This window comes from Alphaproteobacteria bacterium, from assembly GCA_019635875.1.
In the GTDB taxonomy this organism is placed as follows: domain Bacteria; phylum Pseudomonadota; class Alphaproteobacteria; order Reyranellales; family Reyranellaceae; genus JAFAZJ01.
Window position 1 is genome coordinate 586,553 of record JAHBYP010000004.1, and the last position, 43,148, is coordinate 629,700.

Genomic DNA, 43,148 nt, shown 5'->3' on the forward strand with positions numbered 1-43,148 from the left:
TGGCATCGCAGGCGTATCGCCGCACGCCGTGCGCCTTCTCGAGAGCCAGGAGGACCGGCTTGTCCGGGGTCCGGGCGGCGACGGCGACCCGCATGCCGTTCCGTGCGAACAGGCGGGCGCAACTCGAGCTGATGCCGGGGCCGCCGCCGACGATCAACGCGACTTCCTGGGTGCCGGATGTGGTCATGGTGGATCTCGCTACCAGGTCTCGGCGAAGGGCCGCACTTCGACATTGAAGGACCAGGCGCTGCGATCCTGGTTGGCGACGTGCCACAGCTCGTCGGCGATCGCCGCCGGCTTGATGAAGAACTCGTCGGGCTTGTCCTTGTAGCGCTCGCGCGCCCAGGGAACGTCGATCACCGCGTCGATGACCAGATAGGCGACGTGCACGCCCCTGGGGCCAAGCTCGCGCGCCATGGCTTCGGTGAGGATGCGCTGCGCCGCCTTGGTCGGGGCGAAGCCGGCGAAGAGCGGCCTTCCGCGCTGGGCCGAGGTGTTGCCCGTCACCAGGATCGCGCCGCGGCCGGCCTGCACCATCGCCGGGGCCAGCCGCCGCGCAAGGTAGAGCAGCGCCATGGTGTTGACCTGGAAGTTGCGGTTCAGCACTTGGGGATCGATCTCCTGGAACGATCCGAAGGCGCCGCCGACGGCGTTGTGGATCAGCACCGAGGGCTGGCCCAGCTCGCGCTCGACCTGCCCGAGCACGCTGTCCACCTGCTGCGGGTCCGACACGTCGCAGGGAAAGGCCTTGGCGCCGGGCAACTCGGCTTCCAGCTCACGCAGCCTGTCCTTCGTGCGCGCGAGCAAGGCGACGCGGTATCCGCCCCTGGCGAAGCGCCGCGCGAGCGCGGAGCCCGTGCCGGGCCCCACGCCGGTGACGACACAGACCTGTTGATCGGCCATCTCGCCCTCCCTATGCCGCCTTGCACGCCTCGACGACGAAGTCGAGCCGGTCATTGCCGAAGAACATCTGCTCACCGACGAAGAAGGTCGGCGATCCGAAGACACCGCGCTGGGCGGCCGCCTCGGTGGATTTGTCGAGAAACTCGCCGAAGCGCGCCTCGCCGGCGGCCTCGAGCAGGGCTTCTCCGTCGAGGCCGGCCTGATCGAGCACAGCCCTGAAGATGGACCGCTGCGAGAGGTCGGCGTCGCCGGCCCAGAGCGCGCCGTAGACCGTCGCGACATACGCCTCACCGCGGCCCTGCTCGATGGCGGCAAGGGCCGCGCGGCGCAGCAGGTCGTGATCGAAGCCGCGCAAATGCGGGTTGCGCTTGAACGGCACGCCGTATCGCGCGGCCCAACGCTGGATGTCGGCGCCGGCATAGGCGCCCTTGTTCTTGCATTCCACGGTCGTCGGCCGATTGCCCACGAGCTTCATCAGCTCGAGGATGCGGAAGGGCGTGTAGGCGATCCCGGCTCCCGTCTCGGCGCGCAAACGCGGGAGCTGCGTCGTCGCCAGGTAGCTGTAGGGGCTGAGGAAGTCGAACACGAACTCGATCTGGCGGGACATCGGCGGCCGGCCTATGATGATGATCGCAATGATTGGATTAATCATTGTATGCGTAATGAATACGGAATCGACCGGTGAAAGTCTCGAAAGAAGTTGTCACCCGACACCGAGAAAATCTGCTGGAAGCCGCCGCCAAGCTGCTGCGCGAGCGCGGAGTCGACAAGGTCGGGGTCGCCGATGTGGCGGCCGCCGCGGGGCTGACCCACGGTGCCCTGTACGCGCAGTTTTCCTCCAAGGATGCGCTTTTGCGCGAAGCGATCGCGCGCATGCTCGAGAAATCCGCCACCGTCTCGGGCCGGCACGATTGGCGAACGTATGTCGAGGCCTATCTCAGCCCGCGTCACGTCCGCCGCCGCGCCAGCGGATGCCCCTACACCGCCCTGAGCGCCGACATGCCGCGCAGCGCGCCGGCGATCCGCGGCGCCTTCTCTCGAGGCCTCGAACGATCGCTCGACGATCTGGCGCAACGGCTGGAGGGACGCGAGCAGGCGATGGCTTCGATGGCCCTGCTGGTCGGCGCCGTGGTGCTGGCACGAGCCGTCGAGAAACCGGCGCTGCGCGACGAGATCCTGCAGGCAGCCAGGCGAGAGCTCCTGCCCTGAGCAGCCTGGGCATTCGTCCCGAGCGCGCGGTCAAGCATCTCGATTGCATGGGACGTTCTTCCCTTCTCCCCGCGCAGGCGGGGAGAAGGTGCCGAGCGTCAGCGCGGCGGATGAGGGGCTTCGCAGCGGCGCAACCGGCACCGCGTTCGACCGCAACACCGTGAAGCCCCTCATCCGCCCTTCGGGCACCTTCTCCGCGCCTGCGCGGGGAGAAGGGAAGAAAGCCACACGCGACAACGACACGCCGCTCTATCGCGCGCGGCAGATGAACTCGGTAGGCGCGATCAGGCCGCCGGCGAGGCCGGCAACGACGTTGGCGATCTTCTGCGCCGCGTCGTCCTTCATCAGGATGTGCGTGCCAAGCGGCGGCGGCCCGCCGGCCCCGGCGGCCCGCGCCGCGACATTGGCGAAGAAGCCGCGCGCGAAGTCGCTGCGATCGCGTTGCTTGACGACGTCGAAGCCGGCTTCCTGCAGCCTGAGGCGATAGTCCGGGACGCTGGCGAGGAAGCTCGTCTCGCGGCTCGCCGACCACGGCACGGGGTAGCGCAGCTCGCCGTCGCCTGCCCCGGCGATGTCAAACACGGCGAAGGTGCCGCCGCGCTTGAGCACCCGGCGCACGCCCGAGAACAGCGCGGCCTTGTCCTCGACGTTCATGCCGACATGGATCATGTAGGCACCGTCGAACGTCGCGTCGGCGAACGGCAGGACGAGCGCGCTCGCCTGCCGATAGGAGACCGCGTCGCCGAGGCCGACCCGGCGCGACAGGGCCTCGGCGGTGCGTACGTAGTCCTCGGTCAGATCGATGCCGGTCACGCGACAGCCGCGCTGGTGGGCGAAGAAGCGCGACGCGCCGCCGATGCCGCAGCCGATGTCGAGAAGATGCTGGCCCGCCGCGAAGCCGGCCTGGTCGGCGAGGTCCGCCGTCGCCTCCCGTCCGCCGGTATGGAACTCGTCGCCCGGCGCCAGGTCCTCCGGCGTCAGGCGATCGACGTCCTTGCCCGCGGCGACCAGCGCGGCGAGGATCGTCCGCTCGAGATCGCCCCGGCCGTAGTGCCGCGCCACGCGGTCTTCGGTCTTCTCCGCCATGCGCCTTTCCTCCCGCTCTGTCGTCCCGGGACGATGCCCGCATGCGGGCGCATCATCCCTCCAGAACGAGCCTCGGAACAGCCCATGGCGCAGGACCGCTCCCGCGCGGCTCGCCGAGAAGCCATCCGCCCGCTACAGTGCGCCGGGCAACGAGAGAAAGTAACGCGTGGAACTCTGGATACCGATCACCATCGGCGCGGCGCTGTTTCAGACCATCCGCACCGCGCTGCAACAGAAGATGAGAGCCCAGCTCAGCACCAACGGCGCGAATTTCGTGCGCTATGCCTATGGCGCGCCGCTCTCGATCCTGATGCTCGTATTGCTGCTCACCGTGGGCGAGCGCGTGCTGCCGACGTTCGACTGGCGCTTCGTCGCGTGGGCGGCGCTGGGCGGCATGGGGCAGATCATCGCCACCTCGCTGCTGATCTATACCTTCGAGCTGCGCAACTTCACGGTCGGCACCGCCTACTCCAAGACCGAGACCATCCAGATCGCGCTGTTCGGCACGCTGTTCCTGGACGCGCATCTCGGCTGGCTGGCCTGGGTCGGCATCGTCGTCTGCCTGGTCGGCGTGCTGGTGCTGTCGGTGAAGGGTGACGCCAAGGGCCTGCGCGCCATCGTCATGGGCTGGACGCAGAAGGCGGCGCTGGTCGGCGTCGCCGCCGGCACCTTCTTCAGCGTTGCCGCGCTGGGCATCCGCCAGGCCATCGAGGTGCTGCCCAGTGGCGATTTCATGATCAAGGCGATCCTGACGCTGGCGCTGATGAACACCATCCAGACCGTGGTGATGGGTGCCTGGCTGCTGGCGCGCGAGCCCGGCGAGGTCGGCCGCGTGTTCAGGACCTGGCGCACCTCGAGCATCGTCGGCTTCACCAGCGTCATGGGCTCGGCCGGCTGGGCCCTGGGCTTCGCCCTGCAGAACCCGGCGCTGGTACGCGCCGTCGGGCAGGTCGAGCTGGTCTTCACCTTTCTCGCCAGCCGCTACATGCTGCACGAGCGCCCGAGCCTGGGCGAGTTCAGCGGCGCGATCCTCGTGGTCGGCGGCGTGGTGATGGTTCTGTTGGGACGGTAGAGCGATGAAGACCGACGCGCTTGCGGGCATCCGCGTGCTGGATTTCACGACGACAATCGCCGGGCCGCATTGCACGCGGCTGCTGGCCGATCTCGGCGCCGACGTGATCAAGATCGAGTCGCCGGAGGGCGACATGATGCGCACGCGTCCGCCGCTGCGCAACGGCGCGTCGGGCGTCTTCACCTATCTCAACGCCGGCAAGCGCTCGGTCGTGCTCGACCTGAAGAAGAAATCGGCGATCGCGGCAGTCAGGCGCATGGTCGCCGGCGCCGACGTGCTCGTCGAGAACTTCCGGCCCGGGGTGATGAAGCGGCTGGGACTGGACTACGAGCAGCTCAAGGCGATCAAGCCCGACCTGATCTACGCGGCGATCTCGGGCTACGGCCAGACCGGCCCGTCGGCCGAGCTGCCGGCCTACGCGCCGATGATCCATGCCGCCTCGGGCTACGAGATCGCCCATATGAGCTACCAGCAGGATCGCGAGCGGCCCGACAATTGCGGCGTGTTCTTCGCCGACTTCAACAGCGGCTCCTATTGCTTCGGCGCGATCATGGCCGCGCTCTACCAGCGCAAGCTCACCGGTGTCGGCCAGATGATCGACGTCTCGATGGTCGAGACCATGATGGGCGTGCTGATGGGCGAGATCATGCGTACCCAGGTGCACATCGATCCGCCAAGCCGGCCGATGTTCGGGCCGGTGCGCACCAGGACCGGCTACGTCATGCCGGCGGTGGCCAGCGAAAAGACCTTCCAGGGCCTGTGCCATGCCGCCGGCCGGCCGGACTGGATCACCGATGCGCGCTTCGCCCGCTACAACGACCGGCGCAACAACTGGGGCGAGTATGTCGACGAGCTGGAGAAGTGGTCGACACAGCTTTCCGTCGAGGAGGTGATGGCCGCCTTCGAGGCCAACGGCGTGCCGGCCTCGCGCTACCGCACCATCGCCGACGTGATGGCCGACCCGCAGACCGCGCATCGCCAGGCGCTGCAGCAGGTGACCGACGCCGGCGGCACGCTACAGGTCATGGCCGCGCCCTTCCGCATGTCTGCCGCAAATACAGACGTGCGCGGCTTCTGCGCCGATCTGGGCCAGCACACCGACGAGGTCCTGCGATCCTTCGGCCTCGCCGAGGCCGAGATCGGCGCGCTGGCCGACTGAGCGCGGTCCGCACGACTAGGTTGTGAGTCACTTGCGCCGCTGACGACGGACGGGGCCTACAACGTGCCGCTGGCTGTGGTCAGGCCGGGCCTGCCAGCGTGAAAGCTGTCGATCAGGCGTGCCAGCAGGCGGTCATTGTCGAGCTGCCCGGCGTTGGCGGCGGTGATCGCCCGCTCGGGATCGCTGGCGGCGGCCACCGGCGCGAAGCGCGCCTCGTCCGGATCGAACGCCGACAACTCGCCGTTGCGCAGGTCGAAGTACCAGCCATGGATGCCGATGGCGCCGGCTTCGACCTTCTCGCGCACCCAGGGAAACGTCAGAACGTTGCCCATGGAGACGACGACGGCGGCCTGCTCGACCGCCTTCTGGGTCGACACGCCGTCGAGCTCGGGCACGCCCAGGCGCACGGCGTCGGCGGCGCGGCGCATGATGTCGGTCCACGGCTTGAGGAACTCGAACTGCGCCAGCAGGGCGTCGTCCTCGGCGAGCAGCGCGCGCATGCCGCCGCACAGCGCGTGGCCCAGCACGACAATGTGCTCGACGCCCAGCGCGCGCACGCCGAACTCGAGCGCCGCGCTGGTGCCGTGGTAGCGACCGTCGGGCCCGTAGGGCGGCACGATCGCGCCGACATTGCGGATGGTGAAGATGTCGCCGGGCTGCGTGCTGGTGAGGATGCCCGGATCGACGCGCGAGTCCACGCAGGCGACGATCAGCACCTTGGGCTGCTGGCCTTCGCGCGCCAGCTTCTCGAACAGCGGCCGATTCTCGCGCCAGTAGCCGCCGCGAAAGTCGACGAAGCCCTCGATCAGGCGTCTGAGGACGGTCATGCGGCGGCCAAGTGAGAACACGGGATCATCGGGTCACTCCGCAGGCAGGCAACGAAGGATAGCGCAAGCCCCATCGATCATCAGCAACGCCGTCCCTGGCCGTTCACCATGTGAAGAGCGCCCTCACGCCGACTTCACCGCCTCGACCAGTGCGCGCGTCAGATCCTTCGTGCCGCCATTGCCGCCGAGATCGGGCGTCTTGGGGCCGCCGCCGGCGAGCACGATCTCGATCGCGCGCACGATGGCGTCGGCGGCGTCCTTGTGGCCGAGATGCTCCAGCATCATCGCCCCCGACCAGACCTGGCCGATCGGATTGCAGATGCCCTTGCCGGCGATGTCCGGCGCCGAGCCGTGCACCGGCTCGAACATCGAGGGGAACAGGCGCTCGGGGTTGATGTTGCCGCTGGGCGCGATGCCGATCGAGCCGACCACCGCCGGGCCGAGATCCGACAGGATGTCGCCGAACAGGTTGCTGCCGACCACGACGTCGAACCAGTGCGGGTTGCGCACGAAGTGCGCCGTCAGGATGTCGATGTGGAAGACGTCGGTCGTCACGCCGGGATAGCTCCTGGCGATCGCCGCGAAGCGCTCGTCCCAATAGGGCATCGAGAAGATGATGCCGTTGGACTTGGTCGCCGAGGTGACGTGCTTGCGCTTGCGCCGGCTCGCCATCTCGAAGGCGTACTTCATGATCCGGTCGGTGCCGGTGCGGGTGAAGATCGCCTCCTGGACGACGAACTCGCGATCGGTGCCCTCGAGCATGCGCCCGCCGATCGAGGAGTACTCGCCCTCGGTGTTCTCGCGCACGACATAGAAGTCGATCTCGCCCGGCTTGCGCCCGGCGAGCGGGCAGGACACGCCCTCGAACAGCCGTACCGGCCGCACATTGGCGTACTGGTCGAAGCCGCGACGAATGGGAATCAGCAGACCCCACAGCGAGATGTGGTCGGGCACGCCGGGCCAGCCCACAGCGCCGAGGAAGATCGACTCGAAGGGCTTGAGCTGGTCGAGCCCGTCCCTGGGCATCATCTCGCCGGTCTTGCTGTAGCGCTCGCAGCTCCAGTCGAACTCGGTCCACTGGAACTCGACGCCAAAGCGCCGTCCGGCCGCCTCGACCACCTCGATGCCCGCCGGCACCACTTCCTTGCCGATGCCGTCACCGGCGATCACCGCGATCTTGTGCTTCGACGCCATTGCGCGCTCCCCCGCTGGACCGACGCCCTTGTACGGCGGGAAACCCGGCCGATCACTCGCGAATTTTTCCTGCCGTCGCAGATGAGGTGCGACCCGATACCGCCTGACCCCATCCGCGCGAGGCGCCCCTCACCTTCGCCACGACGGCCCCCGCCTGCGAGCCGATGCCGACGGCCGGCGCGGCTGCGGCGGCCAAGCCCGCCCTCCCGCCGCCGGGCTCGTCCATGGCGGGCCGGCAGAACCGCGCCAACGCCTATGCCGGGGCTTTGCCCGAGCCGCTGCCGGGCTGGACCGCGACCACGCCGGGAACCGTAGCCTCGGACTCCGCGATGGCCGGCCGGACCGTGGCGGCATATCGCCAATACCGCCTTGGCAAGCGCCCCGCGAACCTCGACTCGGTCATGATCGCCATCGACAACAACCGGGATGGCTCGGCCCGCTATCCGATCGAGTTGTGGAACGACGAGGCGAAGCGCACCGCCACGAGCTGGATCAAGACCAAGGTCGCGGGCCGTGACGCGATGGAAGGCAAGTGCGGTGCGATCGCGGAGCTTTACTTCCTGATGCCGAACAATCTCTTCATGAAGCTGTCGTGGTGTGGCAGGACGGACTTTTCCCGCAGATGTTGTACGGACCATCACCCCCGCTTTGTGGTTGCCGCCGACACTTCTCGCATTGAGTATGCGCCTGCCGGCCACGTTGCGCCGGATTCTGTGCTGGGGGGATGCCATGTTCGGACGTGTCTTCACCGCCGCGATGGCGGTCACTATCTGTTGGCTGATCTCGACATCGGCTTGGGCACAGGCCGCGAAGCCTGCTGCACCGCCGCTGGCGGCGTGGCAGGCGCGCGCCGGCACCTATGCCGCGGCGTTGCCTGAGCCACTGGCAGGTTGGACCGCGACCACGCCGGAGATCGAGGCGTCCAACTCCGCCATGAGCAGGATCGTCGGTGCCTACCGCCACTACCGGCTCGGCAAGCACCCCGCGAGGCTCGATTCGGTGATGATCGCCATCAACAACAATCCGGATGGCTCAGCCCGCTATCCGATCGACCTGTGGAAGGACGACGCCAAGCGCACGGCCAGGGGCTGGAGCAAGACCAAGGTCGCCGGCCGCGACGCGATGGAAGGCAAGAGCGGCGCCACCACGGAACTCTATTTCCTGATGCCGAACAATCTCTTCGTGAAGCTGTCGTGGCAGGAGGCGCATCTGCCACGCGCGCGGATGGAGGAATACCTGAAGGCGATCGACTTCGCGAAGATCGAGAAGCTGGCCTCGAAGTGATCAGCCGGTCGTCGGCAGGCTGAGGCGGAAGAGCGCGCCGCCCTTGAGGCGGTTGGTGGCGGAGATCATGCCGTTCATCTCGCGCACGATCTCCGAGCTGATCGACAAGCCCAGGCCGGTGCCCTTGCCGCTCGGCTTGGTGGTGAAGAACGGCTCGAAGAGCCGCGGCAGCACCTCGGCGGCGATGCCGGGACCGTTGTCGGACACCTCGATCGCCATGCCTTTGCGGTCCGGCGAGCGATAGGCGCGGATGCCGATCCAGCGCCCGGCCCTCATGTCGGACTGACGCGCACGCGCCTCCTCGACGGCGTCGCGGGCGTTGACGATCAGGTTGATCAGCACCTGCTGCAGGCGGTTGGGATGGCCGATCACCGTCGGCAGATCGGCCTCGATGTCGAGCTCGACGTCGAAGCGCGCCAGGCGCAACTGCTCGCTCATCAGCTCGACCCCGTCGCGGATCGCCTGGGTGACGTCGAACGGCGCCGGAATCTCGTTGGGCTTGCGGGCGAAGATGCGCAGCTGGCGCACGATGTTGGCGGCGCGGTGCGTCTGGTCCTCGATGCGCTTGAGCCGCCCGACCAGCACCTCGCGGAAGCCCTCGGGGTCCTCAAGGTCAAGCGACTCGTTCATGTCGTCGAGCAGCGATTCGGCGGAAAAGCCGATCACCGTCAGCGGCTGGTTGATCTCATGGGCGATGCCGGTCGCCATCTGGCCGACCGTCGCCAGGCGCGCCGCGTCGAGCAGTTGGACCTCGGCCGAGCGCCGCGCCGTCTCATCGACGCCCAGGAACAGGATGTAGTTGACCCGGCCGGTCTCGTCCTGGACCGGGCTGGCGGTGACCCGCACGATACGCCGAGTGCCGTCGGGCGTCGGAACGATGTTGTCGAACTCGAACGGCTCGAGCGCTGACGGCCCGGCGTGCTCGAGCCATCGGGCCAGCACCGCCTTGTCGATGGCGCAGGAAACGACGTCCTCGAAGCGCCGTCCGGTCACGTCGCGCGCCGGATCGCCGGTGGCGCCGAGGAAGGTGCGGTTGGCGAGCACGACCTTGAGGTCGCGATCGATCAGCAGGATCAGCGCGCCCGCCGATTCGACGATCGAGCGCAGCTTCATGGTGTCGTCGCGCTGGCGACGCTCCATCTGCACCTGCTCGTGCACGTCGCGCACGATGCCGGTGAAGCCCATGCGCCCGTCCGGCCCGATCTCCGACGTGGCGCGGAAGCGGACCTCGAGCTGGCGCACATTGTCCGGCGTCGGACCGACCCGCAGGATCAGCGACTGTGTCTGCTGCGGTGCGGCCTTGGCGGCACGCAGCGCGGCGGCGAAGCGCGGCAGGTCGTCGGGATGCACGACCGAGGCCGCGGTGCGTTGGGTGAACTCCGCCGGCGTCATGCCGATCATGCGCTCGACCGCGGCGCTGGCGTAGGTGAAGCGACCTTCCGGATTGGTCGTGAAGACGACGTCCACCAGCGAATCGACCAGGTCGCGGTAGCGCTGCTCGCTGGCCTCGAGCTGCTGCTGGTGGCGCTTGTGCTCGGTCACATCGTGGCGGATCGACGCGGTCAGGCCGCTGGGCGTGCGGATCTCGAAGAACTCGAACCAGTGACCGTCGCCGCGATCCTGCAGATCGCCGCGTCTGCCGTCGCGGAAGCGGTCGAACTGGCGTTCCATCCAGGCATGGCGCGCCTCCGCGGTAGCCCAGCGCCAGGACTGCGTCGTGGCGGCGGCCTCGACCACATCGCGGTGCGTCTTGCCGATCAGATCGGGCGTGTAGATCGCCCGGTTCATGGCCGCCAGGCGGTCGTTGAACATCATCAGCCGCGCATCGCGGTCGTACAGGCCGAAGCCGACCGGCACCGCCTCGATCGCCTCCATGAGCTGCGCGCGCATCTCGGTCGCGGATCGCTCGGCTTCGCTCGCCGCAAGCCAGCGCCGCCGGTAGCTCGCGGCCGCGCCGGCCACGACATAGGCCAGCACCAGGCCGGACAGCAGGCCGCCGGCCGTGGCCCCGCTCAGCACGATCAACAGCGACTTCTGCTCGCCCAGCCGCCGGTTCTGGTCGGCTGACAGCTTGACGTGGTCGTCGTCGAAGGAACGGACGGAGTCGACGAGATCGGCGAGCCGCGCGGCGGCGGCACGCTGCACCTGTGTCGTAATCTGCGTGTTGCCCGACAGGAATGCGTCGAGCATCGGCCCGGCGGCCTGGAAGCGCTCGCAGATCGCTGTCAGGTTCTGCCGATCGTCGGCCGCCGGCGTGCCCATCGCATGACAGAGCCCGGCGGCCTCGACCGATATCCGGCGCCATGCCTCGCGCGTCGCGGCCAGTTTCGGCTCGCCGTCTTCCGAGGTGACGACGATGAGAAGATCGGCCGTGAGACGCTGCAAATTCTCATGCAGCCTGGCCAGACGTGCCGACGTGTCGTGATCGCGATCGAGCGTCGTCAGCTGCAGCGACAGCGCGATCGCCATCGCCGCCGAGCCGATACCCACGATCAACAGCAGCATGGCGATCGCACCCCAGACGACGCCACCAACGCCGACCACGCTGGCGGATGCGGCGAGCCGTGCGCGCAGACCGGCTCCGGATGCCTCAGTTGATGGCGCCGCGCGCATCGTGGCCGTATCGATCAAGCAGCTCATTGGACCTGCTTCGCGATCTGCCCGCTCGTGATCTGCTCGAGCAGCGTCCTGAGCGCGAATGGCTTCAGAAGCACGGCTTCGGCCCCGCTGTCGCGGGCGGCGGTCACGGATTTCTGGTCGAGATGCCCAGTGATCACAATAACCCGGGGGCGCGGTTCGGCGGTGGTGGCGATCTGTTGCACCAGATCCAGGCCATCGCCGTCGGGCAGCCGGACATCCGTGACCAGGACGTCGAAGCGGTTGCTGACCTCCGCCAGGCTGCGCTGCGCGGTCTCGAAATTCGCCGAGGTCGATACGCTGAGCCGGCGCCGGCGGAGGTATTCCGCGACCTCCTGGAGGATGGCTTCCTCATCTTCGACAAGCAGAATCTTGAGGGCGTTGCCGGTCATGGATTGCGGTCGCGTGCGCCGTAGAGAGGGGTGATGTCTTACGCCGCAATGTCTATGTGCAGACCCGCCGCGCCAATCGCCTAAGGGTCCAGTTTGGTTGTTTGCAACTTCGACGCGCGCTGCCGGCCCGAACGCGCATGGGTCGGTTGACATCGGGGCGGCCCTGGGCGGTTGCTCCCATCCCCCTGGCCGGCCATGATGAATGGGCGTTTACCGGGAGCGTCGGCCGTGCGGAGGAAACCATGGACTACGACCTGAAGATCGTCGGCGGCGAGATCGTCGACGGCAGCGGCAAGGCGGCCTTCAGGGGCGATGTCGGTGTCAAGGACGGCAGGGTCGTGGCGCTCGGCAAGGCCGATGGTCAGGCCACTTGCACGGTGGATGCCGCCGGCCGGGTAGTGGCCCCGGGCTTCGTCGACGTGCATACCCACTACGACGCGCAGATCCTGTGGGACCGCGGCGCCAGCATCTCGCCGTGGCACGGGGTGACCAGCGCGGTGATGGGCAATTGCGGATTCGGCGTCGCGCCGACCCGACCGGCCGACCGCAAGCGCATCATGCAGACCCTGGAGAATGTCGAGGGCATGAGCCTGGCGGCCCTCGAGGCCGGCCTGGGCGAGGACTGGGGCTTCGAGAGCTTCCCGCAGTACCTCGACACGCTGGAGCAGCGCGGCAGCGCCATCAATCTCGGCGTCTTCGTCGGCCATACGCCGCTGCGGCTTCACACCATGGGCGAGGCCTCGACCGAGCGTGCGGCGACAGCCGAGGAAGTCGAGACCATGCGCCGCACCGTCTTGGAGGCGGTGAAGTCGGGCGCGCTGGGCTTCGCCACCTCCAAGGCGATCACCCACAACGGCTATGCCGGCCGCCCCGTGCCCAGCCGGCAGGCGAGCTACGAGGAGATCGAGACGCTGGCGAGCGCCGCCAAGGAAGGCGGCGCGCCGCTGATGCAGGTCACCTTCGGCAAGGAATTCTTCATCGAGGAGATGTCGAAGCTCTCGCGCGAGCGTGGCATCCGCGTCACCTGGACCGCGCTGCTCGCCGGACTGGCCGGGCCGGGCTCGCACCGCAAGTATCTGGATCGCACCGAGGAGAACAGGAAGACCGGCGCCGACGTGATCCCGCAGGTCAGCTGCCGGCCGCTGTTCTTCGAGTTCAACTGGGCCAGCCCCTTCCCCTTCGAGTCCATGAAGCTGTTCAACCAGCTCGCCGCCGAGGAGGCCAAGAGCCCCGGCGCGCGCATCCGCGCCTATCGCGATCCCGCCTTCCGCGACGCGATCAACGAGCAGCTGCTGCCCTTCCTGCGCACCTGGGCGGAGCGCTCGACCATCACCTGGTCGCCCAGGGACCGCAGCCTCGAGGAGCAGCCGCTCGTCGCCGCCGCGCAGAAGGCCGGCAAGAGCCCGCTGGATTTCGCGCTCGACCTGGCTCTCGACGCCAACCTCGAGCCGCGCTTGCGCATCGCGCTGATCAACCACGACGAGGCCGAGGTCGAGGAGCTGCTGAAGGATGGCAACACCGTGGTCGCGCTGTCCGACGCCGGCGCACACGCCAGCCAGCTGTGCGATGCCTGCTACTCGACCTATTTCCTCGCCAAGTGGGTGCGCGAGAAGCGTGTCTTCGGCCTCGAGCAGGGCGTGCACATGCTGACGCAGCGGCCGGCCGAGCTGTTCGGCATCAAGGATCGCGGCCTGCTGGCGCCGGGCCGTCCGGCCGACATCGTCGTCTTCGATCCCACGACCGTGGCGCCGACGCCGCTGCGCCGGGTGTACGACTTGCCGGGCGGCGCCGATCGCCTCGTCGCCGACGCCGTCGGGGTCGACGCCGTGGTGGTCAACGGCACCCTGATCCGCGAGCACGACAAGGACGTGCTGGGGGCCAGCGACCGCTTGCCCGGCCGCGTGCTGCGGCACGGTCGGGCTGCATGAAGGCTCTGCACTACCTTTCCCCGGAGGGGGAAGGTGGCGCGCAGCGCCGGAAGGGGGATGTCGAAGACGGACTCCCGCGCTCGTCTTCGGCATCCCCCTTCCGCCCTTCGGGCACCTTCCCCCTCCGGGGGAAGGTAAGATCAAACGCAGCAGTATAGCGTCGGAGGTGTAGTCATGGCGGCGCGCTTCGATCTCGTTGTACGCGGCGGCACGGTGCTCGACGGCACTGGCGGGCCGCCGATCAACGGCGATGTCGCCATCGAGGGCGGCAAGGTTGCCGCGGTCGGCCGCTTCGACGGCGCAGGCCGCGAGGAGATCGACGCGCGCGGCAAGCTGGTGACCCCCGGCTTTGTCGACATCCACACCCACTACGACGGTCAGATCACCTGGGAGGACACCTTCGCGCCCTCCTCGACCCATGGCGTGACCACGGTGCTGATGGGCAATTGCGGCGTCGGGTTCGCGCCCTGCCGCCCCGGTGATCGCGACATGCTGGTCAAGGTGATGGAGGGCGTCGAGGACATCCCCGAGATCGTTATGGCCGCGGGGATTCCCTGGAACTGGGAGACCTTCCCGCAGTACCTCGACGCGCTGTCCATCCGTCACGCGGACATCGACTTCGCCACCCAGGTCCCGCACGCACCGGTGCGCGTCTATGTCATGGGCGAGCGCGGCGCGCGCCGCGAGCCCGCCACGGCCCAGGACATGGCGGCCATGGCGCGGATCGTCCGCGACGGCATCGAGGCCGGCGCGCTCGGCTTTACCACCTCGCGCACCTTGTTCCACCGTCTGATGAGCGGCGAGCTCATTCCCACCAGCACCGCTGCCGAGGACGAGCTGCGCGCGATCGCCAGGGCAATGGGCGAGACCGGCAAGGGCGTGATCCAGCTGATCGACGATTTCGCCGATTGCGACGACGATGGCGCCAGCGAGTTCGAGATGCTGCGGCGCGTGGTCGAGGCATCGGGCAGGCCATTGTCCTTCACCCTGCTCGACATCACATCGCTGGGCAGCCGATGGCGCACGCTGCTGCGCGAGATCGAGCGTGCCAACCACGATGGCCTGCCGATTCGCGGCCAGGTCGCCGGCCGGCCGGCTTCCGTACTATACGGACTCGACCTCTCCTATCACCCGTTCTCGACCTGTCCGAGCTACGCCGCCGTCGCGGCGCTGCCGCTGGACAAGAAAGTCGCGGCGCTGCGTTGTCCCGAAATGCGCGCGCGGCTGCTGGCCGAGGATCCGGTTTACGCCAATCCGCGCCTGCTCGCCTTCATGCGCGATGTCGGTGCGATGTTCGAGCTGGGCGACCCGCCCGACTACACGCCGCGGCGCGAGCGCCGGCTCGACGCGCGCGCCGCGGCGCTGGGCGTCAGCCCGCTGGAGCTGGCCTACGACCTGCTGGTCCAGGGCGACGGGCGCACGATCCTCTACCAGCCGGCGGCGAACTTCACCGATTGCTCCGACGCGGCGATGGCCGAGATGCTGAGACACCCGCAGACCATCGTGGCGCTGGGCGATGGCGGCGCGCACTACGGCATGATCTGCGACGCCAGCTATCCGACGCATGCGCTGACCTACTGGACGCGCGACCGCGCGGGCGAGAAGTTCGCGCTGCCGTGGATCGTACGCCGCCTGGCGCGCGATCCCGCGCTCGCCGTCGGGCTCGGCGATCGCGGTGCGCTGCTGCCCGGCCTGAAGGGCGACCTCAACGTCATCGACCACGGCCGGCTGGCCTGCGCCGCACCCTCACCGGTGTACGACCTGCCCGGCGGCGCACGACGGTTGCGTCAGCCCGCACGCGGCTACGACGCCACCGTGGTGTCGGGCGTCGTCACGTACCGCGACGGCGTCCTGCAGGGCCCCCGCCCCGGCCGACTGGTGCGCGGCACACGCGCCTCGGCTACATAGGCAACGTGACTTCGTTCAGAAGGGAGTGAAACGACCATGATCCACGTGCTCGCCATCATCACCACCAAGCCCGGCATGCGCGACACCATCCTCGGCCATTTCCGCGCCAACATGCCGGCGGTGCACGCCGAGAACGGCTGCATCGAGTATGGCCCGGTGATCGACGCCGAGGGCTTCGCCGCCGGCAAGCCGCTGGGGCCGGACACCTTCGTCGTGGTCGAGAAGTGGGAGAGCCTCGACGCGCTCAAGGCCCACTCGCAGGCGCCGCACATGAAGGCCTACGCCGAGAAGACCCGCGAGCACATCGCCAATCGCACGATCCACGTGCTGTCGCCGGCGGCGTAACCGCGGGCTGCCCCCTCGACCCTGGGGCCCTCTGTCATCCCGAGCGCAGCGAGGGATCCAGGAAGCTGCCTGGATCCCTCGCTGCGCTCGGGATGACAGTCTCGATTCAACGCTGCCCCGGAGTCCGACCATGCCCCGCCAATTCATCGATCTGTCCGTGTCCTTCGAGGACCGGCCGATGTCTCCGCCGCATCACCAGCCGAAGATCGAGTACACCGATCACGAGGGCTCGTTCGAGGCTTTCAGCCGCGCCTTCGGCGGGGTGCGCAAGGAGGACCTGCCGGAGGGCAAGGCGTGGGCGGTCGAGCGCATCACGCTCAGCACCCATGCCGGCACGCACATGGATGCGCCCTGGCATTACCACCCCACGACCAATCACAGGAACAAGCCCGAGGGTGAGCCCGCCGCGACCATCGACCAGGTGCCGCTGGACTACTGCTTCCGCCCCGGTGTGAAGCTCGACTTCCGTGCTTTCGATGCCGGTTACGTCGCCACGCCGCAGGACATCGACGCCGAGCTGACGCGCGTCGGCTATTCGCTCAAGCCCTACGACATCGTGCTCGTCAACACGCGCGCCGGCACGCGTCACAAGGACATGGACTATGCCGACACCGCCTGCGGCCTGGGCCGCGCCGCCACGCTGCATCTGCTCGAGCAGGGTGTGAAGGTGGTCGGCACCGATTCCTATTCGTGGGACCCGGCCTTCAAGTCCGTCGCCGCGCGCTACAGGGAAACCGGCGATGCCTCGCTGCTGTGGGAGGGACACAAGGCGGGCCGCGAGCTGCCGTACTGGCAGATGGAGAAACTGTGCAACCTTGAACTGCTGCCACCGTTCGGTTTCACGGTCGCCTGCTTTCCGGTGAAGATCCATCGCGCGTCGGCAGGCTGGACCCGCGCAGTGGCCATCCTCGAGGACTGACGAGCGGCGCTGCGCTTCCGTCGAATGGAGGCCGTCATGCCACGCGGCGAGAAATCGAAGTACACCGACAAGCAGGAACGCAAGGCCGACCACATCGCCGAAGGCTACGAGAAGCGCGGCGTCGGCAAGAAGGAAGCCGAACGGCGCGCCTGGGCCACGGTCAACAAGGACGATGCCGGCGGCAAGAAGCCGGGCGGCTCGGGCCGCGGCAAGCGCACCGGCAACCCGGCCGCGCACAAGGGCGGGCGCAAGGGCGGTGCCGCCGCGGCGCGCCGGCCCGCCAGCGCTCGCCGAGCCTCGGCGCGCAAGGCCGCCGCCACCCGCAAGCGCCGCGCGGCTTAACCAGATCCGCAGTTGCCCGGCGACCGGACGACGCTTGATCGCAGCGGCGCCACTGCGAAGCACGACGCGTTCTCTCCAACGCAAGCCCCTTCTTCGGGGGGACTGCGTCCACCCTGGCGCGCTGGCGATGGGCAAATCATGCGGTAGTCTCGCCCCGGCACCTTGCCGAGGAGAGCACCGATGTCCGACATCGCCGAGATGACGCTGAGCGAGCTGGCCGCTGGATTGAAGGCCAGGCGCTTCTCCAGCCGCGAAGTCGCCGAGACCTTCCTCGCGCGCATCGCCAGGGCCGACGGCAAGCTGCACAGCTTCGTCGAGGTGTACACCCGCGAGGCGCTCGCCCTGGCCGATGCCGCCGATACCGCGCGCGGTGCCGGCCTGCCGCTGCCTGCCCTGCACGGCCTGCCGATCGCCATCAAGGATCTCTGCGACATCGAAGGACGCATCGGCACCGGCGGCTCGCAGATGCTGGCGCAGCGCGTCGCCACCGAGACCTCGGCCACGGTCGAGCGGCTGCTGGCCGCCGGCATGGTGCCGCTGGGCAAGACGCACATGGTCGAGTTCGCCTTCGGCGGCTGGGGCACCAACCCGCTGATGGGCGCACCGTGGAATCCCTGGGATCTCAAGACCCATCGCACGCCGGGTGGCTCGTCCAGCGGCACCGGCGTCGCCGTCGCGGCACGCCTGGCGCCGGCGGGCATCGGCAGCGACACCGGCGGCTCGGTGCGCATTCCCTGCGCTTTCAACGGCCTGGTCGGCCTGAAGGTCACCTTCGGCCGCGTCAGCCTCCACGGCACCATCCTGCTGAGCTGGACCCTCGACTCGATCGGCCCCATGGCGCGCTCGGTCGAGGATTGCGCGCTCTTGACCCAGGCGCTGGTCGGCCCCGACCCGCGCGACCCGACGACGCTGGACCAGCCGCTCGACGACTTCGTGTCGGCCGCGAATGCGACGTCGGGCATCACCGGCATGCGAATCGCCCTGCCCGATGCCACGCAGCTGCCGCCATTCATGCACGCCGACGTCGTCGCCAACTGGCAGAAGTGCGCGGGCACCTTCGAATCATTAGGCGCGCGGGTCGAGGCCGTGAAGCTGCCCGACGGCTTCTTCGATCTGGCGATGGCCGCGGGATCGATCGTCAGCGCCGAGGCCTACTCGCTGCACCGCGCCTATATCGAGGATGAGTCGACGGCGATCGGCCCGCACGTGCGCGAGCGCGTGCGCACGGCGAAGGGCTACCCGCCCGGCCAGTACGCCGAGGAGTTGCGCCGGCTGGCCAGGCGGCGGGCCGAGTTCACGCGCTGGTTCGCGCCCTATGACGCGCTGCTCCTGCCGACCGTCGCCGTGCCGGCGCTCGACATCGCCACGCACGACGAGATGGGTCCCATCCCGGGCTACCTTACTCGGCCCGGCAATTATCTCGGTCTGTGCGGCCTGGCGATACCCAGCGGCTTCTCCGGCGGGCTGCCGACCGGGGTGCAGATCCTCGGCAAGCCCTTTGCCGAGACGACGGTGCTGCGCGCCGGCAAGGCGTTCCAGGACGCCACCGGCTTCAACAAGGCGAAGCCGGACCTCACGGCGGTCGGTCTCTAGGCGCCGGCGGCGGCGGGACGCCGGCGCGACTCGAGCCAGCCGATGAACAGGCCGCTGGCGATGATCACGCCTGCGCCCAGCCAGGTGAAGACGTCGGGTATCTCCGAGAACATCAGGAAGCCGACGATCACCGAGCCGATCAGCTGGAAGTACTGGAACGGCGAGAGCACGTTGGCCGGACCGTAGGTCATGGCGCGCGCCACGCAGTAGTGGCCCAGCCCGCCGAAGATGCCGAGGCTGGAAAGGATCGCGATGTCCTGCAGCGAGGCCGGCGCGGTCCAGAAGAACGGCACGGCCAGCGTCGTCATCACGGTGCCGACAAGCGCGCTGTAGACGACGGAGGTCTCCGGCGTGTCGTGACCCGCCACCTGGCGGGTGAGGATCTGATAGAGGGCGTAGCTGGCCGAGCTGCCCAGGATCAGCAGCGACGCCCACTGGAAGACCTCGCTGCCCGGCCGGATCACGATCAGCACGCCGGCCAGGCCCACCAGGATGGCGAGCACCCGGCGCAGGCCGATTTGCTCGCCCAGCAGCGGCACGGCGAGGATGGTGACGATCAGCGGCGCGGTGAAGCTGATCGACGCCGCCTTGGCCAGCGGCACGAACTGCACGGCGGAAAAGAAGCACAGGGTCGACAGCAGCAGCAGCGAGCCGCGACCGATCTGCCAGGGCAGCCTGCTCGTGCGCAGGATGCCGACCACGCCGCGCGTCGGCGCGAACAGCGCCAGCACGAAGATCAGGTGGCCGAGCGTGCGCGCCCAGACGATCTGCGGAGTTTCGTATCCGCCGCTCAGCAGCTTCACGAGGCCGTTCATGATCGGAAACAGCGCGCCCGAGAGGCAGATGAAGAGGATGCCGAGCAGGATGCGACGTTCGCGCGCGGGCGCAGCCGGAGGGGACATGGAGGGCGGAACTAAACCGCTCCGCCGCCGCACTCAACGATTCAATCCATGCGTCAATCGCCCATCAGGCGCGCGACGGCCCCCAACAGCAGGAAGCCGCTGGTGCCGATCACCAGCAGCGCGGCCAGCACGGTGGTGATGCGGCCGACGGCGTTCGAGGTGCGATCGCCGACAAGCAAACGGTGGGCCAGCATCGAGCCGATGCCGATCGCCGCCAGGGTCAGCGCCATGCCCAGCGCAATGGCCACGACGCCCAGCAGGCCGGCCCACAGCACGCCCAGCGCAGCGCTGATCAGCACCATCACCACGGCGCCGGCGCACGGCGCCACGCCCGCGGCGGTCAGCAGGCCCAGGCCGGAGTCGAGCCGCAGGAAGCGGCGCCGGCGTGGTGTCGCGTCGTGGTGGTGGTGATGCTCGTGATCATGGTGATGATGCCCATGATCGTCACCATGGTGCTCGTGCGCATGGCCATGGTCGTGCCCATGGTCGTGGTCGTGCAACCGACCCGTCAGGCCGGCATGCAGGCGCCACAGGCCGATGGCGAAGATCAGGCCAAAGGACACCAGCTCGATCAGTCTCACCCTGCCTTGCGCCGCCAGCGGGCTCAGCAGCCCGATCAGCGCCAGCACGCCGGCCAGCACCAGCGCCGCCACGGTGTGCGTGATCGACACCCAGGCGCCGGCCAGGATGCCGTCGATCCATGCGCGCTTCTTGCCGTCGAGGAAATACGCCACCACCACCGCCTTGCCGTGGCCCGGCCCCAGCGTGTGGGCCACGCCATAGCTGAAGCCCACGACCACCAGCGCCCACAGCGTGCCGATGCCGGCGCCCTCGCCGAGATCGCGCAGACGCATGGTGACCTCGCGGTTCAGGCGGAACTGGACGCTGGCGGCGACGCGCCCCAGCCCACCGGCGAGGTCGGCGAACAGCACCAGGCCCAGAGCTGCGAGCAGCAGCACGCCGCCGATGGCCAGCCAGGCGGTACGCGACGACAGGCGGCGTTCGAGGATGTTCAGCGACATGTCAGGGCAAGGTGCAGGTGACGCGATCGGCGAAGACCGGATTGCCCGGCCAGAACTCGCTCTTGAGAGTCGGGTGCTTGTCGAGACTGCACTTCGCGCCCTCCGCCTTGCCGACGATCTCATGCGGGCTCTTGCGATCAGCCTCGATGCGGATGAAATCCTCGGGGTCGAGCGCCGCCACCGACAAGGTCTTGGTCGGCGCCGCCAGGGGGTAGCGGAAGATGTAGACGAGATTGCGGAAACGACGCCCCTTGGTCTCGACCTTGGTGTCCGGCTTGGGCGGTGGGCCAGGCTTGGCCATCGGACCGCCCGGCGGATCGGGCGTCGGCGCCCAATCCTCGGGCACGAACTCCGCCGGATCGGCGATTCGCGCATTGAACGTCGGCGCCTTGGGCGGCCGGAAGTCCTTCGCGCCGGTCGAGAACCAGGCAAGGTAGCCGAAGCTCTTCAGTTCCGGCAGCGCGATGTCGCCCAGCTCCTTGATCTCCCTGGGCGACAGCTTGCCGTCGCGGTCAGCGTCGGCGGCGATGATCTCCATCGAGCTGGCCATGGGGTCGAAACGCCACTCGATCTCGACATGGGTGAACTGTCCATCCTTCTCGATGAAGCGGGTTACCGAGCTGATCAGGATGTGCGGATGCCCCGCCGCCGGCGCGGCCGACGCCAGCAAGGCGAGCACGATGAACGCCAGGCGCCTCATTTCGGCACCGGTCGCGGCTTGCCATTGTCGTCGATGGCGACGAAGACGAAGGTGCCCTCGGTGACGCGGATCGGCGTCGGATCGAGCCGGCGCTCGACCACGGTCTCCAGCCACACCGTCACCGACGTGTTGCCGATCTTGCGCACCTCGCCGTAAATGCTCACCAGGTCACCCACCTTGATCGGCTGCACGAAGGTCATGGCTGTGATCGCCACCGTTGCCACCCGGCCCTGCGCGGCGCGCGAGGCCACCGTGCCGCCGGCGATATCCATCTGCGCCAGCACCCAGCCGCCGAAGATGTCGCCGTTGCCGTTCATGTCGGCCGGCTGCGGCACCATGCGCAGGATGGGCTCCCGGGTAAAATCCACAACGCGTCCGGCGGTCGCGGTCTCGGCCATCCTGTCTTCCCTGCCCGGCGGTTGCCCTCGCGCGCATTTCGTACCATACCATTGACGCGGCGGCCAAACCGGAACCCCTTCCCGGACCCGCCCGAGAACGGACACAAAGACAATGGCGAAGAACGGCGACCTGTTCGACGGGGCCGGCCCGCGCAACGGCAAGGGCAACGGCTCGGAATACTCCGCGAAGGATATCGAGGTCCTCGAGGGCCTCGAGCCGGTGCGCAAGCGGCCCGGCATGTATGTCGGCGGCACCGACGAGCGCGCCATGCACCACCTCGTCGCCGAGGTGCTCGACAACGCCATGGACGAGGCCGTCGCCGGTCACGCCGACACCATCACCGTCGAGCTGCTGGCCGGCAACAAGGTGTCGATCCGCGACAACGGCCGCGGCATCCCCATCGACCCGCACCCGAAGTATCCGAAGCAGTCGGCGCTCGAGGTGATCCTCACCACGCTGCATTCCGGCGGCAAGTTCAACGGCAAGTCCTACGCCACCTCGGGTGGCCTGCACGGCGTCGGCGTCTCGGTGGTCAACGCGCTCAGCGACGAGCTGCATGTCGAGGTCGCGCGCGACCGCCAGTCCTGGGAGCAGCACTACTCGCGCGGCAAGCCGGTCTCCAAGCTGAAGAATGTCGGCGCGGCGCCCAACCGGCGCGGCACGACGGTGACATTCCATCCCGACCCGCAGATCTTCGGCGGCCACAAATTCGTGCCCGATCGCATCTATCGCATGGCGCGCTCGAAGTCCTACCTGTTCCGCGGCGTCGAGATCCGCTGGCGCTGCGATCCTTCGCTCCTGCCCAAGGACGGCAGCGTGCCGGCCGAGGACTCGTTCCATTTCGCCGGCGGCCTGCGCGACTATCTCGAATCCGAGATCGGCCAGCGCCCGACTGTCATCCCCGCGCCCTTCGCCGGACTGGCCCAGACGCCGATGAACGGCGTGCAGGCCAAGGTCGAATGGGCGGTGTGGTGGCCGCAGGACGAGGAAGGCTTCCTCCGCTCCTATTGCAACACCGTGCCGACGCCCGAGGGCGGCACGCACGAGGCCGGCTTCCGCAACGCGCTCACCCGCGGCCTGCGCCGCTACGGCGAGCTTGTGAGCAACCGCAAGGCCCAGCAGATCACCGCCGACGACGTGATGGATGGCGCAGCCGGCCTGGTCTCGATCTTCATCCCCGAGCCGCAATTCCAGGGCCAGACCAAGGAGAAGCTGGTCACCGTCGAGGCGCAGCGCCTGGTCGAGGGCCTGGTCGGCGACAATTTCGACCACTTCCTCACCGGCGACAAGGAAGCCGCCAACGTCCTGCTCGAGGCGGTGATCGCGCGTGCCGAGGAGCGGCTGCGGCGCAAGCAGGACCGCGAGCAGCAGCGCAAGACGGCGACGCGCAAGCTGCGCCTGCCCGGCAAGCTGGCGGATTGCTCCTCGTCGAGGCGCGAGGACACCGAGATCTTCCTGGTCGAGGGCGATTCCGCCGGCGGCTCCGCCAAGTCGGCGCGCGACCGCGAGACGCAGGCGATCCTGCCGCTGCGCGGCAAGATCCTGAATGTCGCCAGCGCGTCGAACGCGCAGATGCGCGAGAATCAGGAGATCACCGACCTGATCCAGGCGCTGGGCTGCGGCACCGGCGCCAACTACGACGACGAGCGGCTGCGCTACGAGCGCGTCATCATCATGACCGACGCCGACGTCGATGGCGCGCACATCGCCTCGCTGCTGATGACCTTCTTCTACCGCGAGATGCCCAAGCTGATCGAGAGGGGCCATCTGTTCCTCTCGCAGCCGCCGCTCTATCGCCTGTCGCGCGGCGGACGCATTGAGTACGCGCGCGACGACCAGCATCGCGACGAGCTGCTGGCGACGGTGTTCACCGGCAACGGCAAGGTCGAGATCAGCCGCTTCAAGGGCCTGGGCGAGATGCCGGCCTCGCAGCTGCGCGAGACCACCATGGATCCGGCGCGGCGCACGCTGCTACGGGTCGATGTGCCGCACGCCGCCAGCGAGGAGGAACGCCGCGAGGCTATGCGCACCTCGTCGCTGGTCGAGGACCTGATGGGCCGCAAGCCTGAGAAGCGCTTCGCCTTCATCCAGCAGAACGCGCAGTTCGCACGCGACCTCGACGTCTAGAACGACGCGCGCAATATCAGACTCACCCTGTCATCCCGAGCGCAGCGAGGGACCCAGGCCCGCCCTAGATCCCTCGCTGCGCTCGGGATGACAGGTGGGTCCGATTGACCGCTCGATGCTCTAGAACGTCGCGCTGAAGCCTCGCGACGTTTCATTGGGAGCGCCGGCGTCTCGCCGGCATCTTCATGGGCCGGCGGCACGCAGCTCCAGATCCTAATGCAGCAGCCGCTTGTGAATCGTATCGCGCACGGCAGTGGCGCGGGCGACCACGTCATTGCTCCAGAAGCGCAGGACGCTGAACCCCTGGCGTTCCAGATAGCGCGTGCGAACCGCTTCGTAGTCGCGGCCGCTGCCCGGCAGCCCGCGGTCGATCTCGACGATCAGGCGGGCTTCGAGACAGACGAAATCGACGACATAGGGGCCGATGACGACGCCGCGGCGGAAGCGCCGCTCGCCATAGCGGCGCGACGCGAGGATCTCCCACAGCGTGAGCTCGGCATCCATGACGTCAACATGACGGACACGCCTGGTCAGCGACTGATGGTCGTGGGGCACGGGTCTCATCGCTTCACCTGTTACGCTCTCGATGCAGGCGAACCTTCACAACCCGATGCGGCGAGATGATGGCGCGGTCGTTCACGCTGTCGTAACAACGCGTATCATTCCGTCTCGCGCCGCCGACGGAACCTTCTTCCCGTGGTGCGCAGCGCGCGCGGCGGTGGCGAGTCGCCGCTCGCGCTGAGTTCCTGACGAAACTCGTCGCGACGCTCGTGGATCGAGGCGATGACGAGTCCCATCGGGATGCCGATGTCGACCAGCAGCGCTTCGGAGAGCTGCAGGCTCGCCTCGACCGTCTCCGGTACCGCGTCGGTCACACCGAGCGCGTAGAGCTTGGCGGCGTGACGTGCGTCGCGCGCGCGCGCAACAATGGTGAGATCGGCCCGCTCCTTGCGCACCTCGCGCACGATGTGCTCGGCCGAGTCGGAATCGTCGGTGGTCACCACGAGGGCGCGCGCGAAGGTCAGTCCGCAGCGCCGCAGAAAGTCGATGCGTGAGGCATCGCCGTAGTAGATCGGCTTCTTGCCTTCGCGCGCCCTGGCAACGACGTCGGGGTCGGTGTCGATCGCGAGAAAGGGAATCTTGTGGCGCATCAGCATGTCGCCGACCAGCGCGCCGACGCGGCCATAGCCCACGACGATGACGCGGGACTGGATGTCCTCGGGTGGCGCCTCGACCGTGCCGACGGCGGGCGCCCGTACGCCGCTGCGACGCGCCAGCGCGATGCCGGCAATGGCCGGCAAGGCCGCCATGCTCAGCATCGCGCCGGCGATCACGAACTGCGCCACCGCCTCGGGCACGAGATTGGCGACCACCGCCGCCGGCAGCAGCACGAAGGCGAACTCCCCCGCCGGCCCGAGCAGGAGTGACACGTCGCGCGACACCTCCCCAGGCAGGCCGACCGCGTAGCCGATAGGGTAGAGCAGCAGCACCTTCAGGGCGACGAGCCCGACGGCGATCGCGCCCACGATCAGAGGCTGCTCGACGATCAGCGACACGTTCAGCCCGGCGCCCATGGTGACGAAGAACAGGCCCAGCAGGAGACCCTTGAACGGGTCGATCATTACCTCGATCTCGCGCCGGAACTCGGTTTCCGCCAGCAGGAGGCCGGCGACGAAGGCTCCCAGTGCCATCGACAGGCCGGCCAGCGCCGCCAGCTGTCCGGTACCGACGACCACCAGCAGGCACACCGCCATGAACAGCTCCGGGCTGCGCGTACCGGCGACATAGCGCATCACCGGCCGCAGCAGCAGGCGACCACCCGCGACCAGCACCAGCAGCACCAGGGCGGCGCGACCCAGAGCGTAGAGGACGGTCCACAAGCCGCCGCCGGCACGGTCGTCGAGCGCGGCCACCATGAGCAGCAGCGGCGCCACGGCGAGATCCTGGAACAGCAGCACGGCGAAGCTGTTGCGGCCCGTCGGAGACGCCAGCCGTCGCCGTGCGGCCAGCGTCGGCAGCACGATCGCGGTCGATGACATCGCCAGCGCGCCGCCGATGATCACCGCCGAAACCGTCGTCTGGCCCAGCGCGTAGGCGATGCCGGCGATGGCCGTCATCGCGCTCAGGAGCTGGAGGCTGCCCAGTCCGAAGATGCGATGACGCATCAGCTTCAGGCGCTCCCAGGACAGCTCCAGCCCGATCATGAACAGCAGGAAGACGACGCCGAGTTCCGCCAGGGGCGCCACCCTGTCGGCATCCGAGAGCGTGAAGGTGCCGATCCAGGACTCGGCCGGAAGCAGGCGGTGGAAGCCGTGCGGGCCTACCGCGACGCCGGCGGCAAGGAAGCCGATCACCGGGCTGATGCGCAGGCGGTGGAAGACGGGTACGACGAGGCCGGCCGTGCCGAGGAAAACCAGCGCCTCCTTGTAGCTTTCTGGTGAAATCGGACCGGCCATGGGACGATAGTGCCGGTTGCTTCGCCCCGGCGACAAGGAGAACAGTGTGCAGGACCTGCTCGATCTGATCGAAAAGCGCTTTGGCGAGCGGCTCGAGGCGCCGACGGACCTCGCGCAGGGCGTCGGGACCATCCGCGGCCTGCTCGACCACCGCGTGATCCGCCGCTTCAGCGACAAGCCCGTCGACATGGCCATGCTGCGTCTTCTGTGCGCAGCCGCGCTCTCCTCGCCGACCAAGAGCGACCTGCAGCAGGGCGATATCCTGATCGTCGCCGACGCCGAGAAACGGGCGAAGATCGCCGGCCTGCTGCCCGACCAGCCCTGGATGGCCAAAGCCCCCGCCCTGCTGCTGTTCCTCGGCAACAACCGCCGGCAGCGCCAGATCGCCGAGTGGCGCGCCAAGCCGTGGCCCAACGATCATCTCGACTCGTTCTTCAACGCCGCCGTCGACGGTGCCATCGTCATGACGACGTTCGTGGTGGCGGCGGAAGCCGCCGGGCTGGGATGCTGCCCGATCAGCACCATCCGCAATCACGCCCGCACCGTCTCGGATTTGTGCGAGCTGCCGGCCTATGTCTTCCCTGTCGCCGGGCTTGGCGTCGGTTGGCCGGCCGATCCGGGCTACATGAGCGCCCGTCTGCCGATGGCCGCACGCGTCCACGTCGACCGCTTCGATGAAACCTCGATCCGCGACAAGGTCGATGCCTACGACCACCGCCGTCACGGCATCTTTCCCTACCGCCAGCAACGCGACGAGGCGCGCTACGGCCGCGCCGAATTCTACGGCTGGTCCGAGGACAAGGCGCGCCAATACGCCTCCCCCGACCGCGCCGATTTCGGTGCATACGTGCGCAGCCAGGGTTTCCGGCTGGATTGAGTTGGCAAGTTGATGATCTATCGTTCCGTCGTCGGGCCGATGCTCGGATTGCTGGGCGGCGAGACGGCGCATCGCCTGACGATCCGGTTGCTGAAGTCGGGTCTCGCGCCGAGGGACGTGCTGCCCGAGGACCCGGCGCTGGCGATCACCGTCTGGGGGCATCGCTTCCGCAATCCCATTGGTCTCGCCGCCGGCTTCGACAAGAACGCCGAGGTCGCGACGGCGGCGTTGGGACTGGGGTTCGGCTTCGTCGAGGTGGGAACGATCACGCCCAGGCCGCAGGCGGGCAATCCGAAGCCGCGCCTGTTCCGACTGCCCGAGGATCGCGGGCTGATCAACCGCATGGGATTTCCGGGCGACGGCCTCGAGGCGGCGCGCGAGCGGCTGAAGAGGCGCGACCGGGTGCGCATCGTCGGCATCAATGTCGGCGCCAACAAGGACAGCGTCGACCGGGCGGCCGACTACGTCACGTGCACGCAGGCGCTGATGCCGTACGCGGACTACATCGTCTGCAATGTCTCCTCGCCCAACACGCCGGGGCTGCGCGACCTGCAGGCGCGCGACGCGCTGGCCGGCCTGCTCAAGGGTGTGAAGGGCGTGCTGGGCGCGCGCAAGATCCCGGTCGTGGTCAAGGTCGCGCCCGACCTCACGGCCGCCGATTTCGAGGACATCGTCGCCGCCGCGGTCGAGGCTTCGATCGACGGCATGATCGTCGGCAACACCACGGTGTCGCGTCCATCGACCCTGAAGAGCGCGCGGCGCAACGAAGCCGGCGGATTGTCAGGCGCGCCGCTGACGGCGCTGTCGACCGGCGTGCTGCGCATCGCGGCCAAGCACGTCGCCGGGCGGTTTCCGCTGGTGGGTTGCGGCGGCATCGCCTCGGGCAGGGACGCCTACGACAAGATCCGCGCCGGCGCCTCGCTGGTGCAGCTCTACAGCGCCCTGGTCTACGAGGGGCCCGGCCTGGTGCGGCGGATCAAGGACGAGCTGTCGGCGCTGCTGAAGGCCGACGGATTCAAGTCGGTCGATCAGGCCGTCGGCGCCGACCTTTAGGCGGCTTGCCGATCATCTTGCGCATGAAGTAGCGGCTGTAGCCCGGCGGGTTGTCCTCGAGCTCGCCGAACAGGCTGTAGCCGCGCTTCTCGTAGAACGGCCGCGCCTGAAACTCGAATGTGTCGAGCCAGATGCCATAGTAGCCGCATTTGCCGGCGTAGGCCTCGGCGCGGTCCATCAGCTCGCTGCCGACCCGCTGCTCGCCGCGGCGGTAGCGGCCGTCGACCCAGAGATAGCGCACGAACAGCCAGCCGTAGAAGCCGTAGGCATCGACGGCGCCGATCAGCTTGCCCTTCTCGTTGCGCGCGGAGATCGTGAAGTAGTTGAAGTTCGCCGGTCCGCTGTAGGGCTTGTTGTGCGCCGACAGGCCGCGATCGGCCGCACGCGCGACCTTCGCATCACCACGCCGGTTCAGCTTGTAGGTGACCGGCGCCTTCGCCATCAGATCATCGCCATGCCGCCGTTGATGTGCAGCGTCTGGCCGGTGATATAGGCCGCCTCGTCGCTGGCGAGATAGACGACGCCGGCGGCGATGTCGTCGGGCGTGCCCAGGCGCTCGGCCGGCACGCGATTGAGGATCATCGCCTTCTGCTCGTCGGTGAGCTTGTCGGTCATCGGCGTGGCGATGAAACCGGGCGCCAGGCAGTTCACCGTGATGCCGCGCGAGGCGACTTCGGCCGCCAGCGACTTCGACATGCCGATCAGGCCGGCCTTGGACGCGGCGTAGTTCGCTTGGCCGGGATTGCCGGTGACGCCGACCACCGAGGTGATGGTGACGATCCGGCCGTGGCGGCGGCGCATCATTCCGCGCATGCAGGCACGCGACAGGCGGAAGGCGCCGGTGAGATTGATCTCCAGGACCTTCGACCAGTCCTCGTCCTTCAGGCGCAACGCCAGCATGTCGCGCGTGATGCCGGCGTTGTTGACCAGGATGTCGACCTTGCCCATCGCCGCCTCGGACTCCTTGACCAGGCGTTCGAGGTCGGCGGCGTCGTCCATTCTGGCGGTGATGACATGGGCGCGCTCGCCCATCTCGGCCTTCAGCGCCTCCAGCGCCTCGGCGCGGGTGCCCGAGAGCACGACCGCGGCCCCCTGGCGATGCAGCGCCCTGGCGATCGCGCCACCGATGCCGCCCGAGGCGCCGGTCACCAGTGCCGCCTTGCCGGTCAGTTCGAACATGGGAGTCTCGCGCTCAGGTGGTCTTGAGGAAGGCTTCGGCGTCAGCCGGCGAGTTCACCGCCATGCCGGTCATCTCGCGGTCGATGCGCTTGACCAGGCCGGTCAGCACCTTGCCGGTGCCGATCTCGACCAGGGTGTCGACGTTCTTGCCCTTCATCGCCAGCACGCATTCGCGCCAGCGCACGCGGCCGGTGACCTGCTCGATCAGCAGCTTCTTGATGGTGGCGGGATCGCTGGTCTCGTCGGCGGAGACGTTGGTGACGACGGGCACGCGCGGCGGCGCGACGCTCACCATCTCGAGCGCCTCGGCCATCTCGTCGGCCGCCGGCTTCATCAGGGGGCAATGGAAGGGCGCGCTCACCGGCAGCAGCATGCCGCGCTTGCAGCCCTTGCCCCTGGCCGCCTCGACCGCGCGCTCGACGGCCGCCTTGTGGCCGGAGACGACGATCTGGCCGCCGCCATTGTCGTTGGCGACGGTGACGATCTCGCCCTGCGCCGCCTCCTCGCAGGCCTCCAGCGCCGGCTCCAGCTCGATGCCGAGCAGCGCCGCCATGGCGCCGACGCCCACCGGCACCGCCTTCTGCATCGCCAGCCCGCGGCGCTTCAGCAGCCGCGCCGTGTCGGCGAGGCTGAGCGCGCCGGCCGCGGCCAGCGCCGAATACTCGCCCAGCGAGTGACCGGCGACGAAGGCCGCCATCTCGGGGAGGCTCTTGCCGCCTTCCTTCTCCAGCACGCGCACCGCCGCGACACTGACCGCCATCAGCGCCGGCTGCGCGTTCTCGGTCAGGACAAGGTCGCCTTCCGGGCCCTCGCGCATCAGCTTCGAGAGCTTCTGCTTCAGCGCCTCGTCGACTTCCTGGAAGACCTCGCGCGCGACGGGGAACGCCGCGGCCAGATCCACGCCCATGCCGACAGCCTGGGATCCCTGGCCCGGAAACACGAAAGCCCTGCTCATACCCGGCGTTCCTCTCCCGCATCGCGTTGCGGGCAGTCATAGCCAGTCGCCGGGAGCGACGCTACTGGAACAGCAGCCGGGCGGCGTAGGCGTCGAAGGAACCCCTGTAACCGTAAATGGTCACGGTCTGGCGCACCCGGCCGCCTTCGAAGGCCTGGTCGATCCGCAGCTTGGTCTTCACGTTGCCGGCGAATCCTACGCCCGAACCGCTCATTGTCGGACAGCAGCCGCCCGGGCCGCTCGCCCTGCCGACCGCCAGATTGATCGCGGTGCAGCGCTGCAGCAGCATCTTCATCGTGTCGTAGACGTCGCGTTCGGCGCCGGGCGCGACCGGATCCGAAAGATTGACGACGGTGAGCTCGCGGTTGCTGCCCGCCCAGACAATCGTGGTCTGCTGGAAACGGCCATCCATGGTCCGAATGTTCAGACCCACCGGCCCGCCGGCGGAGGATGACCCGCCCCGCGAAGAGATCCCGTCACTGGACGCCGTCGCCGCGGAAACGATCACTGCGCCGGCAAAAACAATTAGCGCGATACGCGCAAAAATTCCGCCCCACGTCATGGAAATCGCTGCGCCTGATGGCGCATCCCCAAAAATCAATTGCGAATAATCAATTCACCAATATGGAAGACAGTTTATACATGATTTCTCAGGTTTTGGTAGAGGCTGCAAGGCGACGGGGTTGCACGGCCGCCGGCATCGTGTATAAGCCCGCGCTTCCGCCGGGACCAAAGCCCGGCGGCTCCTTGCCGATCGGCTTCAACTCCTCGGCACCCAAGGGTGCCGGAGGGCGCGCTGCTCGGCTAGATCCGGTCGGTCGCCAGACTCCGGGTCATGAACAGCCGTAAGGAGCTCCATGCCTCTGTATGAGAACGTGTTCGTCGCACGTCAGGACGTCGCGACGACCCAGGTTGAAACCCTGACGACCCAGTTTTCCGACCTTGTCACCAGCCTCGGCGGCCAGGTGACCAAGAAGGAGTACTGGGGCCTGCGCCAGCTGTCCTTCCGCATGAAGAAGAACCGCAAGGGCCACTACACCCTGATGAACATCGACGCGCCCGCCGCTGCCGTGAAGGAGCTCGAGCGCACGATGTCGATCAACGAAGACATCATCCGCTACATCACCGTGCGCGTCGACGAGCTCGAGGAAGGCCCCTCGGCGATGATGCGCAAGAGCGAGGGCGGCGAGCGCCGTGGCCGCGGCGACCGCTTCGGCGATCGTGGCGACCGGGGCGACCGCGGCGAGCGTCCGCGCTTCGTGCGCGAGGGCGCACCCGGAGAAGGTGAAGGAGAAGCCGCATGAGCATGGGTGGTGGTGGCGGCGGCGGAGCCCGTCGTCCGTTCGTTCGCCGTCGCAAGTCCTGCCCGTTCTCCGGCGCCAACGCGCCGAAGATCGACTACAAGGACGTGCGCCTGCTCAGCCGGTTCATCTCCGAGCGCGGCAAGATCGTGCCGAGCCGTATCACGGCGGTCTCGACCAAGAAGCAGCGTGAGCTCGCCAATGCGATCAAGCGCGCCCGCTTCCTGGGCCTGCTGCCCTACGTGATCACGCGCTAGGGAGGGAGGACACCATGGCAAACGTGGAAGTGATCCTTCTGGAGCGCGTGCCGAAGCTCGGCCAGATGGGCGACGTCGTGAAGGTGAAGCCCGGCTTCGCCCGCAATTTCCTGCTGCCGCAGAAGAAGGCGCTGCGCGCCACCGACGACAACAGGAAGTACTTCGACAGCCGCCGCAAGGAGCTCGAGGCCAGCAACCTCAAGCGCCGCCAGGAAGCCGAGGCGGTCGCGGCGCAGATGGCCGGATTCCAGGTCGTGCTGATCCGCCAGGCGTCGGAGAGCCTGCAGCTCTACGGCTCGGTGACGGCGCGCGACATCGCCGAGGCCGCGGCCGCAGGTGCCGGCAACAAAGCAGTGAAGATCGAGCGCGCGCAGGTCGAGCTGCCCAAGCCGATCAAGTCGCTGGGTCTGCACAAGGTGCAGGTCCATCTGCACCCGGAGGTCGTCGTCGAGATCAACGCCAACGTGGCCCGCTCGGCCGACGAGGCCGAGTTCCAGGCCAGGGGTGGCGTGATCATGGCCGAGACCGATCGCGCGGCGCAGGAAGCGGCGCTGGCCCAGGCTGCGGCCGAGGCCGCCGCCCAGGCGCTGTTCGAGAAGCCCGCGGACGAACAGCCTGAGGCCGAGGCCGCGCCGGCCGAGGACGCCGAAAAGAGATAGCGCGCCCGTCGTACTGCGGACGTTGCATGGAGGCCCCGGTCGAATGACCGGGGCCTTTTGCTGCCCCTGTCATCCCGAGCACAGCGAGGGATGGCGGGACGAGGGAATGTCAGGCGGCGATCGAGCCGTCGACCACGGTCACGCAATGGCCCCCCAGCTTGACAGCGCCATCAGCCGAGATGCTCACGGCAACGCGCCCGTCGCGGCCGACGCAGAAGCCCTGCGACGCGGCATAGTTGCGACCGACAGAGTCTACCAGCCCACTGTCGCGGATGAACACGGCGACGCAGCCATTGCCGCTGCCGCACACCGGATCCTCGGGCACGCCGTCGGAGGGCGCGAAGGCACGCACCTCGACCGCCGCCGAACCGCCACTGGCGTGACGGCCGAAGACGACGACACCCGTGCCGCCAACCAGCTTCTCGAACGCCGGCATGCGCGCGAGGTCCGGCTTCACGGCGCGCACCGCGGCGGCATCCCCCATCAAGGCGGTAATCCATTTCGGCCCGACATCGATCACGCGCGGCGCCGGCTGGTGCTCGACCGGCGCGCCCAGCACCGCCTCCATCTCGGCGATCTCCGCCGCGTCGAGAACGCGTGACTTGGTGTTCGGCAGGTCGAGCGTGATGGTGCGCTGAGCCCCCTCGCCCGCTACCGTCAGCCCGACCAAGCCCATCCTGCATTCCTGTACCAGCTTGCCGTCCTTGGGCGTTACCACGCCGCCTTCGATCGCGGCATGCGCCGTGCCCAGCGTCGGATGGCCGGCGAAGGCCAGCTCGGATTGCGGCGTGAAGATGCGCACGCGGTGCGTGGCGCCCGATTGGCTGGGCTTCAGCAGGAAGGTGGTCTCGGAGAGGTTGGTCCAGTTGGCGATGCGCTGCATCTGCGCCGTGTCCAGGCCGTCGGCGCCGAAGATCACGGCGACCGGGTTGCCCTTGAACGGCGTCGCGGTGAACACGTCGACCTGCTTGAACTTGAGCGCCATCGTCTCGCCTCCGGTGGAGCGAGACGACTAGGCCCGGCGCCCGCCTCGGGCAACGGCGATCTTGTCGGCAGACAAATCGCGCCAGGCGTAGTTGACGCTGATCGACACGCGTTCGCCGTCGATCTCGCCGGGCGGCACCTCGTGACGCAGCCAGCTCTCGAACAGGATCAGGGTGCCGGCCTCGGCGGGGAACTCGACGAAGGACCGCATGGCCTTCGCCGCCTTTGCCTGGCGCGGCGGCGCGGCCATCATCTTCGACAGGCGCGGATCCTCGAACTTCAGCGCCGGGCTGCCCGGCGGCGTCTGCACGTAGTAGGTGCCGCTGATGAACGACAGCGGATGCAGGTGCAGGCTGTGCACGGTGCGCGCCGGCATGACATTGACCCAGCAATCGGTCATGTCGATCGCCCGGCCGCGCATGTCGTATCCCAGCTCGCTTGCGAAGCGCTTCACATGCGGCGCCATCGCCCGCTCGAGCGCGGCGAAGGTCGGGGAGATGCGATGCATCTGCGCCAGCGAGCCGTAGCTGGTGTAGCCGCCGAGGTAGTGCTTCGCGGACCATCGGCGCCCGACGTGATCGTCCAGCGCCATGGCGTGCGCCTCGTCGAGCAGCGTCCGGTTGAGGCGCGCCGGCGAGCCCACCTTCAGCGGCGCGCGGTAGATCAGGGTCGGGAACAGCCGGTGCGTGGTCATCGCGTCCCGATCATTACACCACCGCCGCGACCAGGGTCGCCACCGAGATGGCCGAGATCAGCGAGAAGGCGATGAAGCGGAACGCCCGCTCGGGCAGCAGCCGGAAGGCCCGGCTGCCGAGGAACAGGCCCAGCCCGTAGACCGGCATCAGGATGATCGCCAGCACGATGGCCCGCGGCGTCAGCAGCTTGTTGACGACGTACATGCTCATGGTCGCCAGCGCGGCGAGGCCGAAGAAGGCCAGCGTATTGGTGCGCGCCTGGGCGGCGTCCGCCTGCCCGCCGAGCCAGAACAGCACCACCGGCGGCCCGCTCATGCCGATCGCGCCGCCCATCACCCCTGCCAGCCCACCGACCCCCAGGGTCACCGGCATCGTCGGCGTGCCGCGATAGCGCCAGCCCGAGGCGAGCGCCGCCACCGACAGCAGCACGAAGATCGAGATGGCGACCCGCAGAACCCCGGGATCGCTCGCCGCCAGCACGTAGCTGCCGAGCGGCACGGTCACCACGGCTGCCAGGGCGAGCGGCAGCACCTCGCGCCAGACGCAGCGGCGGAAGGACTTCAGCACCATCGGCATGCTCATTACCCAGTCCGCGAAGCCCAGGACCGGAATTGCCACCGCTGGCGTGTAGAATGCCGAAAAGACGGGCGTCAGGATCAGCGCGGCGCCGAAGCCGGCCATGCCACGCACGAATCCCGCGGCAAAGGCGGTTCCGAGGACCAGAAAGAGGACGGGCCGAGCCAACTCCTCGGCGAAGGGAGCGAACATCGCCCCTGATAGCCTGTTGTTTCCAAACGATACAAACCGTGACTTGGCGAAATGCGTTAACCCAACTAACTTAACACGATGCATACTGACCAGTCAGTCATTACCCCGTCACAGAACAGGGTCCGACGCCCCCAAGACCGGTCGCGCGAGGTCGTGCAGGCGGCCCTGAAGCTGTTCGTCGAGCGTGGCTTCGCGGCCACCAAGCTGGAGGACGTCGCCAGGGCCGCCGGGGTCAGCAAGGGCCTCCCCTATCTGTACTTCCGCAGCAAGGAAGACCTGTTCAAGGCGGTGATCGCCGAGGCGATCCTCGAGCCGCTGGCGATGGGCGAGCAGTTCGTCGCGAGCTTCGAGGGCCACAGCGCCGACCTGCTACGCAGCCTGTTCGAGAAATATCGCGCTTTCAACGAGAGCCCGTCCGGCGGCGTTACCAAGCTGGTGATTGGCGAGGCCGCGAACTTTCCCGACGTGGCGCGCTACTTCGTCGACGAGATCGACCAGCGCGGCCGCCGCCTGTTCGAGACCGTGCTGCGCCGCGGCGTCGAGCGCGGCGAGTTCCGGCCGATCGCCGACATCCCGGCCACGGTGATCGCGCTCGCAAGCCCGCTGTCGATGTTCGCGATCTGGCGCCGCTCGCTCGCGCCCTACGACGCCACCTGCCCGACGGCGGACGCCTTCCACGACGCCCACCTCGATCTCGTCCTCGCGGGGTTGCGCCCATGAAGACCCTTCGTCTGATCGCCATCATTGCCGCCGCGGTGCTGGTCGCAGGCGCCGGCGCCTTTATGGTCGCGCGCCCGCCCAGCGCCAGCTCGCAGGCGGCCAAGCCACAACCCACGGTGCGGCCGATCGAGCTGGCCGCCGCCGAGGTCGCGACCCTGCAGCCGCAGCGCCTGCGCGACACCCTGCGCTTCACCGGCTCGACCCAGCCGATCGACCAGACCACCGTGAAGTCGCGCATCTCCGCCCGCCTGGCGGACGTGCTGGTGCGCGAGGGCGATCGCGTGCAGGCCGGCCAGGTGCTGGCGCGCTTCGAGACGGTCGAGCTGGAGGCGCGGGTGCGCGAGCGGCTGGCGGCGCTCGAGGCCGCGAAGGCCGATGCCGAATGGGCCGAGCAGGATCGCGCCAACAAGGCGGCGCTGGCCGGCCAGCGCGTCGTGTCGCGCGCCGCCCTCGACCAGGCCAACGCCGTCGCCGACGCCAAGAAGGCGCAGATCGCCGTCGCCCAGGCCCAGGTCGAACTCGCACGCAAGGCGCTGGCCGACGCCCAGGTGGTGGCGCCCTTCGCCGGCGTGATCGGCGAGCGCCTGGCCAACCCGGGCGAGTCGCTGCCGATCGACGGCAGGATCCTCACCCTGCTCGACACCTCGCGCATGGAAGTCGCGGCCCAGGTTCCCTCGGCCGACGTCGTGCGGCTGCGCGCCGACATGGCGGCGCGGGTGCAGATCGAGGGCTTCGGCGAGCGCGACTTCAAGGCCCGCATCGCGCGCATCAGCCCGACGACGCAGAGCGGCTCGCGCTCGGTGCTGGTCTTCGTCGAGATCCTCGACCGCGACGAGGCGCTGCGCGGCGGCCTGTTCACCGTCTGCCGCGTCGTCGTCGCCGAATCGGCGCAGGCGCTGGCCGTGCCGCCCTCGGCGCTGCGCAAGGACGAGGCCGGCGACTTCGTGCTGCTGGTGCGCGACGGCGTGCTGGTGCGCCAGGCGGTGACGCCGGGCCGCGCCTGGCCCAAGGCCGATCTCGTGGAGATCGGCGGCGTCGGCGCCGGCATGCAGCTCGTCGTCGCCCCCCTGCCCGGCCTGAAGCCCGGGCAGGCGGTCAAGGTGCAGAGTGCACCATGATTGTCGTCCTGAGCGCAGCGAAGGACCCGGCGGTCGTGATCAAGGACACGCTGCCCATCTGTGACCGCGATACCGCGAGGTCCTTCGCTGCGCTCAGGACGACAGCGAGGTTCTCATGCGCCTGACCCGCATCGCCGTCGACAACCCGGTCTTCGCCACCATGATGATGGTGGCGCTGATGGTGCTCGGCCTGTTCTCGTACCGCCAGCTCGGCATCGACCAGTTCCCCAACGTCGAGTTCCCGGTCGTCGTCGTCAGCATCGACTATCCCGGCGCGGCGCCGGAGACGGTCGAGAGCGAGATCACCCGCAAGATCGAGGAGGCGGTCAACTCGATCGCGGGCCTGAAGACGCTGACCTCGCGCTCCTTCGAGGGTCGCTCGCTGGTCATCGCCGAGTTCGAACTGTCGGTGTCGGCGGTGCAGGCGACCCAGGACGTGCGCGAGAAGGTCCAGCAGGTGCGCGCCGGCTTCCGCGAGGAAGTCAAGGAGCCGCTGATCCAGCGCTTCAACCCCGACGACCAGCCGATCGTGTCGATCGCCGTGCGCTCCGACGTGCGCAGCCTGCGCGACCTGACGACGATCACCGACCGCATCGTGCTGAAGCGCATCGAGAACGTGCGCGGCGTCGGCCGCGCCACCATCGTCGGCGGCGTCAAGCGGCAGATCAACGTCTTCCTCAACCCCGAGCGCATGCAGGCGCTGCGCATCGGCGTCAACGAGGTGCAGAACGCGATCCGCACCGAGAACCAGAACTTCCCCGCCGGCAACGTCACGCGCGGCAACAACGAGCGCGTGATCCAGATCGACGGCCGCGTCGCCGATCCGCAGCGCTTCGCCGACATCATCGTCGCGCGTCGCGGCGGCGCGCCGGTCTATCTCGGCCAGGTCGCGACCATCGTCGACGGCGAGCAGGAGCTGGAGACCACCGCGCTGCTCAACGGCGAGCGCGCCATGGCGATCGACGTCGTCAAGGTGCAGGGCGCCAACACCATCGACGTCGCCGACGGCGTGCGCCGGGCGATCGAGGAGCTGCGCCAGGCCGGCGTGGCCGCCGACATCACGCTCGACATCGTGCGCGACACCTCGCGCGGCATCCGCAACTCGGTCGACAACGTGCAGAGCACGCTGATCGAGGGCGGTGTGCTCACCATCCTGATCGTCTTCCTGTTCCTGCATTCCTGGCGCAGCACGGTGATCACCGGCCTGGCGCTGCCGGTATCGGTGCTCGGCGCCTTCATGGCCCTGGCCGCCTTCGGCTTCACGCTCAACGTGCTCACCCTGATGGCGCTCAGCCTGGCCATCGGCATCCTGATCGACGACGCCATCGTCGTGCGCGAGAACATCACGCGCCACCTCGCCGGCGGCGCCTCGCACCGCGAGGCGGCGATCAAGGGCACCGAGGAGATCGGCCTGGCGGTGCTGGCCACCACGTTCACCATCATCGCGGTGTTCCTGCCCGTGGCCTTCATGGGCGGCATCATCGGCCGCTTCTTCTTCCAGTTCGGCATCACCGTCGCCGCCGCGGTGCTGATCTCGCTGTTCGTCTCCTTCACGCTCGATCCCATGCTGTCGAGCGTGTGGTACGACCCGCAGGCGCATGGCCGCGGCGGCCGCTTCGCGCGCGGGATGGAGAAGGCGCAGGACTGGCTGACGGCGGGCTACCGCCGCGTCGTCGCCTGGGCGGTCGATCACCGCAAGACGACGCTGATCATCGCCTTCGTCAGCTTCTTCGGCAGCTTCGGCCTGGTGAAGTTCATCGGCGTGGAGTTCGTGCCCGAGGCCGATCTCGGCGAGCATGCCGTGACCTTCGAGACGCCGGTCGGCTCGTCGCTGGAGTACACCACGGCGAAGCTGCGCCAGATCGATGCGGCGATCCGCGAGTTCCCCGAGGTCGCCTACACCTACGGCACGGTCAATACCGGCGGCTCGCCCGGCAAGAACATGGGCTTCGTCTATGTCCGCTACAAGCCGCTGAAGGAGCGCAAGCGTTCGCCGACGCAGATGGCCCAGCCGCTGCGCGAACGGCTGGCGGCGATCCCCGGCATCATCTACTCGATCAACGTGCCCGGCGGACCCGGCGGCGGCGCGCAGAAGCAGCTGCAGATCTCGCTGCAGGGCCCTGACACCGCGGTGCTCGATCGCATCTCCCAGGAAGCGATGGCGAAGCTGGCGCAGATCCCGGGCGCGGTCGATATCGACCGCAACCTCAAGGCCGCCAAGCCGATGTTCAACGTGCGCGTCAAGCGCGACGTGGCCTCGGATCTCGGCGTCAATACGCTGCTGATCGCCAACACGCTGCGCCCGCTCTTCGCCGGCGACGAGACCAGCCTGTGGAAGGCGCCCGACGACGAGAACTACACCGTGATGGTGCGGCTCTCGGCCACCGACCGCACCGGCAAGCAGGATCTCGACCGCATCTGGCTGGCGACCTCGCAGATGGCCGCCGACGGCTCGCCGCGCATGGTCCAACTGAGCCAGATCGCCGACGTCGAGCCGGTCATCGGCGCCTCGCAGATCAACCGCCGCGACCTGCAGCGCGAGGTGCAGATCAGCGCCAACGCCTCGGGCCGCTCCTCGGGCGATGTCGGCAACGAGCTGAACAGGATGCTGGCCGAGATGAAGCTGCCGGCGGGCTACCGCTTCGTCATCGGCGGCTCGAGCAAGGACATCGCCGAGAGCGGCGGCTACGCCATCCAGGCGCTGGCCCTGGCGATCATCCTGATCTACCTGATCCTCGCCTCGCAGTTCGGCTCCTTCCTGCAGCCGATCGCCATCATGATGTCGTTGCCGCTGTCGCTGATCGGCGTCTTCCTCGGCCTGCTGATCGCCGGCTCGACGCTCAACATCTTCAGCATCATCGGCTTCATCATGCTGATGGGCCTGGTGACCAAGAACGCCATCCTGCTCGTCGACTTCACCAACCAGGCGCGCGGCCGCGGGCTGGCGATCCGCGAGGCGCTGATCGAGGCCGGCACCATCCGGCTGCGGCCGATCCTGATGACCACCATCGCCATGATCTTCGGCATGGTACCGCTGGCGCTGGGCCTGGGCGAAGGCGGCAAGCAGCGCTCGCCCATGGCGCATGCCGTGATCGGCGGCCTGATCAGCTCGACCATCCTCACCCTGGTCGTGGTGCCGGTGGTGCTGGTCTATATCGACCGCATCACCACCTGGTCGAAGCGCCGCTTCGGCGGGCGCAGCGCCGACGAGCAAGCCAAGTCGCAGCACGGCGGCGCGCATGCCAAGCCGGCCGAATAGCGGAGGTTGCGGCCGTCAATCTGCTCTTGGCCTGCGAAATGAAAGGCCCGCGCCGGTCACCCCGGCGCGGGCCCTGTCGTGAATGTGGAAGCCAGAATACGCTTCCGAAGAGCAATATCAGTGGGATGAAATGCTGAAGACGCTGAAAATCGCTTGGCTTCTAGATCGGACGCCCTGGTGAATATGTCCCCGCGTCCATGGCTGGAAGATAGCGCCGGCCCTGACATGCAACCATTCGGAGAAGGTCCGATCCGGCGGCGACCGGGCATGGGACCGATCCGCATCGGAGCGGTCGGGTGGGTCCCCGGGGCGCCTTGACATCGCGGCCTCGGTCGCTATTTTCCCGTCCCTTCAAAGCTTTGGGCCACCGCCGGCCCCCAGAGGATCGCCATGGCCAAGTCCAACATCACCCTGGTGAAGATGGTTTCGACCGCCGACACCGGCTACTTCTACGTCGCCAAGAAGAACGCCAAGACCAAGACCGAGAAGATGGAGCTCAAGAAGTACGACCCGGTCGCGCGCAAGCACGTCGCGTTCAAGGAATCGAAGATGAAGTAAGCGGGCCCCGCCCGCTACCATCGCACGGCCGCCCCGGGGGGCGGCCGTTGTCGTTTCAGGCCCGCTGCCTGAGCGCCTCGAGCACGACCCTGCCGCGCGGCGAGATGCGGTAACCGACCTCGAGGCTCTCGGTCAGCCCCAGCGCCTTCAGCCGTCGCACATTGGCCTTGAACTGCTTGGCCTCCCGCCCGAGCTCGGCCGCGAGATCCGCGGCGGGCCGGCCGGGATGGCGCTCGATCAGCTCCAGGGTCGGCCGCACCCAGGCCTTGTGCCGGTCCATCGATTCGAGCCGCTCGACCACGCCCTGAAGGTCGGCCTCGTCGAGCTGGTCGCTGTCGCGCAGGCTCAGACGCGGGTCCGGCCCGGCATGGTGCAGCCGGATGCGGTAGAGATCGCCGTCGGTACGCAGAAGGCCCTTCAGCTCGTCGAGCGACTCGAAGCCGGCCTGTCGCGCCGACTCCTCGGTCAGCGCGTCGTCGTCGACGCGCTCGACGGCGTCGATCGCCAGCACGCCGAGCTCGGTCGTCAGCCGTCCGCCCGCCCGCACCGTGGGCTTGCGCCAGCGGCGGAACGCCAGGCTCGCCGAGCCGTCGATCAGTCGCTGCAGGATCGCGCGCTTGATGAGCATGCGCGAGCATAGCGCAGGCAGGCTCGGATCGGCCATGGTACGTCACATGCAGCGTAGCGGAGGGTGCCATGGCGACAGTGACTCTCGACAGCGACAGCGGCTTCGTGCAGCACCTTCACGCGCGCTCGCACGCGTTCGGCGCCGACGAGCCGCGCGACAACGGCGGCACGGATACCGGCCCCAACCCCTACGAGCTGCTGCTGGGCGCGCTGATCGCCTGCACATCGCTGACCGCGCGCATGTACGCCGACCGCAAGGGCTGGGACCTCGGCCGCATCGAGGTGAGGGGTCATTTCGGCCGCGACGCCGATGGCAGCGAGCGCATCGAGCGCCATATCAGGTTCGGCGCGACGCTGTCGGCCGAGCAGGCCGCCCGCGTGGCCGAGATCATGGAGAAGACGCCGGTGACCAAGACGCTCAGGCGCAGCATGCCGATCGCGACGACCTATGGCTGAGACGAAACGCATCAACCTGGCGCTACAGGGCGGCGGCTCGCATGGCGCTTTCACCTGGGGCGTGCTCGACCGGCTGCTGGAGGACGGCAGGCTGGAATTCGAGGGCATCAGCGGCACCAGCGCCGGCGCGATGAACGCCGCGGTGCTGGCGCAGGGCCTGCACGAGGGTGGCCGCGAGCACGCGCGCCAGGCACTGGCCGATTTCTGGGGGGAGATCGGCACCTACGCCCCCTTCTCCCTGGTGCGCACCTCGCCGCTCGACCGACTGGCCGGCAACTGGAACCTCGACCGCTCGCCCGGCGCCGCCATCGTCGAGATGGCCGAGCGCCTGGCGCCGCCGGCGATCCGCAATCCGCTGCGTCTGAACGCGCTCGCCACCGTGCTGCGCAATCGGCTGCACCTCGACTCGGTGCAGGCCTGCACACAGGTCAGGCTCTTCGTCACGGCGACCAATGTCGAGACCGGTGATGCGCGCATCTTCCGCAACGCCGAGATCACGCACGATGCGCTGCTCGCCTCGGCCTGCCTGCCCAGCCTGTTCGAGGCCGTGATCATCGATGGCCAGCCCTACTGGGATGGCGGCTATACCGGCAATCCGGCGATCTGGCCCTTCATCTACGAGTGCGAGAGTCGCGATGTCGTCCTGGTGCAGATCAATCCGCTGATCCGCACCGGCGTGCCGCAGACCATCGTCGAGATCGACAATCGGCTGAACGAGATCACCTTCAACGGCGCGCTGATCGGCGAGATGCGCGCCATCGCCTTCGCCCAGAAGCTGATCGAGGACGACGGGGCCAGCGGCCCGGCCATCGACCGGCTCAAGCGCATGCTGGTGCACATCGTCGCCGACGAAGCCGCCATGCTGCCGCTGGGCGCGGTCAGCAAGTTCAACGTCGAGCCGCAGTTCCTGCGCCACCTGCGCGAAGTCGGCCGCAAGGCAGCCGAGCGCTGGCTGGCCGCCACCTTCGACGATCTCGGCACGAAATCCAGCGTCGACATCCGCGCCGCGTTCCTCTGACCCCGCATTCCCTTCCCCCGGAGGGGGAAGGTGGCGCGCAGCGCCGGATGGGGGATGCCGCAACGCATCCGGTGCCCGTCTTCGACATCCCCCTTCCGCCCTTCGGGCACCTTCCCCCTCCGGGGGAAGGTAAGGGATGCTGTCGTGCCGAGCACGGCTAGGAATCCAAATAATCCCTGTCCCACTTGCACCAAAGGGGCGTCGGCGACACGCGTAGGGGTTAAAATTGCTCCCGGCGGCGAGAGGCGTAGCTTCGCCGC

The 43,148-nt window shown here is 68.4% G+C and carries 45 protein-coding genes (1 of these 45 cut by a window edge); 23 read left to right on the top strand and 22 right to left on the bottom strand.

The features are described 5' to 3' along the window. The 3 genes in view from KF889_17670 to KF889_17680 are tightly spaced (at most 11 nt apart) and all read right to left on the bottom strand, a layout consistent with a single transcriptional unit that may run on beyond the window. Positions 1-187 carry the 5' end (the start) of an SDR family oxidoreductase gene (locus KF889_17670; protein ID MBX3501271.1) on the bottom strand. It extends 575 nt beyond the left edge of the window, so only the first 187 of its 762 coding nucleotides appear in the window; the start codon lies at positions 185-187; the stop codon falls past the left edge of the window. 11 nt (positions 188-198) lie between these two features. Continuing rightward, complete coding sequence (locus KF889_17675) at positions 199-903, bottom strand: SDR family NAD(P)-dependent oxidoreductase (GenBank protein ID MBX3501272.1); 705 nt, start codon at positions 901-903, stop codon at positions 199-201. A 10-nt stretch (positions 904-913) separates the two neighbouring features. Continuing rightward, positions 914-1,510, bottom strand: a complete 597-nt coding sequence (locus KF889_17680) for a 2-hydroxychromene-2-carboxylate isomerase (protein MBX3501273.1) — start codon at positions 1,508-1,510, stop codon at positions 914-916. Between the two features lie 74 nt (positions 1,511-1,584). Here KF889_17680 and KF889_17685 point away from each other — a divergent pair, with 74 nt between their 5' ends. Then, positions 1,585-2,112: a TetR family transcriptional regulator gene (locus tag KF889_17685; protein ID MBX3501274.1), complete on the top strand. Its 528-nt coding sequence runs from the start codon at positions 1,585-1,587 to the stop codon at positions 2,110-2,112. 249 nt (positions 2,113-2,361) lie between these two features. Here the strand turns inward: KF889_17685 and KF889_17690 are convergent, their stop codons facing one another. Then, complete coding sequence (locus KF889_17690) at positions 2,362-3,198, bottom strand: class I SAM-dependent methyltransferase (GenBank protein MBX3501275.1); 837 nt, start codon at positions 3,196-3,198, stop codon at positions 2,362-2,364. Positions 3,199-3,364: 166 nt separating this feature from the next. On the opposite strand from KF889_17690, the gene KF889_17695 reads away from it, so the two are divergent. Beyond that, a complete protein-coding gene (locus KF889_17695) occupies positions 3,365-4,270 on the top strand; it encodes an EamA family transporter (protein MBX3501276.1) in 906 nt (301 codons plus the stop codon). Between the two features lie 4 nt (positions 4,271-4,274). Further along, positions 4,275-5,429, top strand: coding sequence for a CoA transferase (locus KF889_17700; protein ID MBX3501277.1), 1,155 nt, complete (start codon positions 4,275-4,277; stop codon positions 5,427-5,429). 56 nt (positions 5,430-5,485) lie between these two features. Here the strand turns inward: KF889_17700 and KF889_17705 are convergent, their stop codons facing one another. Together KF889_17705 and KF889_17710 are read right to left on the bottom strand one after the other, a co-directional pair. Continuing rightward, entirely contained in the window at positions 5,486-6,256 is a 771-nt protein-coding gene (locus KF889_17705) for a carbonic anhydrase (protein MBX3501278.1), read from the bottom strand. A gap of 123 nt (positions 6,257-6,379) precedes the next feature. Further along, complete coding sequence (locus KF889_17710; protein ID MBX3501279.1) at positions 6,380-7,450, bottom strand: tartrate dehydrogenase; 1,071 nt, start codon at positions 7,448-7,450, stop codon at positions 6,380-6,382. Positions 7,451-7,614: 164 nt separating this feature from the next. Between KF889_17710 and KF889_17715 the strand changes: the two genes are divergently transcribed. Together KF889_17715 and KF889_17720 are read left to right on the top strand one after the other, a co-directional pair. Then, entirely contained in the window at positions 7,615-8,328 is a 714-nt protein-coding gene (locus tag KF889_17715) for a hypothetical protein (GenBank protein MBX3501280.1), read from the top strand. A gap of 55 nt (positions 8,329-8,383) precedes the next feature. Further along, on the top strand, positions 8,384-8,734 hold the full coding sequence (locus tag KF889_17720; protein MBX3501281.1) for a hypothetical protein: 351 nt from the start codon (positions 8,384-8,386) through the stop codon (positions 8,732-8,734). Here KF889_17720 and KF889_17725 read toward each other — a convergent pair whose 3' ends face one another. Beyond that, the gene (locus KF889_17725) at positions 8,735-11,374 is read right to left on the bottom strand and encodes a PAS domain S-box protein (protein ID MBX3501282.1); all 2,640 of its coding nucleotides are present in this window, start codon (positions 11,372-11,374) and stop codon (positions 8,735-8,737) included. Further along, positions 11,371-11,763, bottom strand: coding sequence for a response regulator (locus tag KF889_17730; GenBank protein MBX3501283.1), 393 nt, complete (start codon positions 11,761-11,763; stop codon positions 11,371-11,373). Before KF889_17730 ends, KF889_17725 begins: the two co-directional genes overlap by 4 nt. Before the next feature lie 242 nt (positions 11,764-12,005). Here KF889_17730 and KF889_17735 point away from each other — a divergent pair, with 242 nt between their 5' ends. The 6 genes from KF889_17735 to KF889_17760 all read left to right on the top strand — a co-directional run bounded on the left by KF889_17735 (position 12,006) and on the right by KF889_17760 (position 18,798). Next, positions 12,006-13,691, top strand: coding sequence for an amidohydrolase family protein (locus KF889_17735; GenBank protein ID MBX3501284.1), 1,686 nt, complete (start codon positions 12,006-12,008; stop codon positions 13,689-13,691). 174 nt (positions 13,692-13,865) lie between these two features. Further along, positions 13,866-15,599 (top strand): amidohydrolase family protein, encoded by a 1,734-nt coding sequence (locus tag KF889_17740; protein MBX3501285.1) that lies wholly within the window; start codon positions 13,866-13,868, stop codon positions 15,597-15,599. Positions 15,600-15,635: 36 nt separating this feature from the next. Beyond that, positions 15,636-15,944 carry an antibiotic biosynthesis monooxygenase gene (locus KF889_17745; GenBank protein MBX3501286.1) on the top strand — a complete coding sequence of 103 codons (309 nt, stop codon included), beginning with the start codon at positions 15,636-15,638 and terminating at the stop codon, positions 15,942-15,944. Between the two features lie 130 nt (positions 15,945-16,074). Then, on the top strand, positions 16,075-16,863 hold the full coding sequence (locus KF889_17750; GenBank protein MBX3501287.1) for a cyclase family protein: 789 nt from the start codon (positions 16,075-16,077) through the stop codon (positions 16,861-16,863). 36 nt (positions 16,864-16,899) lie between these two features. Then, a complete protein-coding gene (locus KF889_17755) occupies positions 16,900-17,205 on the top strand; it encodes a plasmid stabilization protein (protein MBX3501288.1) in 306 nt (101 codons plus the stop codon). A gap of 180 nt (positions 17,206-17,385) precedes the next feature. Continuing rightward, positions 17,386-18,798, top strand: a complete 1,413-nt coding sequence (locus tag KF889_17760; GenBank protein MBX3501289.1) for an amidase — start codon at positions 17,386-17,388, stop codon at positions 18,796-18,798. On the opposite strand, the gene KF889_17765 is transcribed toward KF889_17760, so the two are convergent. The 4 genes from KF889_17765 to KF889_17780 are packed head-to-tail and all read right to left on the bottom strand — an operon-like array spanning position 18,795 to position 21,820. After that, positions 18,795-19,700, bottom strand: a complete 906-nt coding sequence (locus tag KF889_17765; protein ID MBX3501290.1) for a DMT family transporter — start codon at positions 19,698-19,700, stop codon at positions 18,795-18,797. The genes KF889_17760 and KF889_17765 overlap by 4 nt on opposite strands. 53 nt (positions 19,701-19,753) lie before the next feature. Then, positions 19,754-20,722 carry a hypothetical protein gene (locus KF889_17770; protein ID MBX3501291.1) on the bottom strand — a complete coding sequence of 323 codons (969 nt, stop codon included), beginning with the start codon at positions 20,720-20,722 and terminating at the stop codon, positions 19,754-19,756. 1 nt (position 20,723) lies between these two features. Beyond that, positions 20,724-21,422 (bottom strand): DUF1007 family protein, encoded by a 699-nt coding sequence (locus tag KF889_17775; protein ID MBX3501292.1) that lies wholly within the window; start codon positions 21,420-21,422, stop codon positions 20,724-20,726. Beyond that, on the bottom strand, positions 21,419-21,820 hold the full coding sequence (locus KF889_17780; GenBank protein ID MBX3501293.1) for an acyl-CoA thioesterase: 402 nt from the start codon (positions 21,818-21,820) through the stop codon (positions 21,419-21,421). Before KF889_17780 ends, KF889_17775 begins: the two co-directional genes overlap by 4 nt. Positions 21,821-21,932: 112 nt before the next feature. On the opposite strand from KF889_17780, the gene parE reads away from it, so the two are divergent. Continuing rightward, positions 21,933-23,948: a DNA topoisomerase IV subunit B gene (gene parE / locus KF889_17785; protein ID MBX3501294.1), complete on the top strand. Its 2,016-nt coding sequence runs from the start codon at positions 21,933-21,935 to the stop codon at positions 23,946-23,948. 213 nt (positions 23,949-24,161) lie between these two features. On the opposite strand, the gene KF889_17790 is transcribed toward parE, so the two are convergent. Together KF889_17790 and KF889_17795 are read right to left on the bottom strand one after the other, a co-directional pair. Further along, entirely contained in the window at positions 24,162-24,512 is a 351-nt protein-coding gene (locus tag KF889_17790) for a DUF559 domain-containing protein (protein MBX3501295.1), read from the bottom strand. Between the two features lie 95 nt (positions 24,513-24,607). Continuing rightward, a complete protein-coding gene (locus KF889_17795) occupies positions 24,608-26,404 on the bottom strand; it encodes a cation:proton antiporter (GenBank protein ID MBX3501296.1) in 1,797 nt (598 codons plus the stop codon). A gap of 16 nt (positions 26,405-26,420) precedes the next feature. Between KF889_17795 and KF889_17800 the strand changes: the two genes are divergently transcribed. After that, positions 26,421-27,281: a nitroreductase family protein gene (locus KF889_17800; GenBank protein MBX3501297.1), complete on the top strand. Its 861-nt coding sequence runs from the start codon at positions 26,421-26,423 to the stop codon at positions 27,279-27,281. A gap of 12 nt (positions 27,282-27,293) precedes the next feature. Next, positions 27,294-28,334, top strand: coding sequence for a quinone-dependent dihydroorotate dehydrogenase (locus KF889_17805; protein ID MBX3501298.1), 1,041 nt, complete (start codon positions 27,294-27,296; stop codon positions 28,332-28,334). On the opposite strand, the gene KF889_17810 is transcribed toward KF889_17805, so the two are convergent. The 4 genes from KF889_17810 to KF889_17825 form a co-directional block, all read right to left on the bottom strand. Further along, complete coding sequence (locus KF889_17810) at positions 28,297-28,776, bottom strand: GNAT family N-acetyltransferase (protein ID MBX3501299.1); 480 nt, start codon at positions 28,774-28,776, stop codon at positions 28,297-28,299. The genes KF889_17805 and KF889_17810 overlap by 38 nt on opposite strands. Beyond that, positions 28,776-29,513, bottom strand: coding sequence for a 3-oxoacyl-[acyl-carrier-protein] reductase (gene fabG / locus KF889_17815; protein ID MBX3501300.1), 738 nt, complete (start codon positions 29,511-29,513; stop codon positions 28,776-28,778). Before fabG ends, KF889_17810 begins: the two co-directional genes overlap by 1 nt. Before the next feature lie 13 nt (positions 29,514-29,526). Next, positions 29,527-30,468, bottom strand: a complete 942-nt coding sequence (gene fabD / locus KF889_17820; protein ID MBX3501301.1) for an ACP S-malonyltransferase — start codon at positions 30,466-30,468, stop codon at positions 29,527-29,529. A gap of 61 nt (positions 30,469-30,529) precedes the next feature. Then, a complete protein-coding gene (locus KF889_17825; protein MBX3501302.1) occupies positions 30,530-31,030 on the bottom strand; it encodes a hypothetical protein in 501 nt (166 codons plus the stop codon). A 295-nt stretch (positions 31,031-31,325) separates the two neighbouring features. Here KF889_17825 and rpsF point away from each other — a divergent pair, with 295 nt between their 5' ends. From rpsF to rplI, 3 genes are read left to right on the top strand one after another with little or no spacing between them, the layout of a single operon-like run. Continuing rightward, complete coding sequence (gene rpsF, locus KF889_17830; protein ID MBX3501303.1) at positions 31,326-31,772, top strand: 30S ribosomal protein S6; 447 nt, start codon at positions 31,326-31,328, stop codon at positions 31,770-31,772. Beyond that, positions 31,769-32,026, top strand: coding sequence for a 30S ribosomal protein S18 (gene rpsR, locus KF889_17835; GenBank protein ID MBX3501304.1), 258 nt, complete (start codon positions 31,769-31,771; stop codon positions 32,024-32,026). Before rpsF ends, rpsR begins: the two co-directional genes overlap by 4 nt. Positions 32,027-32,040: 14 nt before the next feature. Further along, the gene (gene rplI, locus KF889_17840; protein ID MBX3501305.1) at positions 32,041-32,685 is read left to right on the top strand and encodes a 50S ribosomal protein L9; all 645 of its coding nucleotides are present in this window, start codon (positions 32,041-32,043) and stop codon (positions 32,683-32,685) included. 109 nt (positions 32,686-32,794) lie between these two features. Here rplI and KF889_17845 read toward each other — a convergent pair whose 3' ends face one another. Genes KF889_17845 through KF889_17855 form a run of 3 tightly spaced genes read right to left on the bottom strand, consistent with a single transcriptional unit; the run spans position 32,795 to position 35,045 of the window. Further along, positions 32,795-33,670 carry a PhzF family phenazine biosynthesis protein gene (locus tag KF889_17845; protein ID MBX3501306.1) on the bottom strand — a complete coding sequence of 292 codons (876 nt, stop codon included), beginning with the start codon at positions 33,668-33,670 and terminating at the stop codon, positions 32,795-32,797. A 27-nt stretch (positions 33,671-33,697) separates the two neighbouring features. Beyond that, positions 33,698-34,363, bottom strand: a complete 666-nt coding sequence (locus KF889_17850; protein ID MBX3501307.1) for a hypothetical protein — start codon at positions 34,361-34,363, stop codon at positions 33,698-33,700. A gap of 13 nt (positions 34,364-34,376) precedes the next feature. Next, a complete protein-coding gene (locus tag KF889_17855) occupies positions 34,377-35,045 on the bottom strand; it encodes a sulfite exporter TauE/SafE family protein (GenBank protein MBX3501308.1) in 669 nt (222 codons plus the stop codon). 240 nt (positions 35,046-35,285) lie between these two features. Between KF889_17855 and KF889_17860 the strand changes: the two genes are divergently transcribed. The 4 genes from KF889_17860 to rpmG all read left to right on the top strand — a co-directional run bounded on the left by KF889_17860 (position 35,286) and on the right by rpmG (position 40,787). Beyond that, the gene (locus KF889_17860) at positions 35,286-35,852 is read left to right on the top strand and encodes a helix-turn-helix transcriptional regulator (GenBank protein MBX3501309.1); all 567 of its coding nucleotides are present in this window, start codon (positions 35,286-35,288) and stop codon (positions 35,850-35,852) included. Next, positions 35,849-36,970, top strand: a complete 1,122-nt coding sequence (locus KF889_17865) for an efflux RND transporter periplasmic adaptor subunit (protein MBX3501310.1) — start codon at positions 35,849-35,851, stop codon at positions 36,968-36,970. The genes KF889_17860 and KF889_17865 overlap by 4 nt, the downstream gene beginning before the upstream one ends. Before the next feature lie 115 nt (positions 36,971-37,085). Then, positions 37,086-40,229: an efflux RND transporter permease subunit gene (locus tag KF889_17870; protein MBX3501311.1), complete on the top strand. Its 3,144-nt coding sequence runs from the start codon at positions 37,086-37,088 to the stop codon at positions 40,227-40,229. 390 nt (positions 40,230-40,619) lie between these two features. Then, a complete protein-coding gene (gene rpmG / locus KF889_17875; protein ID MBX3501312.1) occupies positions 40,620-40,787 on the top strand; it encodes a 50S ribosomal protein L33 in 168 nt (55 codons plus the stop codon). Positions 40,788-40,842: 55 nt separating this feature from the next. Here rpmG and KF889_17880 read toward each other — a convergent pair whose 3' ends face one another. Further along, a complete protein-coding gene (locus tag KF889_17880; GenBank protein ID MBX3501313.1) occupies positions 40,843-41,415 on the bottom strand; it encodes a hypothetical protein in 573 nt (190 codons plus the stop codon). Between the two features lie 68 nt (positions 41,416-41,483). Here KF889_17880 and KF889_17885 point away from each other — a divergent pair, with 68 nt between their 5' ends. Together KF889_17885 and KF889_17890 are read left to right on the top strand one after the other, a co-directional pair. Next, positions 41,484-41,870 carry an OsmC family protein gene (locus KF889_17885; GenBank protein ID MBX3501314.1) on the top strand — a complete coding sequence of 129 codons (387 nt, stop codon included), beginning with the start codon at positions 41,484-41,486 and terminating at the stop codon, positions 41,868-41,870. After that, entirely contained in the window at positions 41,863-42,888 is a 1,026-nt protein-coding gene (locus KF889_17890) for a patatin-like phospholipase family protein (protein MBX3501315.1), read from the top strand. Before KF889_17885 ends, KF889_17890 begins: the two co-directional genes overlap by 8 nt. Positions 42,889-43,148: the final 260 nt, after the last annotated feature.

Coding starts and splice junctions, on each gene's coding strand:
- KF889_17735 (MBX3501284.1), top strand. CDS start 12,006: ATGGACTACGACCTGAAGATCGTCGGCGGCGAGATCGTCGACGGCAGC.
- rpsF (MBX3501303.1), top strand. CDS start 31,326: ATGCCTCTGTATGAGAACGTGTTCGTCGCACGTCAGGACGTCGCGACG.
- KF889_17760 (MBX3501289.1), top strand. CDS start 17,386: ATGTCCGACATCGCCGAGATGACGCTGAGCGAGCTGGCCGCTGGATTG.
- fabG (MBX3501300.1), bottom strand. CDS start 29,513: ATGTTCGAACTGACCGGCAAGGCGGCACTGGTGACCGGCGCCTCGGGC.
- KF889_17850 (MBX3501307.1), bottom strand. CDS start 34,363: ATGACCACGCACCGGCTGTTCCCGACCCTGATCTACCGCGCGCCGCTG.
- KF889_17880 (MBX3501313.1), bottom strand. CDS start 41,415: ATGCTCATCAAGCGCGCGATCCTGCAGCGACTGATCGACGGCTCGGCG.
- KF889_17855 (MBX3501308.1), bottom strand. CDS start 35,045: ATGGCCGGCTTCGGCGCCGCGCTGATCCTGACGCCCGTCTTTTCGGCA.
- KF889_17755 (MBX3501288.1), top strand. CDS start 16,900: ATGCCACGCGGCGAGAAATCGAAGTACACCGACAAGCAGGAACGCAAG.
- KF889_17870 (MBX3501311.1), top strand. CDS start 37,086: ATGCGCCTGACCCGCATCGCCGTCGACAACCCGGTCTTCGCCACCATG.
- fabD (MBX3501301.1), bottom strand. CDS start 30,468: ATGAGCAGGGCTTTCGTGTTTCCGGGCCAGGGATCCCAGGCTGTCGGC.
- KF889_17825 (MBX3501302.1), bottom strand. CDS start 31,030: ATGACGTGGGGCGGAATTTTTGCGCGTATCGCGCTAATTGTTTTTGCC.
- KF889_17705 (MBX3501278.1), bottom strand. CDS start 6,256: ATGACCGTCCTCAGACGCCTGATCGAGGGCTTCGTCGACTTTCGCGGC.
- rplI (MBX3501305.1), top strand. CDS start 32,041: ATGGCAAACGTGGAAGTGATCCTTCTGGAGCGCGTGCCGAAGCTCGGC.
- KF889_17810 (MBX3501299.1), bottom strand. CDS start 28,776: ATGGCGAAGGCGCCGGTCACCTACAAGCTGAACCGGCGTGGTGATGCG.
- KF889_17690 (MBX3501275.1), bottom strand. CDS start 3,198: ATGGCGGAGAAGACCGAAGACCGCGTGGCGCGGCACTACGGCCGGGGC.
- KF889_17750 (MBX3501287.1), top strand. CDS start 16,075: ATGCCCCGCCAATTCATCGATCTGTCCGTGTCCTTCGAGGACCGGCCG.
- KF889_17890 (MBX3501315.1), top strand. CDS start 41,863: ATGGCTGAGACGAAACGCATCAACCTGGCGCTACAGGGCGGCGGCTCG.
- KF889_17790 (MBX3501295.1), bottom strand. CDS start 24,512: ATGAGACCCGTGCCCCACGACCATCAGTCGCTGACCAGGCGTGTCCGT.
- KF889_17745 (MBX3501286.1), top strand. CDS start 15,636: ATGATCCACGTGCTCGCCATCATCACCACCAAGCCCGGCATGCGCGAC.
- KF889_17780 (MBX3501293.1), bottom strand. CDS start 21,820: ATGGCCGAGACCGCGACCGCCGGACGCGTTGTGGATTTTACCCGGGAG.
- KF889_17730 (MBX3501283.1), bottom strand. CDS start 11,763: ATGACCGGCAACGCCCTCAAGATTCTGCTTGTCGAAGATGAGGAAGCC.
- rpsR (MBX3501304.1), top strand. CDS start 31,769: ATGAGCATGGGTGGTGGTGGCGGCGGCGGAGCCCGTCGTCCGTTCGTT.
- KF889_17770 (MBX3501291.1), bottom strand. CDS start 20,722: ATGTCGCTGAACATCCTCGAACGCCGCCTGTCGTCGCGTACCGCCTGG.
- KF889_17845 (MBX3501306.1), bottom strand. CDS start 33,670: ATGGCGCTCAAGTTCAAGCAGGTCGACGTGTTCACCGCGACGCCGTTC.
- KF889_17700 (MBX3501277.1), top strand. CDS start 4,275: ATGAAGACCGACGCGCTTGCGGGCATCCGCGTGCTGGATTTCACGACG.
- KF889_17775 (MBX3501292.1), bottom strand. CDS start 21,422: ATGAGGCGCCTGGCGTTCATCGTGCTCGCCTTGCTGGCGTCGGCCGCG.
- KF889_17710 (MBX3501279.1), bottom strand. CDS start 7,450: ATGGCGTCGAAGCACAAGATCGCGGTGATCGCCGGTGACGGCATCGGC.
- rpmG (MBX3501312.1), top strand. CDS start 40,620: ATGGCCAAGTCCAACATCACCCTGGTGAAGATGGTTTCGACCGCCGAC.
- KF889_17885 (MBX3501314.1), top strand. CDS start 41,484: ATGGCGACAGTGACTCTCGACAGCGACAGCGGCTTCGTGCAGCACCTT.
- parE (MBX3501294.1), top strand. CDS start 21,933: ATGGCGAAGAACGGCGACCTGTTCGACGGGGCCGGCCCGCGCAACGGC.
- KF889_17720 (MBX3501281.1), top strand. CDS start 8,384: ATGAGCAGGATCGTCGGTGCCTACCGCCACTACCGGCTCGGCAAGCAC.
- KF889_17680 (MBX3501273.1), bottom strand. CDS start 1,510: ATGTCCCGCCAGATCGAGTTCGTGTTCGACTTCCTCAGCCCCTACAGC.
- KF889_17765 (MBX3501290.1), bottom strand. CDS start 19,700: ATGTCCCCTCCGGCTGCGCCCGCGCGCGAACGTCGCATCCTGCTCGGC.
- KF889_17725 (MBX3501282.1), bottom strand. CDS start 11,374: ATGAGCTGCTTGATCGATACGGCCACGATGCGCGCGGCGCCATCAACT.
- KF889_17675 (MBX3501272.1), bottom strand. CDS start 903: ATGGCCGATCAACAGGTCTGTGTCGTCACCGGCGTGGGGCCCGGCACG.
- KF889_17805 (MBX3501298.1), top strand. CDS start 27,294: ATGATCTATCGTTCCGTCGTCGGGCCGATGCTCGGATTGCTGGGCGGC.
- KF889_17715 (MBX3501280.1), top strand. CDS start 7,615: ATGCCGACGGCCGGCGCGGCTGCGGCGGCCAAGCCCGCCCTCCCGCCG.
- KF889_17865 (MBX3501310.1), top strand. CDS start 35,849: ATGAAGACCCTTCGTCTGATCGCCATCATTGCCGCCGCGGTGCTGGTC.
- KF889_17740 (MBX3501285.1), top strand. CDS start 13,866: ATGGCGGCGCGCTTCGATCTCGTTGTACGCGGCGGCACGGTGCTCGAC.
- KF889_17795 (MBX3501296.1), bottom strand. CDS start 26,404: ATGGCCGGTCCGATTTCACCAGAAAGCTACAAGGAGGCGCTGGTTTTC.